At 71.1% G+C, this 54,236-nt stretch carries 51 protein-coding genes and 1 pseudogene (1 of these 52 cut by a window edge); 35 read left to right on the top strand and 17 right to left on the bottom strand.

The window, feature by feature from the left end; translation table 11 throughout:
* Positions 1-165: 165 nt before the first annotated feature.
* The 6 genes from ACIGXO_RS20170 to ACIGXO_RS20145 form a co-directional block, all read right to left on the bottom strand.
* Positions 166-1,527, bottom strand: a complete 1,362-nt coding sequence (locus ACIGXO_RS20170; RefSeq protein WP_399788284.1) for a YncE family protein — start codon at positions 1,525-1,527, stop codon at positions 166-168.
* A 148-nt stretch (positions 1,528-1,675) separates the two neighbouring features.
* Positions 1,676-2,284 carry a DUF4291 domain-containing protein gene (locus tag ACIGXO_RS20165; RefSeq protein ID WP_399788281.1) on the bottom strand — a complete coding sequence of 203 codons (609 nt, stop codon included), beginning with the start codon at positions 2,282-2,284 and terminating at the stop codon, positions 1,676-1,678.
* 87 nt (positions 2,285-2,371) lie between these two features.
* Entirely contained in the window at positions 2,372-3,796 is a 1,425-nt protein-coding gene (locus ACIGXO_RS20160) for an alkaline phosphatase family protein (RefSeq protein ID WP_399788278.1), read from the bottom strand.
* Between the two features lie 144 nt (positions 3,797-3,940).
* On the bottom strand, positions 3,941-4,870 hold the full coding sequence (locus ACIGXO_RS20155; protein WP_399788275.1) for an isopenicillin N synthase family dioxygenase: 930 nt from the start codon (positions 4,868-4,870) through the stop codon (positions 3,941-3,943).
* Positions 4,871-4,924: 54 nt separating this feature from the next.
* The gene (locus ACIGXO_RS20150) at positions 4,925-5,377 is read right to left on the bottom strand and encodes a nucleoside deaminase (protein WP_399788272.1); all 453 of its coding nucleotides are present in this window, start codon (positions 5,375-5,377) and stop codon (positions 4,925-4,927) included.
* Positions 5,374-5,835: a PLD nuclease N-terminal domain-containing protein gene (locus ACIGXO_RS20145; protein ID WP_399788269.1), complete on the bottom strand. Its 462-nt coding sequence runs from the start codon at positions 5,833-5,835 to the stop codon at positions 5,374-5,376. Before ACIGXO_RS20145 ends, ACIGXO_RS20150 begins: the two co-directional genes overlap by 4 nt.
* Positions 5,836-5,924: 89 nt before the next feature.
* On the opposite strand from ACIGXO_RS20145, the gene ACIGXO_RS20140 reads away from it, so the two are divergent.
* Positions 5,925-7,382 (top strand): menaquinone biosynthesis decarboxylase, encoded by a 1,458-nt coding sequence (locus ACIGXO_RS20140; RefSeq protein WP_399788266.1) that lies wholly within the window; start codon positions 5,925-5,927, stop codon positions 7,380-7,382.
* On the top strand, positions 7,379-8,284 hold the full coding sequence (gene mqnP / locus ACIGXO_RS20135; protein ID WP_399788263.1) for a menaquinone biosynthesis prenyltransferase MqnP: 906 nt from the start codon (positions 7,379-7,381) through the stop codon (positions 8,282-8,284). The genes ACIGXO_RS20140 and mqnP overlap by 4 nt, the downstream gene beginning before the upstream one ends.
* A gap of 302 nt (positions 8,285-8,586) precedes the next feature.
* On the opposite strand, the gene ACIGXO_RS20130 is transcribed toward mqnP, so the two are convergent.
* Together ACIGXO_RS20130 and ACIGXO_RS20125 are read right to left on the bottom strand one after the other, a co-directional pair.
* On the bottom strand, positions 8,587-9,324 hold the full coding sequence (locus ACIGXO_RS20130; protein WP_399788260.1) for a DUF4870 domain-containing protein: 738 nt from the start codon (positions 9,322-9,324) through the stop codon (positions 8,587-8,589).
* A 73-nt stretch (positions 9,325-9,397) separates the two neighbouring features.
* Positions 9,398-9,982 (bottom strand): rhomboid family intramembrane serine protease, encoded by a 585-nt coding sequence (locus ACIGXO_RS20125; RefSeq protein ID WP_399788257.1) that lies wholly within the window; start codon positions 9,980-9,982, stop codon positions 9,398-9,400.
* 135 nt (positions 9,983-10,117) lie between these two features.
* Here ACIGXO_RS20125 and ACIGXO_RS20120 point away from each other — a divergent pair, with 135 nt between their 5' ends.
* The 7 genes from ACIGXO_RS20120 to ACIGXO_RS20090 all read left to right on the top strand — a co-directional run bounded on the left by ACIGXO_RS20120 (position 10,118) and on the right by ACIGXO_RS20090 (position 16,179).
* Positions 10,118-10,840, top strand: coding sequence for a UbiX family flavin prenyltransferase (locus tag ACIGXO_RS20120; protein ID WP_399788254.1), 723 nt, complete (start codon positions 10,118-10,120; stop codon positions 10,838-10,840).
* Between the two features lie 105 nt (positions 10,841-10,945).
* The gene (locus ACIGXO_RS20115) at positions 10,946-11,401 is read left to right on the top strand and encodes an Lrp/AsnC family transcriptional regulator (protein WP_030262519.1); all 456 of its coding nucleotides are present in this window, start codon (positions 10,946-10,948) and stop codon (positions 11,399-11,401) included.
* Positions 11,402-11,504: 103 nt separating this feature from the next.
* The gene (mqnE, locus tag ACIGXO_RS20110) at positions 11,505-12,668 is read left to right on the top strand and encodes an aminofutalosine synthase MqnE (protein WP_030262522.1); all 1,164 of its coding nucleotides are present in this window, start codon (positions 11,505-11,507) and stop codon (positions 12,666-12,668) included.
* Between the two features lie 47 nt (positions 12,669-12,715).
* The gene (locus ACIGXO_RS20105) at positions 12,716-13,240 is read left to right on the top strand and encodes a GNAT family N-acetyltransferase (protein WP_399788251.1); all 525 of its coding nucleotides are present in this window, start codon (positions 12,716-12,718) and stop codon (positions 13,238-13,240) included.
* Between the two features lie 94 nt (positions 13,241-13,334).
* The gene (locus ACIGXO_RS20100; protein WP_399788249.1) at positions 13,335-13,622 is read left to right on the top strand and encodes a DUF4229 domain-containing protein; all 288 of its coding nucleotides are present in this window, start codon (positions 13,335-13,337) and stop codon (positions 13,620-13,622) included.
* Between the two features lie 369 nt (positions 13,623-13,991).
* A complete protein-coding gene (locus tag ACIGXO_RS20095; protein WP_399788246.1) occupies positions 13,992-15,353 on the top strand; it encodes a dicarboxylate/amino acid:cation symporter in 1,362 nt (453 codons plus the stop codon).
* Between the two features lie 175 nt (positions 15,354-15,528).
* A complete protein-coding gene (locus ACIGXO_RS20090; RefSeq protein WP_399788243.1) occupies positions 15,529-16,179 on the top strand; it encodes a TetR/AcrR family transcriptional regulator in 651 nt (216 codons plus the stop codon).
* Positions 16,180-16,248: 69 nt separating this feature from the next.
* Here the strand turns inward: ACIGXO_RS20090 and ACIGXO_RS20085 are convergent, their stop codons facing one another.
* Together ACIGXO_RS20085 and ACIGXO_RS20080 are read right to left on the bottom strand one after the other, a co-directional pair.
* Positions 16,249-17,148, bottom strand: a complete 900-nt coding sequence (locus tag ACIGXO_RS20085) for a MaoC family dehydratase (protein ID WP_399788240.1) — start codon at positions 17,146-17,148, stop codon at positions 16,249-16,251.
* Positions 17,148-18,476, bottom strand: a complete 1,329-nt coding sequence (locus ACIGXO_RS20080; RefSeq protein ID WP_399788237.1) for a 3-oxoacyl-ACP reductase — start codon at positions 18,474-18,476, stop codon at positions 17,148-17,150. The genes ACIGXO_RS20085 and ACIGXO_RS20080 overlap by 1 nt, the downstream gene beginning before the upstream one ends.
* 71 nt (positions 18,477-18,547) lie before the next feature.
* On the opposite strand from ACIGXO_RS20080, the gene ACIGXO_RS20075 reads away from it, so the two are divergent.
* The gene (locus ACIGXO_RS20075; protein WP_399788233.1) at positions 18,548-19,834 is read left to right on the top strand and encodes an acetyl-CoA C-acetyltransferase; all 1,287 of its coding nucleotides are present in this window, start codon (positions 18,548-18,550) and stop codon (positions 19,832-19,834) included.
* Between the two features lie 132 nt (positions 19,835-19,966).
* A complete protein-coding gene (locus ACIGXO_RS20070; RefSeq protein ID WP_399788231.1) occupies positions 19,967-21,877 on the top strand; it encodes an AMP-dependent synthetase/ligase in 1,911 nt (636 codons plus the stop codon).
* Between the two features lie 220 nt (positions 21,878-22,097).
* Here the strand turns inward: ACIGXO_RS20070 and ACIGXO_RS20065 are convergent, their stop codons facing one another.
* The gene (locus ACIGXO_RS20065) at positions 22,098-22,301 is read right to left on the bottom strand and encodes a cold-shock protein (protein ID WP_003984261.1); all 204 of its coding nucleotides are present in this window, start codon (positions 22,299-22,301) and stop codon (positions 22,098-22,100) included.
* A 313-nt stretch (positions 22,302-22,614) separates the two neighbouring features.
* On the opposite strand from ACIGXO_RS20065, the gene ACIGXO_RS20060 reads away from it, so the two are divergent.
* The 4 genes from ACIGXO_RS20060 (at position 22,615) to ACIGXO_RS20045 (ending at position 26,338) form a co-directional block, all read left to right on the top strand.
* Positions 22,615-23,502, top strand: coding sequence for a menaquinone biosynthetic enzyme MqnA/MqnD family protein (locus tag ACIGXO_RS20060; RefSeq protein WP_399788227.1), 888 nt, complete (start codon positions 22,615-22,617; stop codon positions 23,500-23,502).
* A gap of 354 nt (positions 23,503-23,856) precedes the next feature.
* Complete coding sequence (gene mqnC / locus ACIGXO_RS20055) at positions 23,857-25,056, top strand: cyclic dehypoxanthinyl futalosine synthase (RefSeq protein WP_399788224.1); 1,200 nt, start codon at positions 23,857-23,859, stop codon at positions 25,054-25,056.
* Between the two features lie 10 nt (positions 25,057-25,066).
* The gene (locus tag ACIGXO_RS20050) at positions 25,067-25,603 is read left to right on the top strand and encodes a hypothetical protein (protein ID WP_399788221.1); all 537 of its coding nucleotides are present in this window, start codon (positions 25,067-25,069) and stop codon (positions 25,601-25,603) included.
* A gap of 36 nt (positions 25,604-25,639) precedes the next feature.
* Entirely contained in the window at positions 25,640-26,338 is a 699-nt protein-coding gene (locus ACIGXO_RS20045) for a demethylmenaquinone methyltransferase (RefSeq protein WP_030262560.1), read from the top strand.
* Between the two features lie 29 nt (positions 26,339-26,367).
* On the opposite strand, the gene ACIGXO_RS20040 is transcribed toward ACIGXO_RS20045, so the two are convergent.
* The gene (locus ACIGXO_RS20040; protein ID WP_399788214.1) at positions 26,368-26,880 is read right to left on the bottom strand and encodes a GNAT family N-acetyltransferase; all 513 of its coding nucleotides are present in this window, start codon (positions 26,878-26,880) and stop codon (positions 26,368-26,370) included.
* A gap of 55 nt (positions 26,881-26,935) precedes the next feature.
* Here ACIGXO_RS20040 and ACIGXO_RS20035 point away from each other — a divergent pair.
* The 4 genes and pseudogenes from ACIGXO_RS20035 to ACIGXO_RS20020 form a co-directional block, all read left to right on the top strand.
* Positions 26,936-28,288 (top strand): annotated as a pseudogene (locus ACIGXO_RS20035) (geranylgeranyl reductase family protein); the annotation flags it as partial.
* Between the two features lie 267 nt (positions 28,289-28,555).
* Positions 28,556-28,723, top strand: coding sequence for a hypothetical protein (locus ACIGXO_RS20030; protein ID WP_399788211.1), 168 nt, complete (start codon positions 28,556-28,558; stop codon positions 28,721-28,723).
* Between the two features lie 48 nt (positions 28,724-28,771).
* Complete coding sequence (locus ACIGXO_RS20025) at positions 28,772-29,515, top strand: IclR family transcriptional regulator (protein WP_399788208.1); 744 nt, start codon at positions 28,772-28,774, stop codon at positions 29,513-29,515.
* A 113-nt stretch (positions 29,516-29,628) separates the two neighbouring features.
* Positions 29,629-29,955, top strand: coding sequence for a putative quinol monooxygenase (locus ACIGXO_RS20020; protein WP_399788205.1), 327 nt, complete (start codon positions 29,629-29,631; stop codon positions 29,953-29,955).
* A 111-nt stretch (positions 29,956-30,066) separates the two neighbouring features.
* On the opposite strand, the gene ACIGXO_RS20015 is transcribed toward ACIGXO_RS20020, so the two are convergent.
* On the bottom strand, positions 30,067-30,879 hold the full coding sequence (locus ACIGXO_RS20015) for a C40 family peptidase (RefSeq protein ID WP_399788202.1): 813 nt from the start codon (positions 30,877-30,879) through the stop codon (positions 30,067-30,069).
* A 725-nt stretch (positions 30,880-31,604) separates the two neighbouring features.
* Here ACIGXO_RS20015 and ACIGXO_RS20010 point away from each other — a divergent pair.
* From ACIGXO_RS20010 to nuoN, 14 genes are read left to right on the top strand one after another with little or no spacing between them, the layout of a single operon-like run.
* Positions 31,605-31,964, top strand: a complete 360-nt coding sequence (locus ACIGXO_RS20010) for an NADH-quinone oxidoreductase subunit A (RefSeq protein ID WP_030262580.1) — start codon at positions 31,605-31,607, stop codon at positions 31,962-31,964.
* A gap of 10 nt (positions 31,965-31,974) precedes the next feature.
* Positions 31,975-32,529 carry an NADH-quinone oxidoreductase subunit B family protein gene (locus ACIGXO_RS20005; RefSeq protein WP_030262584.1) on the top strand — a complete coding sequence of 185 codons (555 nt, stop codon included), beginning with the start codon at positions 31,975-31,977 and terminating at the stop codon, positions 32,527-32,529.
* Positions 32,526-33,299, top strand: a complete 774-nt coding sequence (locus tag ACIGXO_RS20000; RefSeq protein WP_399788197.1) for an NADH-quinone oxidoreductase subunit C — start codon at positions 32,526-32,528, stop codon at positions 33,297-33,299. Before ACIGXO_RS20005 ends, ACIGXO_RS20000 begins: the two co-directional genes overlap by 4 nt.
* Positions 33,299-34,621, top strand: a complete 1,323-nt coding sequence (locus ACIGXO_RS19995) for an NADH-quinone oxidoreductase subunit D (RefSeq protein ID WP_399788194.1) — start codon at positions 33,299-33,301, stop codon at positions 34,619-34,621. Before ACIGXO_RS20000 ends, ACIGXO_RS19995 begins: the two co-directional genes overlap by 1 nt.
* Positions 34,618-35,484, top strand: a complete 867-nt coding sequence (gene nuoE, locus ACIGXO_RS19990; RefSeq protein ID WP_399788191.1) for an NADH-quinone oxidoreductase subunit NuoE — start codon at positions 34,618-34,620, stop codon at positions 35,482-35,484. The genes ACIGXO_RS19995 and nuoE overlap by 4 nt, the downstream gene beginning before the upstream one ends.
* A complete protein-coding gene (gene nuoF / locus ACIGXO_RS19985; protein ID WP_399788188.1) occupies positions 35,484-36,860 on the top strand; it encodes an NADH-quinone oxidoreductase subunit NuoF in 1,377 nt (458 codons plus the stop codon). Before nuoE ends, nuoF begins: the two co-directional genes overlap by 1 nt.
* Complete coding sequence (locus ACIGXO_RS19980) at positions 36,857-39,403, top strand: NADH-quinone oxidoreductase subunit G (RefSeq protein ID WP_399788185.1); 2,547 nt, start codon at positions 36,857-36,859, stop codon at positions 39,401-39,403. Before nuoF ends, ACIGXO_RS19980 begins: the two co-directional genes overlap by 4 nt.
* Positions 39,403-40,794 (top strand): NADH-quinone oxidoreductase subunit NuoH, encoded by a 1,392-nt coding sequence (gene nuoH, locus ACIGXO_RS19975; protein ID WP_399788517.1) that lies wholly within the window; start codon positions 39,403-39,405, stop codon positions 40,792-40,794. Before ACIGXO_RS19980 ends, nuoH begins: the two co-directional genes overlap by 1 nt.
* A complete protein-coding gene (gene nuoI, locus ACIGXO_RS19970) occupies positions 40,787-41,416 on the top strand; it encodes an NADH-quinone oxidoreductase subunit NuoI (protein WP_399788182.1) in 630 nt (209 codons plus the stop codon). Before nuoH ends, nuoI begins: the two co-directional genes overlap by 8 nt.
* Positions 41,413-42,270, top strand: coding sequence for an NADH-quinone oxidoreductase subunit J (locus ACIGXO_RS19965; protein ID WP_399788179.1), 858 nt, complete (start codon positions 41,413-41,415; stop codon positions 42,268-42,270). The genes nuoI and ACIGXO_RS19965 overlap by 4 nt, the downstream gene beginning before the upstream one ends.
* Positions 42,267-42,566, top strand: coding sequence for an NADH-quinone oxidoreductase subunit NuoK (gene nuoK / locus ACIGXO_RS19960; protein ID WP_030262617.1), 300 nt, complete (start codon positions 42,267-42,269; stop codon positions 42,564-42,566). Before ACIGXO_RS19965 ends, nuoK begins: the two co-directional genes overlap by 4 nt.
* 12 nt (positions 42,567-42,578) lie before the next feature.
* A complete protein-coding gene (gene nuoL, locus ACIGXO_RS19955; protein ID WP_399788176.1) occupies positions 42,579-44,525 on the top strand; it encodes an NADH-quinone oxidoreductase subunit L in 1,947 nt (648 codons plus the stop codon).
* Between the two features lie 3 nt (positions 44,526-44,528).
* Complete coding sequence (locus ACIGXO_RS19950) at positions 44,529-46,172, top strand: NADH-quinone oxidoreductase subunit M (RefSeq protein ID WP_399788173.1); 1,644 nt, start codon at positions 44,529-44,531, stop codon at positions 46,170-46,172.
* Positions 46,169-47,848 carry an NADH-quinone oxidoreductase subunit NuoN gene (gene nuoN / locus ACIGXO_RS19945; protein ID WP_399788170.1) on the top strand — a complete coding sequence of 560 codons (1,680 nt, stop codon included), beginning with the start codon at positions 46,169-46,171 and terminating at the stop codon, positions 47,846-47,848. The genes ACIGXO_RS19950 and nuoN overlap by 4 nt, the downstream gene beginning before the upstream one ends.
* 90 nt (positions 47,849-47,938) lie before the next feature.
* Here nuoN and ACIGXO_RS19940 read toward each other — a convergent pair whose 3' ends face one another.
* Both ACIGXO_RS19940 and ACIGXO_RS19935 read right to left on the bottom strand, forming a co-directional pair.
* On the bottom strand, positions 47,939-48,466 hold the full coding sequence (locus ACIGXO_RS19940; RefSeq protein WP_399788167.1) for a hypothetical protein: 528 nt from the start codon (positions 48,464-48,466) through the stop codon (positions 47,939-47,941).
* An 11-nt stretch (positions 48,467-48,477) separates the two neighbouring features.
* Positions 48,478-48,912 carry a hypothetical protein gene (locus ACIGXO_RS19935; RefSeq protein ID WP_399788164.1) on the bottom strand — a complete coding sequence of 145 codons (435 nt, stop codon included), beginning with the start codon at positions 48,910-48,912 and terminating at the stop codon, positions 48,478-48,480.
* A gap of 243 nt (positions 48,913-49,155) precedes the next feature.
* Between ACIGXO_RS19935 and ACIGXO_RS19930 the strand changes: the two genes are divergently transcribed.
* Both ACIGXO_RS19930 and ACIGXO_RS19925 read left to right on the top strand, forming a co-directional pair.
* Complete coding sequence (locus ACIGXO_RS19930) at positions 49,156-50,409, top strand: ATP-grasp domain-containing protein (protein ID WP_399788161.1); 1,254 nt, start codon at positions 49,156-49,158, stop codon at positions 50,407-50,409.
* Between the two features lie 116 nt (positions 50,410-50,525).
* The gene (locus tag ACIGXO_RS19925) at positions 50,526-51,722 is read left to right on the top strand and encodes an NAD(P)-binding domain-containing protein (protein ID WP_399788158.1); all 1,197 of its coding nucleotides are present in this window, start codon (positions 50,526-50,528) and stop codon (positions 51,720-51,722) included.
* A gap of 155 nt (positions 51,723-51,877) precedes the next feature.
* Here the strand turns inward: ACIGXO_RS19925 and ACIGXO_RS19920 are convergent, their stop codons facing one another.
* A complete protein-coding gene (locus ACIGXO_RS19920) occupies positions 51,878-53,875 on the bottom strand; it encodes a CocE/NonD family hydrolase (protein WP_399788155.1) in 1,998 nt (665 codons plus the stop codon).
* A 19-nt stretch (positions 53,876-53,894) separates the two neighbouring features.
* On the bottom strand, positions 53,895-54,236 hold the end of the coding sequence (locus tag ACIGXO_RS19915) for a peptide MFS transporter (protein ID WP_399788152.1). 1,131 nt of this gene lie beyond the right edge of the window; only the last 342 of its 1,473 coding nucleotides appear in the window; the start codon falls outside the window, past its right edge — the gene reads right to left on this strand; the stop codon is at positions 53,895-53,897.

Below are 54,236 nucleotides of genomic sequence, written 5' to 3'. Positions count from 1 at the left end.
ACCACCCCCCCCCCTCAAAAACTACGGCCTGGGGTCTCCACCCCTCCCCCTTTGTGTCGCCGGCTGCCCCCGCCCCCCCCCCCCGGCGCGGGGCGGGGGGGGGGGGCGCGCCCCCCCCCCCCCCGCGGCCGTTTTTCAGCAGCCGTTTTCAGTGACCGGTCAGCTTCAGCGGCTGGTCAGTGCGACGGTGGCGGTCGCCGTCGCCGCCGTGTGGCGCGCGTCGCCCTTGTAGGTGACGGTGTACGTCACCTCCCCCTCGCCGCGCGGCCGGTCGGTCACCTCGAAGGTGCCGTCGGCGGCCACGGTCACGCTGCCCAGCGGCACGGCCGAGCCGCCCGCGGGGCCGGTGCGCGTCACCTCGACCGAGGTCCCCTCGGCGTACGGCAGCTTGGCGGTCAGCGTGCCGGAGACGGTCAGCGGCGGGCCGGACGGGGCGGTGGCCGGCGCCTCCACCGTGAGCTGCGAGTCGGCCTTGGCGGCCTCGGTCAGCACCTTCAGCTGGAGCGTCGTGCCGGAGCCGGTGATCGCGAAGAGCCGGCTGCCGTCCGGCGCCCACTCCAGGCCGCGGGTGCTGAGCGTCGCGTTGGTCGTGCCCTTGACCTCGTACGTGCGGTACGCCGAAGCCGCGCCCGGCGTGAAGAGGTAGATGTCGTCCTCGTAGTAGCCGTCGATGCCCGCGGCGACCGTGCCGTCCGCGGCGATGGCCACCGCGTTCGGGTACGGGTTGGTCGGGTAGCTGCCGTTGGCCGACAGGTCGGCGAGCTTGAAGACCTGCTGCTTGTACGGTGCGCCGCTGGCCACGACGACGTTCTCGCCGTCGGCGGTGATGGCCATGTCGCGGAGGTTGGAGGTGGTGGAGGAGCCGTCGCCCGGGTTCCAGACCTTGGCCTTCTCCACCGGGTGGCCGGAGGACACGTCGTACACGCCCACGGTGGCCGGGCTGGAGCCCACCTCGCCCGCGACGAGCGTGCCGGGCGCGGCCGGCGAGGCGGCCAGCAGCGGGGCGTTGTACCAGGCGTACGCCGGGACCTCGTCCGTGGTGACGACCGGCTCGGCGCCCGAGAGGTCGACGGCGCCGATGCCGCCGCCCTTCGCGCCGTAGAAGCTGAACCAGATCTTGCCGCCGGTGACGACCGGGGTGGACGGCTGATTGCCCGTACCGGTCGCGTAACGGGCGGTCTCGGTGAGCGTGCCGGTGTCGATCGCGGCGATGGCCTCGCCCTCGGACAGGCCGACGTAGAGCGTCCCGGAGTCCTCGGAGAGGGCGAGTCCGGAGGCGCCCTGCTCGCCAGCTATCTGCCCGACGAGCTTTCCGTCGTAGTCCGCGACCAGCACGCTGTCGCTGTTCGGGGCGCTCATGAACACCCGCTGGTGGACCCCGTCCACGACGGTGTCGGTGATCCAGTCGGCGGGCAGGGGGGTGGAACTGTCGGCGTAGGCGGGGCCGGCGGCCCCGGGGCCGAAGAGAGTTGCGGTTCCGACGAGGGCCGTCAGCGCGAGGGCGCTGCCGAGTCTTCGTGTGCGCAAGTGCTTCATCCTCTGAACGAGCTCATGACGAGCATGCTGAACCGACGGCCGGAAGACCCGGCCGCGAGGATGGCGATGGGGGGTACGGACGGGCGGCGGACAGGGGAAAGCCCCTGGTCGCGGCCGGTTCGTCGCGCCGATCAGAAGATTAGGGCACGGCACTGACAGCGGGCGTCGAGACCGGGGCGGGATAGGGGAGTTCACGCGGCAGCAGGGCCCGCGCCGCTGCCAGGTCACCGTCCCGTACGAGCGCGTGGACCCGGTGGACGAGCGGGGTGACGTCGCGAATGGCGACGGTCCACTCGTCGGCGTACCGGCGGGCCGCCTCACCGGCCAGACCGAGCTGGAGCGAGCGGTACCCCAGCGGACGCAGATGCAGATCGCGCTCCGGGTCCCACTGGACGCGGGCGGGGGACCCGCGCAGCGCCCGCTTCCAGGCGGCGCGGTCGGCGTGCTCGGCCGCGTCGAAATGCGAGAGGCAGGCGTGCTCCAGTGCCCAGTCGAAGCCGGCCCGGTCGATCTCCACGGCCAGTACGCACTCCTGGTCTGGCTTGGTGGCCCAGCCGCAGCGGTACATCATCCACAGGAACGACGGCTTGATCCACGTCATGCGGTCCCGCTTCCACGCGGCGGGGAAGCGTCCGGTGCGGGCGGCCGGGCCGCCGAGCGCGGGGGAGTACGCCTGGTAGACGGTGACGGTGGTGTCGGTGTACACGGCTCTGATCCGGCGGGCCGGCGGGGTCTGACGGTCGTTCATGGCTGATCAGCGTGCGCGATGCCACCGCGGTGTGCCACCGGATTTCGTACGGTCACGTCGCCGGGTGTCCCGTGGCCGGGTGGCGGGTCAGCGGCGTTTGCGGGTGCCGCGTTCCTGCTGGGGCGGGGTCTGGTCCGTGCCCGGGAGGACGGGCTTGGGCAGGGTCGTGACCTCCTGGCGGGCCGTTGCCAGGCGCTCGGCGGTGTCGCGCGGCAGCCGCGGTGGGCGGCGGGCGGCGCCGAAGCCGAAGGCCGAGGTCAGGTCGCCGAAGGTGGCCCGGCGCCAGTCGGAGATGTTCGGCTCCTCGACGCCGGTGAAGCGCTCCAGGAACTGCAGTACCGAGGTGTGGTCGAAGGCGTCGCCCGCGGCCCAGCCGCCCACCGTCCACGGCGAGACGATCAGGCACGGGACGCGGAAGCCGCCGCCGATGGGCAGCCCGCCGACGAACTCGTCCTCCGTACCGGCGGGCGGCACCGGCGGCGGCACGTGGTCGAAGAGCCCGTCGTTCTCGTCGTAGTTCAGGATGAACACGGTCTTCCGCCAGACCTTCGGATTGGCGGCGATGGCCTCGACCGTCCGCGCGACGAAGGCGGCCCCGGCCGCCGGCAGATAGTCCGGGTGCTCGGACTCCGCCGCCGTAGGGATGATCCAGGAGACGGCCGGCAGCCGGTCGCCGCGCGCGTCGTCCTCGAAGGTGCCCGCGGGCCGCGGCCGCACCCCGCACTCGTACAGCGCGTCCCCGGGCCCGACGTCCCGGAAGCTCTGGAACTGCTCCAGCAGATTGCAGCCGTAGTCGTCGTCCTGCTGGTACACCTTCCAGGACACGCCCGCCGCCTGCAGCCGCTCGGCGTACGTCGTCCAGCGGTACGGCCGGCGCGCGGCGTTGTGCAGGACCGGGCCGCCTTGCGTGCCGCCGGGGTCGATGGTGCCGGTCATCCAGTACAGCCGGTTCGGCCAGGTCGGGCCGAGGACCGAGCAGAAGTAGTGGTCGCAGAGGGTGAACGCCTCGGCGAGGGCGAAGTGGAAAGGGATGTCCGCGCGGGTGTGATAGCCCATCACGTACGGGCCGTGCTTCCCGTCCGCCTTGCGGTGCGCGGGCAGCCACCGGTCCATCCGCCCGTCGTGCCACGCCTCGTGCTGCACGGACCAGGCGTGGCTGGTGGACGGCACGGCCTGGGCGCTGGACTTGTGGGTGTCCAGGTGGAACGGCAGCAGGTAGCCGTCCGGGTGGACGGCGTCCGGCTGGTGGAAGACCGAGCGTCCGGTGGAGAGGGTGAGCGCGTCCGGGTCTGCGAAGCCGCGTACGCCGCGCAGCGTTCCGAAGTAGTGGTCGAACGAACGGTTCTCCTGCATCAGCAGCACGACGTGCTCGATGTCGTCCGGTGAGCTGCGCCGGGGCGGCCCCGCCGCGACCGCCTTCCGCACGCTCGGCGGCAGCAGCGACAGCGCGGCGCCGCCGAGCGTCGCGCCCGCGGCGGAGCCGAGGAGTCGGCGTCGGGTCAGGTCGGGCACGGGTGCCCTCCCGGCAGCCCACTATTGCCCGGCAGAAGGCTCTGGCCAGGCATGTTGTCGGAGTTGATCACTGCCGTCACTTTACGGCGAGCGCGCCGTTTCCTGACGGAGGCTCAGATGCGTGGTGTCGTGCCCGGCCCCGGCTCAGCCGACGGTGATCGCGGTCAGCTTCTCCCGCAGATAGACATGCGAGTCGGGGAGGCCGCCGAGCCGCGTCCCCGGGTCGCACTCGTAGAAGTACACCAGCGACATCAGCTCCTCGGCCGGCACGTCGGCCGGCGGTGGCAGGACGCGGTGCCGCCCCGACTGCCAGCGGCCGCCGGTCCACCGCGCCATCAGATCACCGATGTTCACGGTGAACGAGTCCGGCGCCCAGGGCGCGTCCGTCCAGCCGTCCGCGTCGGTGAAGACCTGCAGGCCGCCCTTGCCGCGCTGCCGGTCCAGGACGGTGACCGTGCCGAAGTCGGTGTGCGGCCCGATCCGGAACTGGCCCGGCAGCGGCGCGCCGACCACGTCCGTCCCGGGATACCAGTTGACGTTGAAGCCCCAGGTGGGGTGCCCGGTGTGGCGGGTGAAGAAGTCGGCGGGCTCGCCGAGCGCGCCGGCGAGCACTTCGAGGAGCAGGTCGGACAGCGCCCGCATCTCGGCGGTGTACCGCTCGACCAGCGGCCGCAGCTCCGGCACCTCCGCCGGCCAGGTGTTGGGCAGGAACCACTCCGCGTCCACGGCGGCGTTCCCGGTCGGCTCGTCGGACGCGAAGGACAGCGACTCCTTCAGGTCCGGCGGCGTCTCCGTGCCCTCCGCGTAGCCGTTGGCCTCCGCGCCGGGCCCCAGCCAGCCGCGCTCGCCGACCGCGACCGCGTACGGCTCCTTGACGGCCGCCGGCAGCCGGAAGAACCGCCGGGCGGCCGTACGGATGTCCGTCCGCAGCCCCGCGTCGACGCCATGACCGGTGACGACGAGGAATCCGGCGGTGCGCAGGGCGGTGTCGACGGTCGTGGCGAGGGCCTGCCGTGTCCGGCCGTCCCCGGCCCGCCACGCGCCCAGGTCGATGACGGGAATCGCGTCACTCATCGCCGGTCTCCTTCGGCCTGCTTGTGACCTTGTTCGCCCTGCTTGTGACCTTGTTCAGTCCTCGCCGATGTCCTCGTGCCACAGCTCGGGGCGGTCCGCGATGAAGGCGCGCATCATCGCGACGCACTCCGGGTCGTCCAGCAGCACGACCTCCACGCCGTGCTCGGCCAGCCAGTCGTGCCCGCCGTGGAACGTCTCCGCCTCGCCGATCACCACCCGGGAGATCCCGAACTGGCGCACCAGCCCGCTGCAGTACCAGCAGGGCGAGAGCGTGGTGACCATGGTCGTGCCCTTGTAGGAGCGCTGCCGTCCGGCGGCCCGGAACGCGGCCGTCTCGGCGTGCACCGACGGGTCGCCGTCCTGCACGCGGCGGTTGTGCCCCCGTCCGAGCAGCGTGCCGTCCGCGCCGTACAGCGCCGCGCCGATCGGGATGCCGCCGGAGGCGAGCCCGGCCCGGGCCTCGGCCACCGCGACGGCCAGCATCGCGGACGCGTCGGGGCCGCTCATTCGTCACGCTCCCCGGACTCCCGGCGCTCTCCGGACTCCCGGCGCTCCCCGGACTCCCGGCGCTCCCCGGACTCCTTGCCGTCCCCCGACTCGCGGCGGCGGAGCTCCTCCTCGCGGCGCTTCAGGTCCGCCTCCCAGTCCTTGAGCAGCGCCTCGTCCTCGTCCCGGCGCTGGGCCCGCTCCCGCGTGCCCAGCTTCTCCAGGAACTCGGGGTTGTCGTCCGGCGCGACCCAGCCGCCCCCGCCGCGCCGCGTCGCGCGGCCCTCGGCGGCGAGCGCCGCGCGGTTCTTCCCGGCGATCAGCCAGGACACCGACCCGACGAGCGGGAAGAGCAGGACGAGGATCGCCCAGAGCACCTTCGGCATGTGGCGCACATGCTTCTCATCGGTGGTGACGCAGTCGATGAACGCGTAGATGCTCAGTGCCAGCGGCACCAGGATCATCAGCACCCGCAGCATGTGTCGCTCCCCCTGGGAGTGGCCGGGCGGGCCGGTGAGCGCGGCCCCAGTGACCAGTCCAGGGTAGTGCGTACCGGATACTGGGATGCATGGCTTATGACGATCTTCGCTCGTTCCTCCGGGCGCTCGACCGCGAAGGTGACCTCAAGCGCATCAAGGCCGAGGTCGACCCCCATCTGGAAGTCGGGGAGATCGTCGACCGGGTGCAGAAGGCCGGCGGCCCCGCGCTCCTCTTCGAGAACGTCAAGGGCTCTGCGATGCCCCTGGCGATGAACGTCTACGGGACCGACCGCCGCCTCCTGAAGGCGCTGGGCCTTGCGTCCTACGACGACATCAGCGGCAAGATCGGCGGGCTGCTCAGGCCCGAGCTGCCGCAGGGCTTCGTCGGCGTCCGTGAGGCGTTCGGGAAGCTCGCGAACATGACGCACGTGCCGCCGCGCAAGGTGAAGGGCGACGACGCGCCCGTACAGGAAGTGGTCCTCAAGGGCGACGAGGTCGACCTCGAGAAGCTGCCCGCCCTGTTCACCTGGCCCGAGGACGGCGGCTCGTTCTTCAACCTGGGCCTGACCCACACCAAGGACCCCGAGAGCGGCGTCCGCAACCTCGGTCTGTACCGCCTCCAGCGCCACGACAAGCGCACCATCGGGATGCACTGGCAGATCCACAAGGACAGCCGGAACCACTACCAGGTGGCCGCCAAGCGGGGCGAGAAGCTGCCGGTCGCCATCGCCTTCGGCTGCCCGCCGGCCGTGACGTACGCCTCGACCGCGCCGCTTCCCGGCGACATCGACGAGTACCTCTTCGCGGGCTTCGTGCAGGGCAAGCGGATCGAGATGGTCGACTGCAAGACCGTGCCGCTCCAGGTCCCGGCCAACGCCGAGGTCGTACTGGAGGGCTGGCTGGAGCCGGGCGAGATGCTGCCCGAGGGCCCCTTCGGCGACCACACCGGCTTCTACACGCCGCAGGAGCCCTTCCCGGCCCTGACGATCGACTGCGTGACGATGCGCAAGCGGCCCCTGCTGCAGTCGATCGTCGTCGGCCGCCCGCCCACGGAGGACGGGCCGCTGGGCCGGGCCACGGAGCGGTTCTTCCTGCCGCTCCTCAAGATCATCGTGCCGGACATCGTGGACTACCACCTCCCGGAGTCCGGCGGCTTCCACAACTGCGCGATCGTCTCGATCGACAAGAAGTACCCGAAACACGCGCAGAAGGTCATGCACGCCATCTGGGGCGCGCACATGATGTCCCTGACCAAGCTGATCATCGTGGTCGACGCCGACTGCGATGTGCACGACTTGCACGAGGTGTCCTGGCGGGCGCTCGGCAACACGGACTACGCCCGCGACCTGACGGTCGTGGAGGGCCCGGTGGACCACCTGGACCACTCCTCGTACCAGCAGTTCTGGGGCGGCAAGGCCGGCATCGACGCGACCGCGAAGTGGCCCGAGGAGGGTTACACCCGGGACGGGGGCTGGCCGCAGATGATCGTGTCCGACCCGGAGACCGCGGCGAAGGTCGACCGCCGCTGGAAGGAGTACGGACTGTGACCAGCGCCTCCGCCGCCATTCCGCGGCAGCCGGGCCGGACGAAGGCGTTCCTCCGCCTGGTCATGATCGAGCACTCGGTGTTCGCGCTGCCCTTCGCGTACATCGCGGCCCTCACCGCCATGTTCCTGGCGGACAGGACCGTCCACTGGTGGGAGCTGCTGCTCGTCACCGTCGCCATGGTCGGGCTGCGCACCTTCGCGATGGCCGCGAACCGGATCATCGACCGCGAGATCGACGCCCGTAACCCGCGCACGGCCCACCGCGAGCTGGTCACCGGCGCGATGTCGGTGAAGCACGCCTGGACGGGCGCGCTGGTCGCCGTCGTCGTCTTCCTCGCCGCGGCCGCGCTGCTCAACCCGCTCTGCCTGGCCCTGGCCCCCGTCGCGGTGATCCCGATGGTGGTCTATCCGTACGGCAAGCGGTTCACCAACTTCCCGCAGGCCATCCTCGGGCTCGCCCAGGCCATGGGCCCGGTCGGCGGCTGGCTGGCGATCACCGGCGAGTGGTCCTGGGAGGCGGTGATCCTGGGCCTCGCCGTCGGCATCTGGATCGGTGGCTTCGACCTGATCTACGCCTGCCAGGACGTGGAGACCGACCGCGAGGTCGGCGTGAAGTCCGTGCCGGCCCGCTTCGGTATCCCGGCCGCCATCTGGGGCGCGCGCGTCTGCCACACGGTCACCACGGCGCTGTTCGTGTGGTTCGCGCTGGCCACCGGGGCCGGGGTCTTCTTCTGGGTCGGCCTGGTGATCGTCGCGGGTGCGTTCCTGTACGAGCACAGCATCGTCCGCCCGAACGACCTCTCCCGCCTGAACCGCGCCTTCTTCAGCGTCAACGGCTTCATCGGGATTGCCCTGTTCGTGTGCAGTCTTCTCGATCTCGTGACCCGGGGCCTCACGCTCTGACTACCCTTTGGCCCCAACTCTCCACCCACCCATTAAGGGGTGGGGGAGGGGGCGGGGAGGGGAAGGGGGCGGGGGATGGCGTAGGCGGCGGCGGGGGAGGGCGTACGCGGGGGATGGCGTAGGCGGCGGGGGATGGCGTAGGCGGCCGAGCGCGCCGGCCGAGCGCGCCGGCCGAGCGCGCCGAACGAGCGCGCCGAACGAGCGCGCCGAACGAGCGCGCCGAACGAGCGCGCCGAACGAGCGCGCCGAAGGGCCGGTACCCGAGCGGGTACCGGCCCTTCGGCATGTCCGTGCGCGCAGGCTCAGTTCTTGACGAAGCGCCAGGACAGGAACTTCGGGTAGGACCACATCTCGCCGTTGTTGGCCTTCACCGCGCCGATGATCCCGAAGACCAGCGTGGTGATCCAGTACGCGCCGAAGAGGACGAAGTAGCAGATCAGCGGGATGAGGAAGACCATTCCCGGGTCGCCGGTCCCGGAGTCGGCGGTCACGCCGGCGCTGATCACCACGACGAAGTACAGCACGCCGGTGATCGCCGCCATGATCGCCTGGGTGATGCCGTAGTTCATCCCCTGTGCCGAGTGGTGGCGGATGTACGGGTCGTGCTCGTTCTGCGCGTTGTTACGGATGGCGAGCGGGGCGATCCAGCCGCACAGCATGCCGATGCAGCACACGCCCGTGCCGACGAAGACGGTGAGCACCGCGCCGAGGTGGGACCACATCGCGGGCCCGGTCGAGGGCCGGGCCGGGGTGGCGTAGCCGTACCCCGGGGGCTGGGAGCCCCAGCCGGGGCCGGGGGCGCCGGGGCCGCCGTACGGCGGCTGCTGGCCGGGGCCGGGCGGCGGGCCGGGGTAGCCGTAACCGGGCTGCTGGCCCTGCGGCTGGCCGTACGGCTGCTGCCCCTGCTGCGGGTAGGGCTGACCATAGGGCTGCTGGCCCTGCTGGCCCTGCTGGCCCTGCTGGCCCTGCTGGCCGCCGTTCTGGTGCGGCGGCTGCCCCTCGGACGGCGGTTCGGATGCGGACTTGTCGAACTCGACCACGGGCTGATCCCCCCGATGACGTGAATGGTCTGGCTGGCGGCGTGCCGTGGCCCGGCGCTGCCGCGTCCAGAGACTACGGGACGCGGCCTTCCGTGCGGAGGCCCGGCGTCCGCACCCGGAAGACATATGCGGCCAGCGCCCCGCCGGCCAGCCCGAAGAAGTGCGCCTGCCAGCTGATGCCGTCCGAGGCCGGGAGCGCGCCCCACAGGATCGAGCCGTAGAGCACCGCGACGAGCACGCCGATGGCGATGTCCAGCGCCTTGCGCTCGATGAAGCCGCGCACGACGAGGTAGCCGAAGAGCCCGAAGATCACTCCGGAGACGCCCGCGGTATTGCTGCCCGGCGGCGATATCAGCCAGACGCCCAGCCCGCTGATCACGGCGATGAGCAGCGTCACACCGATCAGTCTGCGCACCCCGGAGCGGACTGCGGCCAGGAAGCCGAGCACGAGCAGCGGGAGGGTGTTGGCCATGAGGTGGGCGAAGCCGAAGTGCACGGCGGTCGCCGGGAGCACGTCGACCAGCTCGCCGAGCTCGCGCGGCCGGATGCCGAAGGTGTCCAGCGCGTTCCCGGTGGCCACGTCCACCGCCTCCAGCAGCCAGAGCAGCCCGACCCAGGCCAGCACCAGCAGCGCAGCGGGTTTGGCGCGTCCGCCCATGTCCGGCCCTCCTCGCCTGCCGGCCGGTCCTTGCCGTACCGGCACGTCCGCCGGGGTCCGCGCGATGGCCGCGCGCCCTCACAGGCAAGAACGGCTGTGACGGTGCTCCTGGTTCCGCCGGATAGGCTCGGTGCCGTGGAGCCGCCGCACAACGTCACCAGTCAGCACGCCGGCACCGGTCCCCGCAGGCCGTGGGTGGTCGGCGTCTCCGGCGCGTCCGGGACCCCGTACGCCGCGTCCGTGCTGCGCGGATTGCTGGCCGCGGGGGAGGCCGTCGACCTGGTGGTGAGCCGGGCCTCGCGGCTGACGCTGCTGGACGAGACCGGGATCTCCTTCCGGGACGCGCACTGGCGCGCGGACCTGCGCGAATGGCTGGCGCGCGGCGCGGACGGCAAGCCGGAGACGTTCCGGATCACCGAGTCGGATCTCGCGGACGTACGGCACTGGGCGGCCGGTGACCTGGCCGCGGGCCCGTCCTCGGGCTCGTACCCGGCCAAGGGCATGCTGATCGTGCCGGCCAGCACGGCGTGCGTGGCCGGGGTCGCGCTGGGGCTCTCCAAGGACCTGCTGCAGCGGACGGCGAGCGTGACGCTGAAGGAGCGCCGGAGGCTGGTCGTCGCGGTGCGCGAGACGCCGCTGAACGGGCAGACGCTCAAGCACCTGGTCGCCCTGGACGAGGCGGGCGCCGTGGTGCTGCCGGCCTCGCCCGCGTTCTACGCGGGGGCGACGCACATCCAGGACCTGGTGGACTTTGTGGCGGGCCGGGCGCTGGACGCGGCGGGCGTGCCGCACGGCCTGTACCGGCGCTGGTCGGGCGAGCTCGGCGGCGGCGCGGGCGGTGCCGACAGAGATCGCTGATCAATCTCTGTTTTTTACCTGGGATTGCGGGCTAAATCGCCCTGCATGCCTTAGATTCTGTAATCAGTAGTGGCAATGCGGAAAGATTGAAAGGTCGGGGACGCAATGGACGCGGTGGACAGGCAGCTCATCCAGGCACTGCGCGAGAACGGCAGGGCCTCGTACGCGGAGCTCGGCCGGCTGGTGGGCCTGTCCGGGCCGAGCGTCACGGACCGCATCAACCGGCTGGAGTCGGCCGGCGTGATCACCGGCTACCGCGCGACCGTCGACGCCGCCTCGCTGGGCCTGGGCGTCACGGCCCTGGTCGGCATCTCGCTCTCGGACGCCACCGACCACGAGGAGCTCGCCCACCGGCTGCGCGACCTCACCGAGATCGAGGACTGCTGGTTCATCGCGGGCGACGACTCGTACATGCTCAAGGTCCGGGTGAACGACGTGGACGGCCTGGAGCGGACCATCCGCCGGCTCTCCGGCACCAAGGGCGTCTCCCGTACGCGCACCACGATCGTGCTCTCGACGAAGTGGGAGAACCGGGTCGGGGAGCTGCCCGAGGAGGGGTAGCGGCCGCGAAGCGGTTGCGTATGGGGGCACCTCCCGGCCGAAGGCTGGGGGAGTACGCTCGGTCGAGGTCGTATCGGTAGAAAACAATGGGAGGCGGACCGGAATGGACGCTGGGCTCAAGCGCGAGCTGGAGGAGAAGGTCCACGCCGGTGAACGGCTGACCCGCGAGGACGGCATCGCCCTCTACGAGTCCGACGACCTGGCGTGGCTCGGCGGCCTCGCGCACGAGGTGCGCACCCGCAAGAACGGCGACGTCGTGCACTTCAACGTCAACCGTCACCTCAACATGACGAACGTGTGCACCGCCTCCTGCGCCTACTGCTCCTTCCAGCGCAAGCCGGGCGAGAAGGACGCGTACACGATGCGCATCGAGGAGGCCGTCCGCCTGGCCAAGGCCATGGAGAACGAGAACCTCACCGAGCTGCACATCGTCAACGGCCTGCACCCGAACCTGCCCTGGCGTTACTACCCGCGCTCCCTGAAGGCCCTCAAGGAAGCCCTGCCGAACGTGGGGCTGAAGGCGTTCACCGCGACGGAGATCCACCACTTCGAGTCCATCTCGGGCATGGACGCCTCGGACATCCTCGACGAGCTGATCGAGGCCGGCCTGGAGTCGCTGACCGGCGGCGGCGCGGAGATCTTCGACTGGGAGGTCCGGCAGCACATCGTCGACCACCGCACCCACTGGGAGGACTGGTCGCGCATCCACCGCCTGGCGCACCAGAAGGGCCTCAAGACCCCGAGCACCATGCTGTACGGGCACATCGAGGAGCCGCGCCACCGCGTGGACCACGTGCTGCGGCTGCGTGAACTGCAGGACGAGACCGGCGGCTTCCAGGTCTTCATCCCGCTGCGGTACCAGCACGACTTCGTGGACATGCAGGACGGCAAGGTCCGCAACAAGCTGCAGGCCCGCACGACCATGGCCACCGGCGCCGAGGCCCTGAAGACCTTCGCGGTCTCCCGCCTCCTCTTCGACAACGTGCCGCACGTGAAGTGCTTCTGGGTCATGCACGGCCTGCAGACCACCCAGCTCGCGCTGCAGCACGGCGCGGACGACATGGACGGCTCGGTCGTCGAGTACAAGATCACGCACGACGCCGACAACTACGGCACGCCGAACAAGCTGACCCGCGAGGACCTGCTGGACCTCATCCGGGACGCCGGCTTCCGGCCGGTCGAGCGGAACACCCGGTACGAGATCATCCGCGAGTACCCGGGCCCGGACGCGAACCGCCGCGAGGAGCCGCAGCCGATGCGGGTGTGACGGAAAGAGCTTTCCGGTCACCGGAGTGACGATTTAGGGTCCAGGTCATGAGCGTGCGCTTCGACCTGGACCCTTCTGTCACCCCTGAACTGCGCGACGGGATCTGCTCGCTGTGGGCGGACGTCTCGAACGCCGGCGGGGCTGTCGGGTTCGTGCCGCCCGTGACCGGCGAGGACATCCGTCCCGAGCTGGTCAAGCACCTGGCCGCGCTGGCCGAGGGGCGGGCGCGGCTGGTCGTCGGCCGGGGCGCGGACGGTACGCCGCTGGCGACCGCCTTCCTGTACGAGAACACGCACCGGCTCATGCGGCACTACCTGTGGGTCTACAGCGTGATGGTGCACCCCTCACTGCAGGGGCAGGGGGTGGGCCGCGAGCTGATGGCGGCGGTCGAGGACGCCGCGCGGGCCACCGAAGGGATACGTGCCCTACGGCTCACCTGCCGCGGCGGCACCGGAGCGGACCGCTTCTACGCCTCCTGCGGATACAAGGAGGTCGGCCGGGTCCCCGGCGCCATCAAGGTCGCCGACGACGACTACCGCGACGACGTCACCATGTGGCACGAGCTGCACTGAGGCGGCCGGGTCCGGGGGCGGGAAAGATCGCACAGACCGCTGTGCTTGACTGGATGCAGACCCTTTCGGTTGTCGTTGAGAAGAAGGTCCGACCGTGAGCAGCCAGAAGCACGCCGCACTCCTGTACACCGCTTCCCGTCTGGGCCTCTTCGTCGCCTCTTTCGCGGTGGTGTGGGTCCTGGCGTACTTCCGCGTCATCCCGCTCGGGGTGGGCGCCTCGAACACCATCTGGCTGCTGCTGCTCGCCATCGTGATCTCCGCGCCGCTCAGCTTCGTGCTGCTGCGCAAGCAGCGGGACGCGATGTCCGAGCAGATCGTGGCCAAGGTGGACCGCCAGAAGCAGCGGCTCGCCGCCAACCGGAGCCAGGAGGACGGCGTCTGAGACCGCCCGGCCGCCGGCCGTCCGGCGTGTAAGACGCCTCACACACCGCGCACGCCCGCCCGTGGAGTTTCCGCTCCACCGGCGGGCGTTGGCGTATGCCGTCCGGTGCGGCGGCGGGGGATGCCAAAGATTTTCTTTGAGTACCCCAAAGTTCAAGTGTTAACGTATCGGACATGAAGACAGCAGTAGCGCACTCGTTCCCCATGAGCCTCACGCTCGTGGCGCGCCTGCACGTCGATCTTTGCCGCTGTGAGTCCGCGGCCTGTTGTCGCCGCTGACGTCCTCGCGACGTCCTCCAGCGGCCGGAGATCCCGCAAACGGACCTCCTGGCGCTCCACGCCTCGTCCCGAAAGCCTGTACGCACCCGGAGTGTGCCCGTTGTCCACGTCTTCCGAGACTTCCTCCTCCAAGACCTTCCGCATACCGAAGGTCCCCTTCTGGGCGCAGATCCTGCTGGGTCTCGCCCTCGGTGTGCTCCTCGGCTGGATCGCCAAGAGCGGCGACATCGGCTGGCTGGTCACCACCCTCGGCAAGATCGGTGAGCTCTTCGTCCAGCTGCTGAAGCTGGCCGTCGCCCCGCTGGTCTTCTTCGCCATCGTGGTGTCGATCACCAACCTGCGGCAGGTCAACAACGCCGCCCGGCTCGCCACCCGCACCCTGCTGTGGTTCATGGTCACCTCGCTGATCGCCGTCGCGATCGGCCTGGCGATCGGCCTGGTCACCGACCCCGGCGCCGGCACGGGCCTGACGCCCGCCGACGGCGCCAAGCCCGACCACGCCGGTACCTGGATCGACTTCCTGACCGGCATCGTCCCGACCGACATCATCACGCCCTTCACCGAGCTGCAGGTCCTGCAGATCGTCTTCATGGCGGCCGTCGTCGGTATCGCCGCGCTCCAGCTGGGCGAGAAGGCCGAGCCGGTCCTCAAGCTGAGCCGCTCGGCGCTCGAACTGCTGCAGAAGGCCCTGTGGTGGGTCATCCGCCTGGCCCCGCTGGGCACCGTCGGCCTCATCGGCAACGCGATCGCCACGTACGGCTGGAACCTCATCGGCAAGTACGCGACCTTCACCGTCGACATCTACGTCGGCTGCGCGCTGGTGATGTTCGGCGTGTACCCGCTGCTGCTGGCGACCGTCGCCAAGGTCAGCCCGCTGCAGTTCTTCAAGGGCGCCTGGCCCGCCATCCAGCTGGCCTTCGTCTCGCGCTCCTCGGTCGGCACCATGCCGGTCACCCAGAAGGTCACCGAGCGCCTCGGCGTCCCGAAGGAGTACGCGTCCTTCGCGGTGCCCTTCGGCTCGACGACCAAGATGGACGGCTGCGCCTCGATCTACCCGGCGCTCGCCGCGATCTTCATCGCGCAGATCTTCGACGTCCCGCTGAACGTCGGCGACTACATCCTGATCGTCTTCGTCTCGGTCATCGGCTCGGCCGCCACCGCCGGCCTCACCGGCGCCACGGTCATGCTGACCCTGACCCTCTCCACGCTGGGCCTCCCGCTGGCCGGTGTCGGTCTCCTCATGGCCATCGACCCGATCCTGGACATGATGCGGACCGCCACCAACGTGGCCGGCCAGGCCGTCATCCCGATCCTGGTCTCCGCCAAGGAGAAGATCCTGGACCGCGAGGCGTACGCCAACGCCACCAGCATCAGCCTGGACGGCGACCCCGACGTGGCGACCGCCGCCGTCGAGGCCGAGCAGAAGGTGACGGTCCCGGCCCCCGCGGCCTGACCCGTCCCCGCACCTCCGCACCGCGCCCCGAAGCCCACCGGCTCCGGGGCGCGGTGCGTTGTGCGGTGCGTTGTCCGGGGGTTTGGCGACATCTGGCCCGAAGGGGGCGCTCGCTCCGGAGGAGCGGTCCGTAAACTTACTTGGCGGTAAGCGGTGGGGTGGAAGGACGTTCGGTGTGGGTGGCGTGAAGAGCAAGCGGATGCCGCGGGCGGTGCGCGAGCAGCAGATGATGGACGCGGCCGTGCTGACGTTCGCGCGGCGGGGCTACCGGGCCGCCTCGATGGACGAGATCGCCGAGGTCGCCGGGGTGTCCAAGCCGCTGGTCTACCTCTATCTGAACTCCAAGGAGGAGCTGTTCACCGCGGTCATCCAGCGGGAGGCGGCGGCGCTGGTCGCGGCCGTGCGGGGCGCCGTGGAACAGGGCGCGCCGGCCGACCGGCAGCTGTGGAGCGGGCTGCGGGGCTTCTTCGCGCACACGGCCGAGCACCCGGAGGGGTGGGCGGTGCTGCACCAGCAGGCGCGTACGCACGGGGAGCCGTTCGCCCTTGAGGTCGCCGCGATGCGCGCGGAGATCATCGAGTTCGTGACCGGGCTGATCGGGGCCGCGGCGCGGGAGGCGGGCTGCGCCGGGGAACTGGCGGAGCGCGAGGTGTCGGGCCTGGCCCACGCGCTCGTCGGCTCCGCCGAGTCGCTCGCCGAGTGGGCCAACGCCCGCCCGGAGGACGCCCGCCCCTCCGCCAAGGAGACCGCGGCGACGCTGATGAACTTCGCCTGGACCGGCCTCGGGCCACTGATGGGCGGCGAGCGGTGGGCGCCCGGCGGGTGACCCCGCGCGAGGCGGCCGCGACGGCACGGCGGGGTCCGGGCCGTGCCGTCGCGACGACCCGCGCGCGGGTCACCCGAGTATTCGGATGCTCCCCTCCAGATGGATGCGCTCTTTCCGGCCGGATTCCCGGCCGGATTCACTGCTCAGCCGGAAGGCGTGGCCGTCGGAGCCGTAGGTGACGGTCGCCGGGAGCAGGACCGGGGCACGGAAGCGGGCGCTGAGGCGCAGCGCCGGCGCGTCGGCCGGTACGGCCTCGGCGGCGCACCGCGCGATGGTCCACATGCCGTGGGCGAGGGCGCGCGGGAAACCGAGCGCGCGGGCGGTCAGCGGGTGGAGGTGGATCGGGTTGTAGTCGCCGGAGACGGCGGCGTGCCGGCGGCCGAGGTCCGCGGCCAGCTTCCATTCGTCCCGGAAGGGCAGCTCGGGAGCGGCGTCGCCGGCCTCCGGGGCAGTGCTCGTCGTGGCCTCCGGGGGAGCGCTCGTCGTGGCCTCCGTGCGGTGCCGGGCCAGGTACGTGCTGTGGTCCGCCCACACCAGTTCGCCGCCCCGCCGCGCCTCCGTGACCAGGACGGCCTCGGTGCCGCGCCGGTGCGGACGCAGCTCCTGTGCGTACACCGTCAGGTCCAGCGGCCGGTCCGCGTACAGCGGCGCGTGCTGGGTGATCTCGATCGTGGTGTGGACGAGGCCGAGCATCGGGAGCGGGAAGCTCCGGGCGCTCATCAGCCGCGCGGCCAGCGGGAAGCCGAGGATGTGCGGATAGGTGACCGGCAGTACCGGGCCGGGCGCGCCGAAGCCGCAGACCTCGGCGTACGCGGCGGTGCGCGCCGCGTCGGCCCGTACGCCGGGGAGCGTGAGCCGTACGGCGGGCAGCGGCGCGTCCGCGCGCGGCCGCTTGCCCACCCCGGTCACCGCCCCCTTGGCCAGCGCGGGCATCAGCCGCGGCGCGCGCGGCAGGGAGAGCTCCGTCATCACGCCCCCAGCAGGCTCTGCCCGCAGACCCGGACGACCTGGCCGTTGACGCCGCCGGAGGCCGGGCTGGCGAGCCAGGCGATGGTCTCGGCGACGTCCACGGGGAGGCCGCCCTGGCCGAGCGAGTTCATCCGGCGGCCCGCCTCCCGGATGAAGAGCGGCACGGCGGCGGTCATCTTCGTCTCGATGAAGCCGGGTGCCACGGCGTTGACCGTCACGCCGTGCTCCGCCGCGGCCCGCGGCGCCAGCGAGCGGACCAGCCCGATGATCCCGGCCTTGCTCGCCGCGTAGTTGGTCTGCCCGGTGTTGCCCGCGATCCCGGCGATGGACGCGGTGGCGACGACCCGGCCCGTACCGCGCCGCAGCGTGCCGGCGGCCAGCAGGTGGTCGGTGGTCCGCAGGACGGCGGCGAGGTTGACGTCCAGTACGGAGTCCCAGCGGTCGGCGGCCATGTTGGCCAGCCGCCGGTCCCGGGTGATGCCCGCGTTATGGACGAGGACGTCCAGCCCGTCGGGGAGTGCGGCGGCGATCCGCTCGCCCGCGTCCGGCGCGGTGATGTCCAGCGTGAGGGCCTGCCCGCCCAGCCGCTCGGCGACCGCCCGCACGTCCGCCTCGGCCTGCGGCACGTCCAGGCAGACCACCTGGGCGCCGTACCGGGCCAGCGTCTCCGCGACCGCCGCGCCGATGCCCCGCGCGGCACCGGTGACCAGCGCGGTACGCCCGTCCAGCGGCCGGTCCCAGTCCTCCGGGACGGTCACCTCGTCGGCCGCTCCGACCCCGATGACCTGCCCGCTCACGTAGGCGGACCGGGGCGAGAGCAGGAAGCGCAGGGTGGATTCCGCGGCTCCGGCGGACGCGGGGGCCAGCCGCAGCAGGTGGGCCGTGCGGCCGCGGCCCACCTCCTTGCCGAGCGACCGCACGAACCCTTCGAGGGCCTGCTGGACCGCGGCCTGGTGATGGTCCGCCGGGTCGGGCGCCGAGCCGAGTACGACCACCCGGGCGTCGTCCGTCAGCGACCGCAGGACGGGGTGCAGCCCTTCGTACACCTCGCGCAGGGCGGCGACGTCGCCCGCGCCGGTGGCGTCCACGACGACCGCCGCGTACCGCGCCCCGGCCTGTCGCGAGGTGTGAACCGGCAGCCCGGCGCGGGCCAGCACCGCCGCGGGCTCGACCGTGCTCTTGCCGGCCGTCAGATGCAGCAACGGCCCGTCCAGTACCGGCCGCTCCGCGCTCCACCGGTGCAGCGGCGCCGGCTGCGGCAGCCCCAGCCGCCGGGTCACGAAGCGGCCCGGACCGGATTGCGTGAAACGAAGGTAGCGATCGGGCATTGGCCGGCTCCTGGATCTCGCGTAAATTTACTTCTGAGTAAGGTTACTCAAGGGTCAGGAGCTGGTCGAGGATGAGTATGCAGCAGAGCACCGCCGGCGTCCGGCGGGTCGCGGTGATCGGCGGCAGCCGCATCCCCTTCGCCCGCTCGGACGGCCCGTACGCCACGGCCTCCAACCAGGAGCTGCTGACGGCGGCGCTGGACGGCCTGGTGGAGCGGTTCGACCTGGAGGGCGAGCGGATCGGCGAGTTCGTCGCGGGCGCGGTGCTCAAGCACAGCCGCGACTTCAACCTGGCCCGCGAGACGGTGCTCGGCTCCGGACTGGACCCGCGCACCCCCGCGTACGACATCCAGCAGGCGTGCGGCACCGGCCTCCAGGCCGTCATCGCCGCCGCCAACAAGATCGCCCTCGGCCAGACGGACAGTGCGATCGCCGGCGGCTCCGACACCGCCAGCGACGCCCCGCTCGGCGTCAACGAGGAGCTGCGGAAGATCCTGCTCGCCACCCGCCGCGCGAAGTCGGCGGGCGCCCGCCTCAAGCAGCTCTCCCGTATCCGTCCGCGCCACCTCGTCCCCGAGATCCCCCGCAACGCCGAGCCGCGCACCGGGCTCTCCATGGGTGAGCACGCGGCCCGTACGGCCAGGAAGTGGGGCATCCAGCGCGCGGATCAGGACGCCCTGGCCGCGACCAGTCACCAGCGGCTCGCCGCCGCCTACGACCGCGGCTTCCTCAAGGACCTCGTCGTCCCCTTCCGCGGCCTGGACCGGGACCAGAACCTCCGGCCGGACTCCACCGTCGAGAAGCTCGCCCGGCTCGAGCCGGTCTTCGGCGTCCGGGACGGCGACGCCACGATGACGGCGGGCAACTCCACGCCGCTGACCGACGGCGCGGCGACCGTGCTGCTGGCGAGCGAGGAGTGGGCGAGCGCGCGCGGCCTGACGCCGCTGGCCCACCTCACCGCGTACGAAACGGCCGCCGTGGACTACGTGGACGGGGACGACGGGCTGCTGATGGCGCCCGCGTACGCCGTGCCGCGGATGCTGGAGCGGGCCGGGCTCGGCATCGAGGACTTCGATCTGGTCGAGATCCACGAGGCGTTCGCCTCCCAGGTGCTCGCCACCCTCGCCGCCTGGGAGAAGCAGGGGCTGGCCCCCGTCGACCGCGACCGGCTCAATGTCGCCGGGTCCTCGCTCGCCACCGGCCATCCCTTCGCCGCGACCGGCGCCCGCATCGTCGCCACCCTCGCCGAGCTGCTGGCCGAACGGGAACCGGCCGCCGACGGCAGGCCCGTACGCGGCCTGATCTCGATCTGCGCCGCGGGCGGCCTGGGCGTGACGGCGATCCTCGAACGCGCGTAACAACGCACGTAATAACCCTGGTCAGAACCCTTGCCAGGACAGCCGGGCAGCCCGTACCACTCGGTAACCAGCAGCAGCGTCGTCCCCAGCAGCAGCCGAAGCCGTACCGCAGCAGCACCGAAGGAGCCGCTCGTGTCCAGCCAGGAAGCCGCACCACCCGCCACGCCCGTACTGGTCCCGCCGCGCAAGACCGTCGAAGACGGCGTCGTCCGCGAGGTCTCCGTCCCGCCGCTCGCCCCCGCCGTCCCCACCGGCTCCCTCGGCGACATCCCCTTCGACAACGCCGCCGCGGCCCCCACCGACGCCGTCCTCGCCCGCAAGCAGCCCGACGGCAGCTGGCGCGACGTGACCGCCGCCGACTTCGCCGACGAGGTACTCGCCCTCGCCAAGGGCCTGATCGCGCACGGCCTGAACCCCGGCGACCGGCTCGCCATCATGGCCGGCACCAGCTACGAGTGGACCCTGATCGACTTCGCGTCCTGGGCGGCCGGGCTGGTCACCGTCCCCCTCTACCCGACCTCCTCGGCACACCAGGCCCAGTCGATCCTGCGGGACTCCGGCGCCCGGGCCTGCGTCGTGGAGCACGTCGAGCAGACCCGCATGATCAGCGGGGTCCGCGGCAGCCTCCCGGACCTCTCCCACCTCTGGCAGCTGGACACCGGCGCCGTCGGCCAGATCACCTCGGCGGGCCGGGACCTGCCCCCGTACGAGGTGACCAAGCGGCGCGCCGGCCGCGGCCCCGCCGACACCGCCACCCTCATCTACACCTCCGGCACCACCGGCCGGCCCAAGGGCTGCGTCCTGACCCACGGCAACTTCTTCGCCGAGGTCGACAACTCCATAGAGCTGCTGCACCCCGTCTTCCGGTCGGTCAGCAAGGACCCCGCCTCGACCCTGCTCTTCCTGCCCCTCTCGCACGTCTTCGGGCGGATGGTCGCGGTCGGCTGCCTGCGCGCCCGGGTGAAGCTGGGCCACGCATCCAGCATCCAGACCGAGGACCTGCTCGCCGACCTGGCGGGCTTCCGCCCGACCTTCCTGCTGGCCATCCCGTACGTACTGGAGAAGGTCCACAACACCGGCCGGGCCACCGCCGAGAAGATGGGCCGGGCCGCCTCCTTCGACCGCGCGGCGCGGATCGCTCGCCGCTACGGCGAGGCCGTCGAGGCCGCGGAGCACGGCACCGGGCCCGGCCCCGGCCTCGGGCTGCGCGCGGCCCGCGGTCTGTACGACCCGCTGGTCTACCGCCGTATCCGCGCGGCGCTCGGCGGCCGGGTCCGCTACGCGATCTGCGGCGGCTCCCCGCTCGGCCGGCGGCTGGCCGCGTTCTACGAGGGCGCCGGCATCCAGGTCTTCGAGGGGTACGGCCTGACGGAGACCACCGCGGCCGCCACCGTCACCCCGCCCCTCAAGCCGCGCCTGGGCACCGTGGGCTGGCCGCTGCCCGGCAGCGCGGTCCGCATAGCGGAGGACGGGGAGGTACTGCTCCGCGGTGGCCAGGTCTTCAGCGGGTACTGGGACGCGGCGAGCGGGACCGCCGTCCCGGCCGTCGACGAGCAGGAGTGGTTCGCCACCGGCGACCTCGGCGCGCTGGACGCCGACGGCTACCTCACCATCACCGGCCGCAAGAAGGAGATCATCGTGACCGCCAGCGGCAAGAACGTGGCGCCCGCGCCGCTGGAGGACCGGCTGCGCTCCCACCCGCTGGTCGGCCAGTGCCTGGTGATCGGCGACAACCGCCCGTACATCACCGCGCTGCTCACCCTGGAGCCGGACGGGCTCGCGCACTGGCGGCAGATGCAGAAGAAGCAGGACGTGCCGCTCGCGGAGCTGGTGCACGACGAGCGGCTCCGCGCCGACCTGCAGCGCGCCGTCGACGACGCGAACCGGCTCGTCTCGCGCGCCGAGTCCATCCGGCGCTTCGCCGTGCTGCCCGCCGACTTCACCGAGGAGGCCGGCCACCTCACGCCGTCGCTGAAACTGAAGCGAGTGGCCATTGCACGGGACTATGCGAAAGACATCGAGGCGCTGTACGAAAGTAGTTGAGCGCGGAACCGACCCCGCCCGTCGTCCGTCGAACCGGGCGCGTCAGACTGGAGTCCCGTGTCGCCTCTGTGGGGGAGGCGGCGCGGGGCTTCACCCTTTTCTGCCCGAAAAGGCGCCAAAAGGCGCCGAAAAGGCAGGAGCCCCGCTCCGTCACCGAGGTGACGGAGCAGGGCTCCTTGGGTACTGCTACTAACGGCCGCGACCGGCCGGCCCGGGCAACTTAGACCGGGGTGACGTTCTCCGCCTGCGGGCCCTTCGGACCCTGCGTGACGTCGAAGTTCACCTGCTGGTTCTCCTCAAGGGAGCGGAAGCCAGAGGCGTTGATCGCGGAGTAGTGGACGAAGACATCGGGGCCGCCGCCGTCCTGGGCGATGAAGCCGAAGCCCTTCTCGGCGTTGAACCACTTGACGGTTCCGGTAGCCATAAGCCCTCCTTGGGCCAAAGGGTTGCCCTGCTCCAGAACCTGCAATGAAGTCTGAAAACTACAAATGCCTGCGGGTCACATGATCCGCAGGCTCTGTACTGCAAGGGAAACCAAACTGCAACTTGCGCTGAGCCTAGCACGGTGCGCTCAGAAGGCGGAAGAGCCAAAGATCACGTTTATCTTCGTGCCGGGGTTCCCGGCCGGTTCTCGCCACGGTTCCCACCCGGTTCTCACCCGGGTTCTGCCCGGTTCTCGCCGCCATACGGAGGCCCCCGCCGACTCGCGGCACGTCCCGCGGGTCTAGCCTCCACATGTGGACAATTCAACCGTAGGAGACGCACCCGCACCGACCTCCGGCCACCGCCGGGCCCGGCCGCGGGTGGGCCACATCCAGTTTCTGAACTGCCTGCCCCTTTACTGGGGCCTGGCCCGTACGGGCACCCTGCTCGACCTGGAACTCACCAAGGACACTCCCGACCAGCTGAACGAGAAGCTGGTCAGCGGCGAGCTGGACATGGGGCCGATCACCCTCGTCGAGTTCCTCAAGCACGCCGACGAGCTGGTCGCCTTCCCCGACATCGCGGTCGGCTGCGACGGCCCGGTCATGTCCTGCGTGATCGTCTCGCAGAAGCCGCTGGACAAGCTGGACGGTGCCCGGGTCGCGCTCGGCTCGACCTCGCGCACGTCCGTTCGGCTGGCGCAGCTGCTGCTCGCCGAGAAGGTCGGCGTCACGCCCGACTACTACACCTGCCCGCCCGACCTGGGCGTGATGATGCAGGAGGCGGACGCCGCGGTCCTCATCGGGGACGCCGCGCTGCGCGCCAACCTGCACGAGGCGCCCCGTCTCGGCCTCGAGGTGCACGACCTCGGCCAGATGTGGAAGGACTGGACCGGCCTGCCGTTCGTCTTCGCGGTGTGGGCGGCCCGGCGCGACTACCTGGAGCGCGAGCCGGTCGTGGTGCAAAAGGTGCACGAGGCGTTCCTGGCCTCCCGCGACCTGTCCCTGGAGGAGGTCGGCAAGGTCGCCGAGCAGGCGGCGCGCTGGGAGCACTTCGACGAGGACGTGCTCGCCAAGTACTTCACCACGCTGGATTTCCGCTTCGGCCCCGACCAGCTGCGCGGCGTCACGGAATTCGCCCGCCGCACGGGCCCGACCACGGGCTTCCCGGCGGACGTACGGGTGGAGCTGCTGGGCGCCTGACCCCGGGGGCCGGCTGCTCGCAGGCGCCGGCCCCTTACCTTTTCCTTGCCCCATACATCTTTCTTTCCCGTCCCTTCCGCCGTTCCTTCCATCCCGGATTCCCCTCGGAATTCTTGGTGAATATTGAACGAACGAAGGGGCGGATTCCGGCACTGCGCACGATGTCCGGCCGCCGCCGGGTCCAGGGAATTCCTTCCGCCGCTATTCGCGGCAAGAAGAAGGGAAGGCACCGGCCGCCTCCACCGGGCGCCGCCCCACCCCCACCGGTGGCAGGTGGCCGGGCCCCAAAAGCCCTGGCGTACGCTGGATCGGTCGTGACGCATGCCCGCCCAAGAACCTCGAAAGGGACGCCCGGTGACCGAGAACGCCGACCTTCAGTCCGTACTCGACCGCGCCGCGGAGGGCGGGCGGATCACCCCCGAGGAAGCCGTCGAGCTGTACCGCTCCGCGCCGCTGCACGCCCTCGGTAAGGCCGCCGACGCCGTGCGCCGCCGCCGCTACGCCGGTACGGAGCACATCGCGACGTACATCATCGAGCGGAACATCAACTACACCAACGTGTGCGTCACGGCGTGCAAGTTCTGCGCGTTCTACGCCGCGCCCAAGGACACCGCCAAGGGCTGGTCCCGCGACCTCGACGACATCCTGCGCCGCTGCGCGGAGACCGTCGACCTCGGCGGCACGCAGATCATGTTCCAGGGCGGCCACCACCCGGACTACGGCGTGGAGTACTACGAAGAGCACTTCGCCGCCATCAAGAAGGAGTTCCCGCAGCTGGTCATCCACTCCCTCGGCGCGTCCGAGGTCGAGCACATGGCCCGCATCTCCGGCGTCTCCGTCGAAGAGGCCATCCGGCGCATCCACGCCGCGGGCCTCGACTCCTTCGCGGGCGCCGGTGCCGAACTCCTCCCCGAGCGCCCCCGCAAGGCGATCGCCCCGCTCAAGGAGTCCGGCGAGCGCTGGCTGGAGATCATGGAGATCGCCCACAACCTCGGCGTGGAGTCGACCTCCACGATGCTGATGGGCACGGGCGAGACCAACGCCGAGCGCATCGAGCACCTGCGCATGATCCGCGACGTGCAGGACCGTACGGGCGGCTTCCGCGCCTTCATCCCGTACACCTACCAGCCCGAGAACAACCACCTGAAGGGCCGCACGCAGGCCACGCTCTTCGAGTACCTGCGGATGATCGCGATCGCCCGCATCTTCCTCGACAACGTCGCCCACATCCAGGGCTCCTGGCTGACCACGGGCAAGGAGGTCGGCCAGCTGTCGCTGCACTACGGCGCGGACGACCTCGGCTCGATCATGCTGGAGGAGAACGTCGTCTCCTCGGCCGGTGCCAAGCACCGCTCCAACCGCCAGGAGATCATCGACCTGATCCGCAAGGCGGGCCGCGTCCCCGCCCAGCGCGCGACCACGTACGAGCACCTCGTCGTCCACGACGACCCGGCGAACGACCCGGTCGACGACCGCGTCGCCTCGCACATCTCCTCGACGGCGATCGAGGGCGGCACGGCCCACCCCGAGCTGAAGCTCGTCGAGACGAACTGAGCGGCGAGCTGTGCTGACGATTCACCGCGTCCGGGCGGTCGAGGGCGCCCCGGCGCAGGACGCGGACGCGGTGGTCGTCGACGGCGCGCGCATCGCGGCGATCGGCCGGTACGAGGAGCTGTACGCGGCGTACGGCGACCGGGCGCGGGTCCGTGAGTGGCCCGGCGCCGTCCTCACACCGGGGCGCCACGAGCCGGACGCCGCCGCCTATCTGGAAGCGGCGTACCACCCGGACCCCCGCGAGGCCGACGCGCTGGGCACCGAGCCGATCCGCGGCGCGGAACTCGCCGCGCTCGACATGCCCGAAACCCGCTGGGGCGCGAGCGCCCGCCGCGGCCTCCAGCGCCTCCTGTCCACCGGTACGACGTCGCTGACGGGCCCCTTCACCCGCCCCTCGGTCCGTACGGCCGTGAGCCGGTCGGGCCTGCGCGACCACCCGGCCGCCCTCGCCCCGGGCGCCCCGGCCGACTTCGCGGTCCTCGCCGAGGACGGCACCTGTCTGGTGACGGCCCTCGGCGGCCGGCTGGTGTACCGGCGCCGGGGGTGAGCCCGGGCGCCGCGGGCCGTGGTGAACAATGGGCTCGTGACCCGAGCATCCCTGGACAAGCAGCCGCACGAAGTCGCTTCCATGTTCGACGACGTCGCGGAACGGTACGACCTCACCAACGACGTGCTGTCCCTCGGGCAGGCGCGGCTGTGGCGCAAGGCCGTGGACAAGGCCGTGGGGGCGCGCCCCGCCGAGCGGGTGCTCGATCTCGCGGCCGGTACGGGCACCTCCTCCGTGCCGTTCGCGCGCACCGGCGCGTACGTCGTGCCGTGCGACTTCTCCACCGGCATGCTCCGCGAGGGCAAGAAGCGGCAGCCGTGGCTGCCCTTCACCGCGGGTGACGCGACGAAGCTGCCCTTCGCGGACGGCGTGTTCGACGCCGTCACGATCTCCTTCGGGCTGCGCAACGTGCAGGACACGGACGCCGCGCTGGCCGAGCTGTACCGCGTGACCAAGCCCGGCGGCCGGGTCGTCATCTGCGAGTTCAGCCAGCCGACGTGGGCGCCCTTCCGGACCGTCTACACCGAGTACCTGATGCGCGCGCTGCCGCCGGTCGCGACCGCCGTCAGCTCCAACCCCGACGCGTACGTCTACCTCGCCGACTCCATCCGCGCCTGGCCCGACCAGCCCGCCCTGGCGGCGCTGCTCCAGAAGGCGGGCTGGCAGAAGGTCGCCTGGCGCAACCTCACGGGCGGGATCGTGGCGCTGCACCGGGGGACGAAGCCGGCCGTGTGAGCGGGCGCCGCGCCGCCTTCAGGCGCGGTTCACAGGTCCAGCCGGTGGCACAGGCCCGTCACCTTGGACACGGGGGAGATGAAGGTCTCCGCCTGCCGCATGCCGAGCCGCCGGGTGACCGCTATCGAGCGCGCGTTCTCGGCGTGCACCATGGCCACGACATGCCGTACGCCCGCGGCCCGCACGTCCTCCAGGGCGCGCCGGGCCACGGTCGTGGCGTAGCCCCTGCCCCAGTACTTCCGGCCCAGCCGCCAGCCGATCTCGATCTCGCCGACCGGCCCCCACTCCGTGCGCGGCCACGGCTGCGCGCCCGCGAAGCCGATCACCGCGCCGTCCGCCGGGTCGACGATGGTGTAGAAGCAGTAGCCGCGTTCGGCGTGGTGGCGGCGCTGACGGGCGGTCAGTTCCTCGTACTCCGACAGCTCGGCGGACGCGCCGCCGTGGAATTCCATCACCTCCGGGTCGTCGAAGACCCGGTGCCAGTTCCACGCGTCCTCCTCGGTGGGGACGCGCAGCTCGACGGGGGGAAGCGGCTTCTGCATGGACCAACCCTTCGGAATCCGATCAGGTACGCCTGCATAGACTGCACGGGTCCAGTGCCGGTCGGCACCCAGATATCGAGTTCCGGGAGACAACGCCGTGACCGACGTGACCGATGCCGCCACCGCGACCCAGGCCCGCTCCGAGCACACCGCAGATGTGATCGTCGTGGGGGCCGGCCCGGCCGGCTCGACCACCGCGTACTACCTCGCCAAGGCCGGTCTGGACGTCCTCCTGCTGGAGAAGACGGCCTTCCCGCGCGAGAAGGTCTGCGGCGACGGCCTCACCCCGCGCGCCACCAAGCAGCTGGTGTCGATGGGCATCGACATCTCCGAAGAGGCCGGCTGGCTGCGCAACAAGGGCCTGCGCATCATCGGCGGCGGCGTCCGGCTCCAGCTCGACTGGCCGGACCTGGCCTCGTACCCGGACTACGGCCTGGTCCGCAAGCGTGACGACTTCGACGAGCAGCTCGCCCGCCAGGCCCAGAAGGCCGGCGCCCGGCTGTACGAGCGCTGCAACGTCAGCGGACCGGTCGTCAACGAGCTGACCGGGCGCATCGAGGGCGTCACCGCCAAGCTCGGCGAGGAGAAGACCCCGGTCACCTTCCACGCTCCGCTCGTGGTCGCCGCGGACGGCAACTCCACGCGCCTCTCGCTGGCGATGGGCCTGCACCGCCGCGAGGACCGCCCGATGGGCGTCGCGGTCCGGACGTACTTCACCTCGCCCCGCCACGACGACGACTACCTGGAGTCCTGGCTGGAGCTGTGGGACCGCAGCGGCCCGCAGGACCGGCTGCTCCCCGGCTACGGCTGGATCTTCGGCATGGGCGACGGCACCTCCAACGTCGGCCTCGGCGTGCTGAACACCTCCAGCAGCTTCAAGGAGCTGGACTGGCGCGAGATCCTCAAGGCGTGGTGCGCCTCGATGCCGGCGGACTGGGGCTACACCCCGGAGAACATGACGATGCCGATCCGCGGCGCGGCGCTCCCCATGGCCTTCAACCGCCAGCCGCACTACACCAAGGGCCTCCTCCTGGTCGGTGACGCGGGCGGCCTGGTGAACCCCTTCAACGGCGAGGGCATCGCGTACGCCATGGAGTCCGGCCAGCTCGCCGCCGACGTCATCGTGCAGGCGCACGCGCGCGCCACGTACGCCCAGCGCGAGCTGGCCCTGCAGCGGTACCCGAAGATCCTCAAGGACACCTACGGCGGCTACTACTCGATGGGCCGCGCCTTCGTGAAGCTCATCGGCAACCCGAAGATCATGAAGCTGGCCACGCAGCGCGGCCTCACCCACCCGATGCTGATGAAGTTCACCCTGAAGATGCTGGCCAACCTCACCGACCCCACCGGCGGCGACGCGATGGACCGCATCATCAACGGCCTGAGCAAGGTCGCGCCCAAGGCGTGAGCCTCGCGCGTACGGCCTGAGCGCTCCTCACGTGCCGCCACCGGCTCCGCCGGTGGCGGCACCGTGCTTTCGCGCCCCTTTCGTCCCGTCGCTGCTCCGGGCTGTCTCATGGCCGGTCTTGACGCACGAAGTTGGCGAATTGTGCCTGCTGCCGTGCAGGCGTGCCGACGGCCAGGCTGGGGAGGAGCACACACAGCGCCGAGTGGAACACGGAGCGTGAACCATGAGGATGGCGAGGGCACGGCGCAGGTTGCGAGGGGGGACGTCATGAGCGACGGACCGGAGGGGGGCGAACGGGATGAACGGGACGAGGGGATCGAGCGTCCCGAGTCGGCGGACCGGGTGGACGAGGCGCCGGGGGAGGACGACCGCCGGGCGGAGCTGAGGGCGAAGGTCCGGGAGGCCAACCGGCAGAGCAGGCTCTGGCCGCGGTGAGGGATCCTGGAACCGCAGCAGCCGCCGATCGAGACGCCCGGAGGGACCATGTCCGCCGCACCCGCCAACGGACCGCTCTCCGTCGACCGGGCGCTGGACGTGCTCGACGCGGTGGCCGGGGCGGCGGGGCCGGTGCCGGCCAAGGCGCTGGCCCGGCGGCTGGGCTGCTCACTGTCCACGGTCTACAACCTGCTCGGACCGCTGACCGCGCGCGGGCACGTGCGGCGTACGGGCGCCGGCTACGTCCTGGGGCACCGGGTGCCCGCGCTGTACCGGGCGTTCCAGCGGCAGACCGGTATCGAGGAGGACGCGCGCGAGCTGCTGCGGCACGTACGGCGCGCGACCGGGACGCACGCGTACCTCAGCGCGGTGGGGCAGGGGCGGATCGCGGTCGTCGACAGCACGCTGCCGGTGTCGGCGGCCGGCGGGCCGTTCGCGGTGGGGCCCGACCACGGCGCGCACGCCACCGCGCACGGCAAGGTGCTGCTCGCCGCGCTGAACCGTCCCGAGCGCCGCCGCTATCTCGACGCGCACGGCCTGCCCCGGCTGACGGACCGTACGATCACCTCGCCCGAGCGCTTCGAGGCGGAGCTGGTGCGGGTGCGCCGGGAGGGGCTCGCCGTGTCGGTCGGCGAGACCGATCCGGCCCACACCTGTCTCGCGGTCCGCCTCCCGGGCGAGGGCCCCGACGGCTCCCTCCGCGCGCTGTCGGTGTCCCTGCCGACCGCCGACTACCCCGCGCGCCGGGGCGAACTGGCGTCCGTACTGACCCGCGCGGCGGCCGGGGCCTGAGCGGTCACGACCGCCGCACCGGCAACGGGTCCTCCGGCACCGGTTTTCCGGCATCGGTGGAATGGCGGGCCCGTCGGCTCGCGGCGCGGCCGCCCGCGGCGCACAGTGGTCGCATGATTTTCATCGCTGTGAAGTTCACCGTGCGGCCCGAGAAGAGCGACGAGTGGCTGTCGCTGACCGAGCCCTTCACGCTCGCCACCCGCGCCGAGCCGGGCAACATCTTCTTCGAGTGGTCCCGGAGCGTGGAGAACCCGGACCAGTTCGTGCTGCTGGAGGCGTTCGCGGACCAGGAGGCGGGCGTGGCGCACGTGCAGTCCGACCACTTCAAGGACGCCATCGAGCTGATGTCCGGCCTCGTCGCGAGCACCCCGGAGATCATCAACGTGGAGACCGAGGGCACCGGCTGGGGCGAGATGGCCGAGGTCAAGCCGCGTCAGTAAGGCGCACATGACGGGCGAAAGCCGTGAAGTACGGCGAAAGGGCCGTCGTCCCGAGCGGGGGACGACGGCCCTTTCGCCGTGTGTGAGGACCAGGAAGGACCCGGAGGGGCCTCAGCGGACGCGGACGGCGCCCGTCGGCTGGTCGTAGCTCATGTCGTGCTGGGCGACGCCGTCGTTGGGGTTCTGGGCGCCGATGTACTGGCCGTCGCCGATGTAGACCGCGACGTGGTACGCGCTGCCCGCGCTGCCCCAGTAGAGGATGTCGCCCACCTGGAGGTTGTCCAGGCCCACCTGGGTGCCGGCGGTCGACTGGTCCTGGGAGACGCGCGGCAGGTCGATGCCGATCTGCCGGAACGCGGCCTGGGTGAGGCCGGAGCAGTCGTACGCGGACGGGCCGGTCGCGCCGCTCACGTACGCCTTGCCGACCTGGGCCTTGAGGAAGCTCACCAGGGAGGCGGTGGAGCCGGAGAGGTCGCCGGTGTCGACCGACGCGGAGGCGGAGAGGAGGGGGCCACGGTCCGCGGAGCGCGAAGCGCGGGCCTGCTCGGCCTCCTTGGCCTTGCGGGCCGCGGCGGCCCGCTTCTCCGCCTCGGCCTTGCGCTTGGCCTCGACGGCCTTGTCCTTGGCCTTCTGCGCGGCCTTCTCGGCCTTGGAGAAGACCGCGTCCTGCGCTGCCTGCAGCTCGTACTGGTTCGCCACCTGCTGGGTGCTGTCCGCGGTGCGGGCCACGGACGTCGCGAGCGCGGCGCTGATGGTCGGCATCTCCTGGGTTTCGGAGGGCGACTTCTCGGCGGCGTTCGCGGGGACGGCGGTACCGGTCACCGCCAGCGTGAGGATGCCACCGGTGAACCCTGCGCGCACGGCTCGCGAAGTCGCGGAGCGGCGGGGCTTCCGGTGGCTGGGTATGAGTGCGTTCGGGGACATGGCACCACGGCTATCAGGAGCCCCAGGTTGCTGCCAACAAAGGTGGTGTGCACCACTTTTGACGCGTACACGATGAACAAACCGGACCAATCGGCCAGTGGCGTGTCGGCCGACGGGGTGTCCGAATTTCGTGATCATGTTCCTGCGCACGGCATTTACCGCTCGATGCGCCCCAGCACGGCACTTACCACCTTCGCAACCGACACGCCAAGGCTTCCCCATCGTCAAGGATTCAGAGGCGTGAAACGCGTGGGATAGCTCACTCCTGAGTGACCGTTATGTCCTCGTGATGCGCGCTCGTGAACCGATGCACGTTCCGGCGATCACGGGAGGGTCACGACTGGGTCACGCGGACGGGTGGGCGCGCGCTAGCAGTTGACGGTGTCCAACACCAATTTGCTTGCGGAGCGTAGCTCTTGATAGTGGAGACACCCTCGTGACCAGCGGCAACCGCTGCGTTTGTCACTTCAAGTGATCACTCGAGCGCTTCCGGTGCGAAGATCACCGCTCATCCGACTTCATGATCCTTCGTCAGGTGGTGGAGATCACAAAGGCGTTGTCGCACCCCGTGTCGCAGATCACAGACTCGCGGGCATAGGATGCAGGCGGCCAGGGCTTGTGAACTGCCTCACATAGAAGCGATCTCTGTCGAGATCCGTCGAGGAGTGAACGGGCCCGGGGCCGGACCGCCAACCAGTCATCGTCGACTGAAGGGAGCGAGGACGGTGAACGCCTATGCGCCCATCCTCGTACTGGGAGCCCTCGGGGCAGGCTTTGCGATCTTCTCTGTCGTCATGGCCACGCTCGTCGGACCCAGGCGCTACAACCGGGCCAAGCTCGAGGCGTACGAGTGCGGGATCGAGCCGACCCCACAGCCTTCAGGCGGCGGCCGCTTTCCGATCAAGTACTACCTGACGGCGATGCTCTTCATCGTCTTCGACATCGAGATCGTCTTCCTCTACCCCTGGGCCGTCACCTTCGACGCCCTGGGGCTGTTCGGGCTCGTCGAGATGCTGCTCTTCGCGCTCACCGTCTTCGTCGCCTACGCCTACGTATGGCGGCGTGGCGGCCTGGAATGGGACTAGGGGTCACCCAATGGGACTTGAAGAGAAGCTGCCCAGCGGCTTTCTGCTGAGCACCGTCGAACAGGCCGCGGGCTGGGTGCGCAAGTCATCGGTCTTCCCGGCGACGTTCGGGCTCGCGTGCTGCGCCATCGAGATGATGACCACCGGCGCCGGCCGCTACGATCTGGCGCGCTTCGGCATGGAGGTCTTCCGCGGGTCGCCCCGGCAGGCCGACCTGATGATCGTGGCCGGTCGGGTCAGCCAGAAGATGGCGCCCGTCCTGCGCCAGGTCTACGACCAGATGCCGAACCCGAAATGGGTCATCTCCATGGGCGTCTGTGCCTCTACGGGCGGAATGTTCAACAACTACGCGATCGTGCAGGGCGTGGACCACATCGTCCCGGTCGACATCTATCTCCCGGGATGCCCGCCCCGCCCCGAAATGCTGATGGACGCCATCCTCAAGCTCCACGAGAAGATCCAGGGCTCCAAGCTCGGGGTCAACGCCGAGGAGGCGGCCCGCGAGGCGGAGGAGGCGGCGCTCAAGGCACTCCCGACGATCGAGCTGAAGGGGCTGCTGCGGTGAGCGACCCGAAGAACGGCGCGAGCGGGCCGAAGAACGGTACGGGGGCCAACGGGGTCAATCCCGACAAGGAAATCGGCGTGGAGAACCTCCCCGGCCAGCGCCTGGACCAGGGCGAGGTCATCGGCGTCCGGCGCGGCATGTTCGGCGCCAACAACGGCGGCGACACCTCGGGCTACGGCGGTCTCGTACGGACCGTACGGCTGCCGGGGGCGACCTCCCGGCCGTACGGCGGCTGGTTCGACGAGGTCGCCGACGAGCTCGAAGGCGCGCTGGAGGAGCAGGGCCTGGTCCCCGAGAACGTCATCGAGAAGACCGTCGTCGACCGCGGCGAGCTGACGTTCCACATCGAGCGGGAGTACCTCCCGGTGGTCGCGAAGACGCTCCGCGACGACCCGGCCCTCCGCTTCGAACTGTGCACCGGCGTCAGCGCCGTGCACTTCCCCGGCGACAAGGGCCGCGAGCTGCACGCCGTCTACCACCTGCGGTCGATCACCCACACCCGGCTGATCCGGCTGGAGGTCTCCGCGCCCGACGCCGACCCGCACATCCCGTCGGTCGTCAGCGTCTATCCGACCAACGACTGGCACGAGCGCGAGGTCTACGACTTCTTCGGGCTGATCTTCGACGGCCACCCGGCGCTCACCCGGATCATGATGCCGGACGACTGGCAGGGCTTCCCGCAGCGCAAGGACTACCCGCTCGGCGGCATCCCCGTCGAGTACAAGGGCGCCCAGATCCCGGCTCCGGACCAGCGGAGGTCGTACACCTGATGAGCACTTCCCAAGCATCTGCCCGCGAGACCACCGAAGGCCCGGTCTACACCGTCACCGGCGGCGACTGGGACGAGGTCGTCGAGGCCGCCGCCAAGGCCGACGACGAGCGCATCGTCGTCAACATGGGCCCGCAGCACCCCTCCACGCACGGCGTGCTCCGGCTGATCCTGGAGATCGACGGCGAGACCGTCACCGAGGCCCGCTGCGGCATCGGCTACCTCCACACCGGTATCGAGAAGAACCTCGAATACCGCACCTGGACCCAGGGCACGACCTTCGTCACGCGGATGGACTACCTGACGCCGTTCTTCAACGAGACGGCGTACTGCCTGGCCGTGGAGAAGCTGCTCGGCATCACCGACGACGTCCCGGACCGGGCCACGATCATCCGCGTGCTGCTGATGGAGCTGAACCGGCTCTCCTCCCACCTGGTGTGCATCGCCACCGGCGGCATGGAGCTCGGCGCCACCACGATCATGATCTACGGCTTCCGCGACCGCGAACTGGTCCTGGACATCTACGAGCTGATCACCGGCCTGCGCATGAACCACGCGTTCATCCGGCCCGGCGGCCTCGCCCAGGACCTGCCGCCCGGCGCCGTCGACCAGGTACGCGCCTTCGTTAAGAAGATGCGCAAGAACCTCACGGAGTACGACAAGCTCGCCACCGGCAACCCGGTCTTCAAGGGCCGCATGCAGGGCATCGGCCACCTGGACCTGGCCGGCTGCCTGGCCACCGGCGCCACCGGGCCGGTCCTGCGCTCCGCCGGACTGCCGCACGACCTGCGCAAGTCGGACCCCTACTGCGGCTACGAGACCTATGACTTCGAGGTCCCGACCACCGACACCTGCGACGCCTACGGCCGCTTCCTGCTCCGCCTGGAGGAGATGCGGCAGTCCCTGCGGATCGTCGAGCAGTGCCTGGACCGGCTGGAGCCGGGCCCGGTCATGGTCGGGGACAAGAAGATCGCCTGGCCCGCGCAGCTCGCGCTCGGCCCGGACGGCCTCGGCAACTCCCTGGACCACATCAAGAAGATCATGGGCACCTCCATGGAGGCCCTGATCCACCACTTCAAGCTGGTGACGGAGGGCTTCCGGGTCCCGCCCGGCCAGGCGTACGTGGCCGTCGAGTCCCCCAAGGGAGAGCTCGGGGTGCACGCGGTGAGCGACGGCGGGACCCGCCCGTACCGCGTCCACTTCCGTGATCCGTCCTTCACCAACCTGCAGGCCATGGCGGCCATGTGCGAAGGCGGCCAGGTCGCCGACGTCATCGTCGCCGTCGCGTCCATCGACCCCGTGATGGGAGGCGTCGACCGGTGACCGACGTCAGTTTGGGGATGCCGCAGCTCCCCGCCCCCGACTACCCGGCCGACGTACGGGCCCGGCTCGAAGCGGACGCGAAGGAGGTGATCGCCCGCTACCCCGGCGCGCGCTCGGCCCTGCTGCCGCTGCTGCACCTCGTCCAGTCCGAGGAAGGCCACGTCACGCGTACGGGCATCCGCTTCTGCGCGGAGATGCTGGACCTCACCACCGCCGAGGTCACCGCCGTCTCGACCTTCTACACGATGTACCGCCGCAAGCCGAGCGGCGACTACCAGGTCGGGGTGTGCACCAACACCCTCTGCGCCGTCATGGGCGGCGACGCGATCTTCGACGAGCTGAAGGAACACCTCGGCGTCGGCAACGACGAGACCACCGCCGACGGCAAGGTCACCCTCGAACACATCGAGTGCAACGCCGCCTGCGACTACGCGCCCGTCGTGATGGTCAACTGGGAGTTCTTCGACAACCAGACGCCGGAGAGCGCGAAGCGGCTGGTCGACGACCTGCGGGCCGGGCGGCCCGTCGCCCCGACCCGCGGCGCGCCCCTGTGCACGTACAAGGACACCGCCCGCATCCTGGCCGGCTTCCCCGACCGGCGGGAGGGCGCCGTCGAGGCGACCGGCGGCGCCGGGCACGCCTCGCTCGCCGGGCTCCGGCTGGCCAGGGGCGAGGAACTGCCGGGCGGCACGGACCACGTCGTCGCCCCGCGCGACGGCGCCCGCCCGACGGACGAGGCCCCGGCGGGCGGCGCGGCGGGGGAGGCTCCGCCGACGCACCCCAGCTCGCACGACGCACCCCGCCACACCTCGGCCTCCGACCCGGCGCACCCGTCGGGACCTGCTGCTGAGGAGGGAGAGTGATGACGGTGTCCACGGAATACGGTGGCGCCTCCCGGCCGGAAGCCGGTGGCGAGACCAGCCCCGAGAAGCTGCTCACCCCCGTCCTGTCGGCCTTCTGGGACCAGCCGAACTCCTGGACCCTGGAGACCTACCGGCGGCACGAGGGCTACGAGGGCGCGCGCAAGGCACTGGCCATGGCCCCGGACGACGTCATCGCGTACGTCAAGGACGCGGGGCTGCGCGGCCGCGGCGGCGCCGGCTTCCCCACGGGCATGAAGTGGCAGTTCATCCCCCAGGGGGACGGCAAGCCGCACTATCTCGTTGTCAACGCCGACGAGTCGGAGCCGGGGACCTGCAAGGACATCCCGCTCCTCTTCGCGAACCCGCATGCGCTCATTGAAGGCATCGTCATCGCTTGTCATGCGATCCGGTCGGAACACGCGTTCATCTATTTGCGCGGTGAGACCGTGCCCGTACTGCGGCGGCTGCACGAGGCCGTACGCGAGGCGTACGCGGCGGGCTACCTCGGCAAGAACGTGATGGGGTCCGGGCTCGATCTGGAACTCACCGTGCACGCGGGCGCGGGCGCGTACATCTGCGGCGAGGAGACCGCGCTGCTGGACTCCCTCGAAGGCCGGCGCGGACAGCCCCGGCTGCGTCCCCCTTTCCCCGCGGTGGCCGGCCTCTACGCCTGCCCCACTGTGGTGAACAACGTCGAGTCCATCGCGTCGGTTCCCGCCATCATGAACCGGGGCAAGGAGTGGTTCCGCTCGATGGGCAGCGAGAAGTCCCCGGGCTTCACGCTGTACTCGCTGAGCGGCCACGTCACCAACCCCGGCCAGTACGAAGCCCCGCTCGGCATCACGCTGCGCCAGCTGCTCGACATGAGCGGCGGCATGCGCCCCGGCCACCGGCTGAAGTTCTGGACCCCCGGCGGCTCGTCCACGCCGATGTTCACCGACGAGCACCTGGACGTCCCGCTGGACTACGAGGGCGTCGGCGCGGCCGGCTCGATGCTGGGCACCAAGGCCCTCCAGTGCTTCGACGAGACGACCTGTGTCGTACGGGCCGTCACCCGCTGGACCGAGTTTTATGCGCATGAATCGTGCGGAAAGTGCACACCGTGCCGCGAAGGCACGTACTGGCTCGTCCAGTTGCTGCGCGACATCGAGGCCGGCAAGGGCCGCATGGAAGACCTCGACAAGCTGAACGACATCGCCGACAACATCAACGGCAAGTCCTTCTGCGCCCTCGGTGACGGCGCCGCCTCGCCGATCTTCTCCTCGCTCAAGTACTTCCGCGCGGAGTACGAGCAGCACGTCACCGGCAAGGGCTGCCCCTTCGACCCGGCCAAGTCGACCGCTTGGGCCGACAAGCACCTGGAGGTGAACGCATGACGGTGACCACTAGTAGCGCGGCCTCCGGGGGCGGCGAGGCGGCGGTCCCGCCCGAAGACCTCGTGTCGCTGACCATCGACGGCATCGAGATCAGCGTGCCGAAGGGCACCCTGGTCATCCGGGCCGCCGAGATGCTCGGCATCGAGATCCCGCGCTTCTGCGACCACCCGCTGCTGGACCCGGCCGGCGCCTGCCGCCAGTGCATCGTCGAGGTCGAGGGCCAGCGCAAGCCGATGGCGTCCTGCACGATCACCTGCACCGACGGCATGGTCGTGAAGTCCCAGCTCACCTCGCCGGTGGCCGAGAAGGCGCAGCGCGGCGTGATGGAGCTGCTGCTGATCAACCACCCGCTGGACTGCCCGGTCTGCGACAAGGGCGGCGAGTGCCCGCTGCAGAACCAGGCCATGTCCGCGGGGCAGGCCGACTCCCGCTTCGAGGGCAAGAAGCGCACGTTCCAGAAGCCGGTGCCGATCTCCCAGCAGGTGCTGCTGGACCGCGAGCGCTGCGTGCTGTGCGCCCGCTGCACCCGCTTCTCCAACCAGGTCGCCGGCGACCCGATGATCGAGCTGCTCGAACGCGGCGCGCTCCAGCAGGTCGGCACCGGCGAGGGCGATCCGTTCGAGTCGTACTTCTCCGGGAACACCATCCAGATCTGCCCGGTCGGCGCGCTGACCTCGGCGGCGTACCGGTTCCGCTCCCGCCCCTTCGACCTGGTCTCCTCGCCGTCCGTGTGCGAGCACTGCGCGGGCGGCTGCGCGACGCGTACGGACCACCGGCGCGGCAAGGTCATGCGGCGGCTCGCGGCCGACGACCCCGAGGTCAACGAGGAGTGGATCTGCGACAAGGGGCGGTTCGCCTTCCGGTACGGGCAGCTGCCCGACCGGCTGGAGACGCCGCTCGTCCGGGACGCGTCCTCGGGTGAGCTGGTGCCGGCGAGCTGGCCCGAGGCGCTGGAGGCGGCGGCCCGCGGGCTCGCCGCGGCGCGCGGCCGGGCCGGCGTGCTGACCGGCGGCCGGCTCACCGTCGAGGACTCCTACGCGTACGCCAAGTTCGCGCGCACCGCCCTGAACACGAACGACATCGACTTCCGGGCCCGCGTGCACAGCGCGGAGGAGGCCGGCTTCCTCGCGGCGCAGGTCGCGGGGCACGGCCGGGACCTGGACGGGCAGGGAGTCACCTACCGCTCGCTGGAGGCCGCGCCGGCCGTCCTGCTGGCCGGTATCGAGGCCGAGGAGGAGGCGCCCGGCGTCTTCCTGCGGCTGCGCAAGGCGCACCGCAAGAACCGCCAGCGCACCTTCGGGCTCGCTTCGTACGCCACCCGGGGGCTCATCAAGGCGGGCGGCACGCTGCTGCCCGCGGCGCCCGGTACGGAGACGGAGTGGCTGGACGCGCTGGCCGGCGGGGTCGGGCTGGAGGGCGAGGGCCGGGTCGCGGCCGAGGCGCTGCGGGCCGAGGGCGCGGTGATCGTCGTCGGTGAGCGGCTGGCCTCTGTGCCGGGAGCGCTCACCGCTGCGGTACGCGCCGCCTCGGCCACCGGTGCGCGGCTCGTCTGGATCCCGCGCCGGGCGGGCGAGCGGGGCGCCGTCGAAGCGGGCGCGCTCCCCGGGCTGCTGCCCGGCGGCCGGCCCGCGACGGACCCGCGCGCCCGCGACGAGGTCGCCCGCGCCTGGGGCGTGGTCGCGCTGCCGCACCGGCACGGCCGGGACACCGGCCAGATCCTGGAGGCCGCGGCCACCGGCGAGCTGAACGCCCTGGTGGTGGCCGGCGTCGGGGTCGAGGACCTGCCCGACCCGCGGCGCGCGGTCGAGGCACTGGACGCGGTCGGCTTCCTGGTCAGCCTGGAGCAGCGGCCGAGCGAGGTCACGCGGCGGGCCGATGTGGTGCTGCCGGTGGCCGCCGTGGTGGAGAAGGCCGGCACGTTCCTCAACTGGGAAGGCCGGGCGCGGCCCTTCGAAGCCGCGCTCAAGCCGGACCAGATGACCCGCCGCCATCTGCTCCCGGACGCCCGGGTGCTGCACATGCTCGCGGACGCGATGTCCGTGGCGGACGACGCGGTACCGGGGCTGGCGCTGCCGGACGTGCGCGCCGTACGGGCGGAGCTGGACCGGCTCGGCGGCTGGGACGGCCAGCGCGCCGCCGGTGACCTGCTCGCCGGCACCGAGGCGAGGGCGCTGCCCCGGCCCGGCGCGGGCGAGGCGGTGCTCGCCGGGCACCGGCTGCTGCTGGACCAGGGGCGGATGCAGGAGGGCGACGCGGCGCTGGCCGGTACCCGGCACGCCGCGGTGGCCCGGATGTCCGCCGCCACCGCCGCCGAGGCGGGCATCGAGGACGGCGCGGACGTACGGGTCACCGGCCCGCGCGGCGCGGTGACCTTCCCCCTCCAGGTCAGCGAGATGCCCGACCGGGTGGTGTGGCTGCCGCTCAACTCCCGGGGCGGCGGCGTCCCGTACGACACCGGAGCGAACCCCGGTGACCTGGTGACGGTCGCCGCGCAGACCGCGGGCCCGGCGGCCCCGGCGGACGGCACGGAGGTGGCGGAATGATGAGTCTCGCCGCGGAACAGCTGGCGCCCGTCGCGGACAGGATCGCGCTGGCCGCCGAGGACCTGAGCGTCTTCGGGCGCGACCCGTGGTGGCTGGTGGTCATCAAGGCGGTCTTCTGCTTCGCGTTCCTGATGCTGACCGTGCTCTTCTCGATCGTCTGGGAGCGCAAGGTCGTCGCCTGGATGCAGCTGCGCATCGGGCCCAACCGGCACGGCCCCTGGGGCATGCTCCAGTCCCTCGCCGACGGCATCAAGCTGATGCTGAAGGAGGACGTGGTCGTCAAACGGGCGGACAAGGCGGTGTACATCCTCGCCCCGGTCGTCGCGGCCATCCCCGCCTTCATGGCGTTCGCCGTCATCCCGTTCGGCCCGGCCGACAACGAGATCTCGATCTTCGGTCAGCGCACGACGATGCAGCTCACGGACCTGCCGATCGCCGTCCTCTACATCCTGGCCACGGCCTCGGTCGGCATCTACGGCATCGTGCTCGCGGGCTGGTCCTCGGGCTCGACGTACCCGCTGCTCGGCGGGCTCCGATCGTGCGCCCAGATGATCAGCTACGAGATCGCGATGGGCATGGCCTTCGCGTCGGTATTCCTCTACTCCGGCTCGATGTCCACCTCGGCGATCGTCGACGGACAGCAGAGCACCTGGTACGTCGCGCTGCTGCCGGTCTCCTTCCTGATCTACATCGTGGCGATGGTCGGCGAGACGAACCGTGCGCCGTTCGACATGCCGGAGTCCGAGGGCGACCTGGTCGGCGGCTTCAACACCGAGTACTCGTCCATCAAGTTCGCGATGTTCATGCTCGCCGAGTACGTCAACATGGTCACCGTCTCGGCGGTCGCGGTCACCCTCTTCCTCGGCGGCTGGCGCGCCCCCTGGCCGGTCAGCACCTTCTGGGAGGGCGCGAACCACGGCTGGTGGCCGCTGCTCTGGTTCACCATCAAGATCCAGCTGCTGCTCTTCTTCTTCATCTGGCTGCGCGGCACGCTCCCCCGCGTCCGCTACGACCAGTTCATGAAGCTGGGCTGGAAGGTCCTCATCCCGGTCTCGATGGTCTGGCTGATGCTGGTCGCGACCGTACGGGCGCTGCGGAACGAGGGGTACGACTTCCAGCGGATCGTGCTGTACGTCGGCGGCGCCGCGGTCGCCCTGCTGCTGGTCTCCTTCGTCGCGGACTTCTTCCGCAAGAGCGAGAAGGAGGAGGAGAAGCCGGCGGAGGAGCCCTTCGATCCGATGGCGGGCGGCTTCCCCGTACCGCCGTTGCCCGGTCAGACCCTGCCGCCCGTGCCGCGGCGGCGGCCGCGCCACCAAGATCGTGAGCTGATTGTCAGTGGCGGGGTCAATACTGACAGTGACGAAAGTGGGAAGGGGGACAACGGTGTCTGATTTCCAGAATCCGGTGGCCGGCTTCGGCGTGACCTTCAAGGCCATGTTCAAGAAGCGGCTCACCGAGCAGTACCCGGAGGAGAAGAAGCCGACCGCGCCTCGTTTCCACGGCCGGCACCAGCTCAACCGCCATCCGGACGGCCTGGAGAAGTGCGTGGGCTGCGAGCTCTGCGCCTGGGCCTGCCCGGCCGACGCCATCTATGTGGAGGGCGCGGACAACACGGACGAGGAGCGGTACTCGCCCGGCGAGCGGTACGGCCGCGTGTACCAGATCAACTACCTCCGCTGCATCCTGTGCGGCCTCTGCGTCGAGGCGTGCCCCACCCGCGCGCTCACGATGACGAATGAGTACGAGCTCGCCGACCGCACCCGCGAGTCCCTCATCTACACCAAGGAGGAGCTGCTCGCGGGCCTGGAGGAGGGCATGGTCGACACTCCGCACGCGATCTTCCCCGGCATGACGGAGAAGGACTACTACAACGGCCTGGTGACCGAGGCCGCGCCGGGCACGGAGCGGCAGGTCGCGGTCAGCAAGGGCGAGCGGCCGGACGACGGCCACGGGGTGCCCGAGACCCCGGCCCCCACGGCCGAGCGCCCGGCGGGGACGGGGGTGGAGGCATGAGCAGCGCAGCACTGGCCGCGGCCTCCGCGACCTCCACGGGCGAGGCGGTGCAGTTCTGGATCCTCGGCACGGTCGCCGTGGTCGGCGCGCTGGCCACGGTCCTGATGAAGCGGGCGGTGCACAGCGCGCTCTCGCTCGCCGCCACCATGATCATCCTGGCGGTCTTCTACCTCGCCAACGGCGCGTACTTCCTCGGCATCGTCCAGATCGTCGTCTACACCGGCGCGATCATGATGCTCTTCCTCTTCGTGGTCATGCTGGTCGGCGTCACGGCGGCGGACTCCCTCAAGGAGACGCTCAAGGGCCAGCGCTGGCTGGCGGCCGGCGCCGGGCTCGGCTTCGGCATCCTGCTGATCGCCGGCCTCGGCAACGCCTCGGTGACGCACTTCAACGGCCTCGGCGAGGCCAACGCCGGGGGCAACGTCCAGGGCCTGGCGGCCCTCATCTTCACCAAGTACGTCTTCGCGTTCGAGCTCACCGGCGCGTTGCTGATCACCGCAGCGGTCGGCGCGATGGTCCTCACGCACAAGGAGCGCACCGAGCGCGCCAAGACCCAGCGCGAGCAGGCCGAGCAGCGGGTACGGGAGGGCCGGCAGGTCACGCCGCTGCCCGCGCCCGGTGTCTACGCCCGGCACAACGCGGTCGACGTGCCGGGGCTGCTGCCCGACGGCACCCCCTCCGAGCTCACCGTCAATCCGACCCTGCGCAAGCGCGGCCAGATCCGGGACGTGTCGGGGGAGTCGCTGGCGGAGCTGGCGGCGCTGGAGCGGCGCTCCTCGGAGTGGCTGGAGCGCGGCGAGGCCCCCGAGCGCGGCGAGCAGGTCCGGGAGCGCGGCGAGGAGGCCACGCGATGAATCCGATCAACTACCTCTATCTGGCGGCGCTGCTCTTCACCATCGGCGCGGCCGGGGTGCTGATCCGGCGGAACGCCATCGTGCTCTTCATGTGCGTCGAGCTGATGCTGAACGCCTGCAATCTCGCCTTCGTGGCCTTCTCGCGGCTGCACGGAAATCTGGACGGCCAGATCATCGCGTTCTTCACGATGGTCGTCGCCGCGGCCGAGGTCGTGGTCGGCCTGGCGATCATCGTGACGATCTTCCGTACCCGCCATACGGCCTCGGTCGACGACGCCAGCCTGATGAAGCTGTAAGGGGTCGCACTCGTGGAATCTCTGATCGCGCTGCTCGTCGGGGCACCACTGGTCGGTGCGGCCGTGCTGCTCTGCGGCGGCAAACGCCTGGACCGTTCGGGCCACTGGCTCGGCACGCTGCTCGCGGTGGTGTCGTTCGTCATCGGCCTGGTGCTGTTCGCGGACATGCTGGGCAGGGGCGCCGAGGACCGCGCCCTGCACCAGCACCTCTTCAGCTGGATCCCGGTGGGCGGCTTCCGGGCCGATGTCGCCTTCCAGCTCGACCAGTTGTCGATGACGTTCGTGCTGCTGATCACCGGTGTCGGATCGCTGATCCACATCTACTCGATCGGCTACATGGAGCACGACGAGCGGCGCCGCCGCTTCTTCGGCTATCTCAATCTCTTCCTTGCGGCGATGCTGCTGCTCGTCCTCGCCGACAACTACCTCCTGCTGTACGTCGGCTGGGAGGGCGTCGGCCTCGCCTCGTACCTCCTCATCGGGTTCTGGCAGCACAAGCCGAGCGCGGCGACGGCGGCCAAGAAGGCGTTCCTGGTCAACCGGGTCGGCGACATGGGCCTGTCGATCGCGATCATGCTGATGTTCACCACCTTCGGGACGTTCGCGTTCGGCCCGGTGCTGGGCGCGGTGGGCGACACCAGCGAGGGCAAGCTGACCGCCATCGGGCTGATGCTGCTGCTGGCCGCCTGCGGCAAGTCCGCCCAGGTGCCGCTGCAGTCCTGGCTGGGTGACGCGATGGAGGGCCCGACCCCGGTCTCGGCCCTGATCCACGCCGCCACGATGGTTACCGCGGGGGTCTACCTGATCACCCGGTCCGGCGCGATCTTCAACGGGGCGCCGGATGCACAGACCGCGGTGGTCGCGGTCGGCGCGGTCACGCTCCTCTTCGGTGCGATCGTCGGTTGCGCGAAGGACGACATCAAGAAGGCGCTGGCCGGGTCGACCATGTCGCAGATCGGATACATGATCCTCGCGGCGGGGCTGGGCCCGATCGGGTACGCCTTCGCGATCATGCACCTGGTCACCCACGGCTTCTTCAAGGCGGGCCTCTTCCTCGGCGCCGGTTCCGTGATGCACGGGATGAACGACGAGGTGGACATGCGCCGTTACGGCGGCCTGCGGAAGTACATGCCGGTCACGTTCGTGACGTTCGGCCTGGGCTACCTCGCCATCATCGGCTTCCCGGGCCTCTCCGGCTTCTTCTCCAAGGACAAGATCATCGAGGCGGCGTTCGCCTCGGGCGGCACCCAGGGCTGGATCCTCGGGGGAGCGGCCCTGCTCGGCGCCGGGATCACCGCGTTCTACATGACGCGCGTGATGCTGATGACCTTCTTCGGCGAGGAGCGCTGGCGCAAGGCGCCCACTCCCTCGCCCGAGGAGCCGAGCGTCGAGCCCGCCGCCGAGACGCGTGGCGAGTACACGCCACCGCATCCGCACGAGTCGCCGAAGTCCATGACGCTCCCGATGATCCTGCTGGCGTTCGGCTCGGTCTTCGCCGGCGGACTGTTCAGCATCAACGAGGCGTTCGTGCACTGGCTGGAGCCGGTCACCTCCTTCGAGCACGGCCACTCCCCGCTCGGCGCGGCCGCGGTGACCTCCGCGACCATCGTGGTGCTGCTGCTGGGCGTCGCCCTCGCCTGGCTCCAGTACGGCCGCAAGCCGGTACCGGCCGTGGCGCCGCGCGGCTCGTTCCTCACCCGCGCTGCCCGGCGCGACCTGCTCCAGGACGACTTCAACCACGTCGTACTGGTCCGCGGCGGCGAGCAGCTGACCCGCGCGCTGGAGCGGATCGACCACTCCGTCGTCGACGGCGCGGTCAACGGCACCGCGGTGTCGGTCGGCGGTCTCTCCGGCCGGCTGCGCCGCCTGCAGACCGGTTACGTCCGCTCCTACGCCCTGCAGATGCTGGGCGGCGCCGCGGTGCTGGTCTTCGCGACCCTGCTGATGAGGGGTGTCTGAGCCATGTCGTTTCCCTTGCTGACGGCCGCCGCCGCGGTCCCGGCGATCGGCGCGGTCGCCACGGCCGCGGTGCCCGCCGCGAAGCGCACCGCCGCCAAGTGGCTGGCGCTGCTCTTCTCGCTGGCCACGCTGGCGCTGGCGCTGGTGATCGCGGTCCGCTTCGACCCCGGCGCCAAGGGCCCGTTCCAGCTCACCGAGTCGCACGCCTGGATCGCCGACTTCGGCGTGCGGTACGAGCTCGGCGTGGACGGCATCGCGGTGGCGCTGATCGCGCTGACCGCCCTGCTGATCCCCTTCGTGATCCTGGCGGGCTGGCACGACGCCGACCCCCTCGAAGAGGACAACTCCAATCGCCGCTGGCGCCCGACCCAGGGCCTCTTCGCGCTGATCCTCGCCGTCGAGGCGATGGTGATCCTCTCCTTCGAGGCCACCGACGTCTTCCTCTTCTACATCTTCTTCGAAGCCATGCTCATCCCGATGTACTTCCTCATCGGCGGCTTCGGGGACCGGGCGGGCGCCGACGACGCGACGGAGGGCGCCGCTCGGCGCTCGTCCGCCGCGGTGAAGTTCCTGCTGTACAACCTGGCCGGCGGTCTGATCATGCTGGCCGCGGTGATCGGCCTGTACGCCGTCACCGCCGACCAGCTCGGCACCGGCACCTTCTCGCTCTCCCAGATCGTCGAGGCCCGCGCGGCCGGCGAGCTGACCATGGGCGCGGGCACGGAGCGGCTGCTCTTCCTCGGCTTCTTCTTCGCCTTCGCGGTGAAGGCGCCGCTGTGGCCGCTGCACACGTGGCTGCCGGGCGCCATGGGCGAGTCCACGGCGCCGATCGCCGTGCTGATCACCGCGGTGGTCGACAAGGTCGGCACGTTCGCGATGCTCCGCTTCTGCCTCCAGCTCTTCCCCGAGGCCAGCAAGTGGGCGACGCCGGTGATCCTGGTGCTGGCGCTGGTCAGCATCCTGTACGGCGCGCTGCTCGCGGTCGCCCAGCGGGACATCAAGCGGCTGGTCGCGTACGCGTCCATCTCCCACTTCGGCTTCATCATCCTGGGCATCTTCGCGATGACCAGCCAGGGCCAGGGCGGCGCGACGCTGTACATGGTCAACCACGGCATCTCCACCGCCGCGCTGATGCTGGTCGCCGGCTTCCTGATCACCCGCCGCGGCTCGCGCCTGATCGCCGACTACGGCGGCGTGCAGAAGGTCGCGCCGGTGCTGGCCGGCACGTTCCTGATCGGCGGCCTCGCCACGCTGTCGCTGCCCGGCCTCGCGCCGTTCGTCAGCGAGTTCCTGGTACTGGTCGGCACGTTCAGCCGGTATCCGGTCATCGGCATCATCGCCACGGTGGGCATCGTGCTGGCCGCGCTGTACGTCCTCGTGCTGTACCAGCGCACGATGACCGGGCCGGTCAAGGCCGAGGTCCAGGGCATGCCCGACCTCAAGGCCCGGGAGCTGGTGGTGGTGGCGCCGCTGATCGCGCTGCTGCTCTTCCTCGGCGTCTATCCGAAGCCGCTGACCTCCATCGTCAATCCGGCGGTGGACCACACGCTGTCCGTCGTGGACAGGCAGGACCCCAAGCCCGACGTACGGGTCAACGCCGAGCCGCATGAGGCCGGTTCCGATCGAGATGCGGAGGCCGCGAAGTGACATCCGTGGCAGCGGTCCACACCCTGTGGACGATGGCGGACGGGGCGGCCGGCTCCCCGTTGGCCCCGGACGGCCCCGGCAGGATTCCGGCGCCGCACATCGAGTACGCACAGCTGGCGCCGACCCTGATCGTGCTCGGCGCGGCCGTGCTCGCCGTGATCGTCGAGGCGTTCTGGCCGCGCCGCGGCCGGTACTACGCGCAGGTGCTGCTCTCCGTGGTCGCGCTGGCCGCCGCCTTCGCCGCGGTCATCGGCCTCGCGGCCGGCGGCTTCGGCACGACCAAGGCACACATCGCCGCGATGGGTGCCCTCGCGGTGGACGGCCCGGCGCTCTTCCTGCAGGGCACGATCCTGCTGGTCTCGCTGATCGCCGTCTTCACCTTCGCCGAGCGCAGGCTCGACCCCGCGGCGCACGGCCGCCCGGTGGACTCCTTCGCGGCGCAGGGCGCCGCGGTGCCCGGCGGGGAGGCGGAGAAGGCGGCGGTCAAGGCCGGCTTCACCACCACCGAGGTCTTCCCGCTGGCCCTCTTCGCGATCGGCGGCATGCTGGTCTTCCCGGCGGCCAATGACCTGCTGACCCTCTTCGTCGCGCTGGAGGTCTTCTCCCTCCCGCTGTACATCCTGTGCGCGCTGGCCCGCCGTCAGCGGCTGCTCTCGCAGGAGTCGGCGGTGAAGTACTTCCTGCTCGGCGCGTTCTCCTCGGCGTTCCTGCTCTTCGGCATCGCCCTGCTGTACGGCTACGCGGGCACGGTGACGTACGCGGGCATCGCCGAGGTCGTCAGCGACGGCGCCAAGCAGATCGATCCGGCGCTCGCCGACACCATGGGCAACGACGCGCTGCTGCTGATCGGCGGCGCGCTGGTGGTCATGGGCCTGCTGTTCAAGGTCGGCGCCGTCCCGTTCCACATGTGGACCCCGGACGTGTACCAGGGCGCGCCGACCCCGGTGACCGGCTTCATGGCCGCCGCCACCAAGGTCGCCGCGTTCGGCGCGCTGCTGCGCCTGCTGTACGTCGCGCTGCCGGGCCTGCGCTGGGACTGGCGCCCGGTGATGTGGGGCGTGGCGATCCTGACGATGCTGGCCGGCGCGGTCATCGCGCTCACCCAGACCGATGTGAAGCGGCTGCTGGCGTACTCCTCCATCGCGCATGCGGGCTTCATCCTGGCCGGCGTGATCGCCACCAGTAAGGACGGCATCTCGTCGGTGCTCTTCTACCTGCTGGCGTACTCCTTCGTGACGCTCGGCGCGTTCGCGGTGGTCACGCTGGTGCGGGACGCGGGCGGCGAGGCGACGCACCTGTCCAAGTGGGCGGGGCTCGGGCGGCGTTCGCCGCTGGTGGCCGCGGTCTTCGCGGTCTTCCTGCTGGCCTTCGCCGGCATCCCGCTGACCTCCGGGTTCGCGGGGAAGTTCGCGGTGTTCAAGGCCGCGGCGGAGAGCGGCGCCGGCTGGCTGGTCGTGATCGGTGTGCTCTCGTCCGCCGTCGCCGCGTTCTTCTACATCCGGGTGATCGTCCTGATGTTCTTCAACGAGCCGAAGGCGGACGGCCCGACGGTGGCGGTGCCCAGCCCGCTGACCATGACGGCCATCGCGGTCGGCGTGGTGGTGACGCTCGTCCTGGGCCTCGCGCCGCAGTACTTCCTCGACCTGGCGGGGCAGGCGGGGGTCTTCGTCCGCTGACCCGGCCAGGTATCCGTACGCACGAAGCTGCCCGGCACTCCCGCGAGGGGTGCCGGGCAGCGGCGTACGTACGCAGGAGGGCCGGGTACGTCAGCCGTTCTGCTGGAAGCCGTCCAGCGACGAGGGATCGATGGACGGCAGGTCCGTCGTGCCCTCGGTCCGGGTGAAGACGGACTCCTTGCCGGAGGCCCAGCGCACGGTGAGCTTCTTGCCCTGGAGGCTCTCCACCGTGCCCGCGGAGTGCTCGGTGTCGCCGTCGGTGCACTTGAAGGCGAGCTTGACCGGCTCGCCGTCCACGACCTTGCCGCCGCAGGACTTCTTGCCGATCAGTACCGCCTCGTGCTTCGAGACGGACAGGATCAGCAGGCCCTTGTCGGCGTGCAGCGCGTTCGTGGTCCAGCCGCCCTCCAGGGACGCCACGGAGACGTCGCCACCGGGCGTCTGCCCGGCCGACGAGGCGGACGGCGACGGCGACTCCGACTTCTTCGCGCCACCGCCGGTGCCGCCACCGGTGTCGCCGCCGCCGCTGCAGCCGGCGAGCAGGACCGCCGCCGCGGCGGCCGCGACGGCGAACTGGATGCCCTTGCGCACGTTGATCTCCTCGGGGGAACCGCTCATCGGGAAGCCGCTCAGTGGGTACCGGACGGCAGGTCAGGCTTGGGGATCTCCACCTTGCCCTCGGTCTTGGTGAATTCCTCGGTGGGCCCGTTCTTCCAGCTGACCGTGAGCGTGTCGCCGGTCTGCTTCACATTGCCCATCGAACGGGTGTCGTCGCCGTTGCTGCACTTCAGCGCGAGCATGGTGGCGCCCATGTCCTGGACCGTGCCCTGACAGGCGGTTTTGCCGTCGGACAGGGTCGCGGAGTCGCCGATGACCGCCAGGGTGACCGTGCCGTTCGCGGACTTCGACTGCCAGGCGCCGTCGATGCCGGTCGCGGGCTTGTCGGCACCCTCCGCGGACGGTGACGGCTTGCTCTCCTCGCCGCCCTCGCCGCTGCTGCCGCAGCCACTGAGCAAGAGCGCGGCGATGGCGGCCGCCCCGGCGAACTGCGCTGCCTTGCGCACGTACGTCTCCTCCGTTGTGGGACAGGATTCGTGAGGCTAGCAGTCACGCGCATGACAACAGCCCCATCAGCACCGTGAGATGCCTGCTGTCCGACGGGCAGCACGTACCCGTTCCGTACCAGTCATCCGAGACGTACCTAAAGAGTAAGCAATGTCCGGAAATGGATTGGCGGATCACCCATGGGGGTTCTAGCGTCCTGACGGGGCGCGGCCGGGGTGGGGCTGTGGCCATAGGGGGGACACGTGGCTCATGCCAGCACGCGGTTCACGGTCGACCGGACCGTGCCAGGGCTGATTGTGAAGATCGGTGATTATCCGCTGCACCACGGCGGGGTGGGGGCGATCCGCAGCCTGGGACGGCTGGGCGTGCCCATGTACGCGATCACGGAGGACAGATACACGCCGGCCGCGGCGTCGCGGTACCTCAAGGGGCGGTTCGTCTGGCCGACGACCGGCCGCGAGGACCCGGAGCGGCTGGTCGACGGACTGCTGCGGATCGGCCGCCGGATCGGCCGGCCGACGGTCCTGATACCGACCGACGAGGAGGCCGCGGTACTGATCGCCGAGCACGCGGACGTCCTGGGCGACCGCTTCCTCTTCCCGCGCAGTCCTGCCGGGCTCTCCCGCAGACTCGCCAGCAAGCAGGGCCTGCACGAGCTGTGCACCGAACACGGCATCCCGTCCCCCCGGGCGGCCTTCCCGCAGACGCAGGCGGACATCGAGGACTTCGCCGCACGGGCCCGCTTCCCGGTCGTCGCCAAGAACCGGGAGGCGTTCCAGCGCCGCAGCCGGCCCGCCGTGAACGGCACCACGCGCATCGCGGACGCCGCTCACCTGCGCCATCTCGCCAAGAGCTGGGGCCCGCACCCCGGCGTGATCCTCCAGGAGTACCTCCCGCGCGAGGAGGCCGAGGACTGGATCGTGCACGCGTACTTCGACGGGGACAGCGCGGCGCTGACGATGTTCACCGGGGTCAAGGTCCGCTCGTGGCCGCCGCACGCCGGGATGACGGCCTGCGCGTACGTCGTGGACAACCCCGAACTGGCCGAGATGACCGCGCAGTTCATCAAGCGCATCGGCTTCAGCGGCATCGTCGACCTGGACTGGCGCTACGACCGCCGGGACCGGCGCTACAAGCTGCTGGACTTCAACCCGCGGATGGGCGCGCAGTTCCGGCTCTTCGAGAACGAGGCGGGCATCGACGTCGTCCGCGCCCAGCACCTGGACCTGACCGGGCGCGCGGTGCCGGAGGGCGAGCAGCGGGCCGGACACCGCTTCGTGGTGGAGAACATCGACCTGCCCGCCTGGCTGGCGTACCGCCGCAGCGGCTATACCACCCCGCACGTGCCGGACCGCCCCGCGAGCACGGAGCTGGCCTGGCTCGCCGCCGACGACATGAAGCCGTTCTTCACCATGCTCGCGCGGTTCGTCCGGCCGGGCGCCAAGCACCTGTGGCAGATGTGGCGCGACCGGTCGGGCCGGTGTCACGAGCGCTGACGCCCGCGCGCCGCCGGCGCGCTCCGATTCCCGCACGGTTCCGGGCAGCGCGGCCCCGGGCCGTGCACCGGTACGCAGTACGACGCATCAGCAGCACCCTGGGGAGGGAAACCCGAGTGAACACTCCGGTAGCAGTCATCGGCGCAGGCCCCTTCGGCCTGTCCACCGCCGCTCATCTCCGCGCACGCGGCATACCCGTACGGACCTTCGGCCGCCCGATGGTGAGCTGGAGTGAGCACATGCCGGCCGGCATGCTGCTGAAGTCCACGCCGGCGGCGTCCAGCATCGACACCCCGCAGCCCGGCCATACGCTCGTCGACTACTGCGCCGCGTCGGGGGAGCGGCGGTACGAGTCGGACTGGGACATCATCCCGGTGGAGACCTTCGTCCGGTACGGGCAGTGGTTCCAGCAGCGGCTGGTGCCGGACCTGGAGCAGGTCCGGGTCGTCTCCGTCGACCGGCAGCGGTCCGGCTTCGAGCTCAAGCTGGACAGCGGTGAGCAGTTCAGCGCCCGTGCGGTGGTCGTGGCCACGGGACTCACCGGCTTCGCGCACGTGCCCGCCGAGCTGGCCGATGCCGTACCGGATGGACCGTCCCCCACTGGGCCCATCTCGCACAGTTCGCAGCACGCCGACCTGTCCGGGTTCGCGGGCCGCGAGGTCGTGGTCGTGGGCGCCGGGCAGTCGGCGCTGGAGAGCGCGGTGCTGCTCGCGGACGCCGGCGCTTCGGTGCGGGTGCTGACCCGGGGCCGGCAGGCCGTCGGCTTCGGCGCGCCGCCGGACCGGCAGCCGAAGCTGCGCCCCGAGACGCCGTTCGGCAACGCCTGGTCGCTGTACGCCTTCTCGTACCACGCGGACGGCTTCCGCTATCTGCCGGCGCCGACCCGGCAGTTCCTGGTCAAGCGGGTGCTCGGGCCGCTGGGCGCGTGGTGGCTGCGGGACCGGTTCGTGGGCCGGGTGCAGGTGAGCGCCGGGCGGCGGATCGTGCGAGCCCGGGTCGAGGACGGCCGCCCCGTGCTGTCGCTGCGCGGCTCGGACGGGTACGACGGCGAGCTGGCGGCCGATCACGTGCTGGCGGCCACCGGGTACCGGGTGGACCTGGGCGCGCTGGACTTCCTCGGACAGGGGCTGCGGACGGAGCTGGCGGTGGGCGCGGGCGGGCCGCGGCTGGGCGCCGGCTTCGAGTCGTCGGTGCCGGGGCTGTACTTCACGGGGCTGCCGGCGGCGGCCAGTTACGGGCCGGTGATGCGGTTCGTCTGTGGCACGGAGTTCGCCTCGCCGAGGCTGGCCAGGTCCATCGCACAGACGCGGTGACGCTTCGCGGGGGCTCCGCCGCAGCTCCGCCGCGGGGCGACTGTCAGTTTGCGGCTGCGGGCCGCATGGGGCTGGGCGCGCAGTTCCCCGCGCCCCTGAGCGGGCGGGCCTCGTACGGCATCAAGTGCCGTACGAGGCCCGCCCGCTCTTCGGGCTCACACCGCCGTGCGGGGAATGCGGCGCTCCCAGCTGCGGCGGAAGATCTCCTCCTCGCCGTCGTGGCACACGACCTCGTTGCGCGTGACGAAGTCGCCGGCGTCGGTGGTGATCTCCGAGCGGGTCCGGATCCGGGCGTCCCAGCCCAGGTCCGGGCGGCGCAGCCGGATCGACCAGTCCGAGCGGGTCGCCGCGCTCTCCGGGTCGGCGCTGTCGATCCGGTACGTCTCCAGCGCGTCCTCGGTGAACTCCAGCCCGTCCGGGTAGATCCGGGTGCCGCCGTAGCGCGGGTCCACCTCCAGCGTCCAGGTGCCGGCCGCGACGTCCCGGATCACCTTCCGTTCGGGCCGCTGGTCACCGCCTTCGGGGAAGATCACGCCGAGCGGTTCGGACTGCTCGGGCACCTCGAAGGTGATCTCCGGCTCTTCCGTGCCCGGGGTGCGGACCGGCAGTTCGACGGTGCTGGCGGCCGGGTCGACCGTCCAGCCCGCCTCGCTGCCGGCGTGCGGCCAGATCCACGGCCAGTACGCGGAGGAGAGTGCGACGCGGATGCGGTGCCCGGCGGGGAACGCGTGCCCGATGCCGTTCAGCTCGAAGGTCACGTCCTCCGTGGCGCCCGGCGTCCATTCCACGGCCCGGTCCCGGCCGTGCCGGGTGAGGAGGTTCAGTACCCCGCGGGTGACCAGCGTGGACGAGCCGTCCGGCGCCACGTCGCAGATGCGGGCGATGACCTGGCCGCGCGGTACTTCCGAGGTCAGCCGCAGGGTGACGCGCGGCCGGCCCAGGATCTCCACCCGCTCGGTCAGCTCCGGCAGGTCGAAGCAGACCGAGCGGCCGTCCTCCTCGCGCTGGTCGGGCGGCAGATCCGCGTCGTTGCCGAAGGGGAAGTAGCGGCCCGCGTCGACGCCGGTGTGCTGCGGCGAGCGGACCAGCAGCGGCCGGTCGCCGGGCAGGGTGTACGCCGTCGGTGTGACGTTGGGCGAGGGCCAGGCGGGGTCGGCGACCCAGCGGCCCGGCAGCTCGTCGTAGACCGTGGCCGGCGGGTGCGACTCGCTGATCCAGGCGCGCAGCAGCGGGTCGTCCTCGACGCCCCGGTCCTCGCCCTTGAGCCAGTGGTCCCACCAGCGCAGCGTCTCCTGGAGGAAGCCGATCGCGGGGCCCGGCGGCAGGCCGCGGTCCGGATACTGGTGCGACCAGGGCCCGATGAGGCCGCGCACGGGCGCGTCGAGGTGCTGGACCAGGCGCAGCGCGGTGTCCCGGTACGGGTCGTGCCAGCCGCCGACGGCGAGCACCGCCGCCTTGATCGCCGAGTAGTCCTCGCAGACGCTGCCGTGCTGCCAGTACGCGTCCCGCGACTGATGGTCCAGCCAGGTGTGGAGGAAGGGATCGACCGCTTCGAGGCGGTCCGTCCACTGCTTCCGCCAGCCCTCGCCGACCTGTGCCGGGTCCGGCGGGCGGGAGACGAAGGCGAGCATCGTGGCGGCCCAGGCGTGCATGTCCACGGCGAGCAGCGAGCCGCCCATGTAGTGCACGTCGTTGTCGAAGCGGTCGTCCGCCGAGCAGACCGTGACGATCGCCTTCAGCGCCTCGGGCGCGCGGGCCGCGAGCTGGAGGCTGTTGAAGCCGCCCCAGGAGATGCCGAACATGCCGACCTTGCCGGAGCACCACGGCTGCGCGGCCAGCCACTCGATGACGGCCACACCGTCGGCCAACTCGGTCTCGGAGTACTCATCGGTGGGCAGGCCCTCGGAGTTGCCGTGGCCGCGGACGTCGACGCGGACGGAGGCGTAGCCGTGGCCCGCGTAGTACGGATGGCGCTGGGCGTCGCGCGGCGCGGTCCAGTCGCTCAGCCGGTAGGGCAGGTATTCGAGCAGCGTGGGGACGGGCTCCGTGCCGTACGGGCGCCAGACGCGGGCGTAGAGCCGGGTGCCGTCCGGGAGGGGGATGCGGACGTCCTCGCGGAACGTCCGGTACGGGAAGTCGGTGCGGATGCGCATGGTGCCGGTCCAGGGTGTGTCAGTGAACGGGGTGCATGGTGCGGCGCAGCCAGGGTCCGGCGGCGATCACCGCGAGGCCCACGACGACCGCGAAGCCGCCGTTGAGGCCGAAGTACAGCTCGTGGGAGATCTTCCCGAAGTACTTCACGACCTGGGCCTGGATGCCGTTGGCCAGGGCGAGGGAGAGGAACCACAGGGCCATCGTCTGGCTGGTGAACGCGGCGGGCGCGAGCTTGGTCGTCGCGGACATGCCGGTGGTCTCCAGCAGGATGTCGCCGAGACCGAGCAGCACGAAGGAGATCAGGAGCCACCAGGCGGCCATCTTCCAGTCGCCGGTCCGTCCGTGCGTCGCGGGGACCAT

Origin of the sequence: Streptomyces sp. NPDC053542 (assembly GCF_044544685.1) — a bacterium.
Classification (GTDB): domain Bacteria; phylum Actinomycetota; class Actinomycetes; order Streptomycetales; family Streptomycetaceae; genus Streptomyces.
This window is presented reverse-complemented; position numbering and strand designations above follow the sequence as displayed.

Excerpts from the sequence above, each read along its gene's own strand:
- ACIGXO_RS20165 (WP_399788281.1), bottom strand. The coding sequence starts at position 2,284 with ATGAACGACCGTCAGACCCCGCCGGCCCGCCGGATCAGAGCCGTGTAC.
- ACIGXO_RS20155 (WP_399788275.1), bottom strand. The coding sequence starts at position 4,870 with ATGAGTGACGCGATTCCCGTCATCGACCTGGGCGCGTGGCGGGCCGGG.
- ACIGXO_RS20150 (WP_399788272.1), bottom strand. The coding sequence starts at position 5,377 with ATGAGCGGCCCCGACGCGTCCGCGATGCTGGCCGTCGCGGTGGCCGAG.
- ACIGXO_RS20145 (WP_399788269.1), bottom strand. The coding sequence starts at position 5,835 with ATGCTGCGGGTGCTGATGATCCTGGTGCCGCTGGCACTGAGCATCTAC.
- ACIGXO_RS20140 (WP_399788266.1), top strand. The coding sequence starts at position 5,925 with ATGGCTTATGACGATCTTCGCTCGTTCCTCCGGGCGCTCGACCGCGAA.
- ACIGXO_RS20125 (WP_399788257.1), bottom strand. The coding sequence starts at position 9,982 with ATGGGCGGACGCGCCAAACCCGCTGCGCTGCTGGTGCTGGCCTGGGTC.
- ACIGXO_RS20115 (WP_030262519.1), top strand. The coding sequence starts at position 10,946 with ATGGACGCGGTGGACAGGCAGCTCATCCAGGCACTGCGCGAGAACGGC.
- mqnE (WP_030262522.1), top strand. The coding sequence starts at position 11,505 with ATGGACGCTGGGCTCAAGCGCGAGCTGGAGGAGAAGGTCCACGCCGGT.
- ACIGXO_RS20105 (WP_399788251.1), top strand. The coding sequence starts at position 12,716 with ATGAGCGTGCGCTTCGACCTGGACCCTTCTGTCACCCCTGAACTGCGC.
- ACIGXO_RS20085 (WP_399788240.1), bottom strand. The coding sequence starts at position 17,148 with ATGACGGAGCTCTCCCTGCCGCGCGCGCCGCGGCTGATGCCCGCGCTG.
- ACIGXO_RS20080 (WP_399788237.1), bottom strand. The coding sequence starts at position 18,476 with ATGCCCGATCGCTACCTTCGTTTCACGCAATCCGGTCCGGGCCGCTTC.
- ACIGXO_RS20075 (WP_399788233.1), top strand. The coding sequence starts at position 18,548 with ATGAGTATGCAGCAGAGCACCGCCGGCGTCCGGCGGGTCGCGGTGATC.
- ACIGXO_RS20065 (WP_003984261.1), bottom strand. The coding sequence starts at position 22,301 with ATGGCTACCGGAACCGTCAAGTGGTTCAACGCCGAGAAGGGCTTCGGC.
- ACIGXO_RS20040 (WP_399788214.1), bottom strand. The coding sequence starts at position 26,880 with ATGCAGAAGCCGCTTCCCCCCGTCGAGCTGCGCGTCCCCACCGAGGAG.
- ACIGXO_RS20030 (WP_399788211.1), top strand. The coding sequence starts at position 28,556 with ATGAGCGACGGACCGGAGGGGGGCGAACGGGATGAACGGGACGAGGGG.
- ACIGXO_RS20025 (WP_399788208.1), top strand. The coding sequence starts at position 28,772 with ATGTCCGCCGCACCCGCCAACGGACCGCTCTCCGTCGACCGGGCGCTG.
- ACIGXO_RS20020 (WP_399788205.1), top strand. The coding sequence starts at position 29,629 with ATGATTTTCATCGCTGTGAAGTTCACCGTGCGGCCCGAGAAGAGCGAC.
- ACIGXO_RS20015 (WP_399788202.1), bottom strand. The coding sequence starts at position 30,879 with ATGTCCCCGAACGCACTCATACCCAGCCACCGGAAGCCCCGCCGCTCC.
- ACIGXO_RS20005 (WP_030262584.1), top strand. The coding sequence starts at position 31,975 with ATGGGACTTGAAGAGAAGCTGCCCAGCGGCTTTCTGCTGAGCACCGTC.
- ACIGXO_RS19995 (WP_399788194.1), top strand. The coding sequence starts at position 33,299 with ATGAGCACTTCCCAAGCATCTGCCCGCGAGACCACCGAAGGCCCGGTC.
- nuoF (WP_399788188.1), top strand. The coding sequence starts at position 35,484 with ATGACGGTGTCCACGGAATACGGTGGCGCCTCCCGGCCGGAAGCCGGT.
- ACIGXO_RS19980 (WP_399788185.1), top strand. The coding sequence starts at position 36,857 with ATGACGGTGACCACTAGTAGCGCGGCCTCCGGGGGCGGCGAGGCGGCG.
- nuoH (WP_399788517.1), top strand. The coding sequence starts at position 39,403 with ATGAGTCTCGCCGCGGAACAGCTGGCGCCCGTCGCGGACAGGATCGCG.
- ACIGXO_RS19965 (WP_399788179.1), top strand. The coding sequence starts at position 41,413 with ATGAGCAGCGCAGCACTGGCCGCGGCCTCCGCGACCTCCACGGGCGAG.
- nuoK (WP_030262617.1), top strand. The coding sequence starts at position 42,267 with ATGAATCCGATCAACTACCTCTATCTGGCGGCGCTGCTCTTCACCATC.
- ACIGXO_RS19950 (WP_399788173.1), top strand. The coding sequence starts at position 44,529 with ATGTCGTTTCCCTTGCTGACGGCCGCCGCCGCGGTCCCGGCGATCGGC.
- ACIGXO_RS19940 (WP_399788167.1), bottom strand. The coding sequence starts at position 48,466 with ATGAGCGGTTCCCCCGAGGAGATCAACGTGCGCAAGGGCATCCAGTTC.
- ACIGXO_RS19920 (WP_399788155.1), bottom strand. The coding sequence starts at position 53,875 with ATGCGCATCCGCACCGACTTCCCGTACCGGACGTTCCGCGAGGACGTC.